This is a genomic window from Campylobacter concisus (genome assembly GCF_902460545.1).
GTDB classification, from domain to species: domain Bacteria; phylum Campylobacterota; class Campylobacteria; order Campylobacterales; family Campylobacteraceae; genus Campylobacter_A; species Campylobacter_A concisus_AE.
The window spans coordinates 57,891-101,134 of record NZ_CABPUE010000003.1 but is presented as its reverse complement, the minus strand read 5'-3'; the positions used below and the strand labels follow the sequence as shown (position 1 = coordinate 101,134).

Below are 43,244 nucleotides of genomic sequence, written 5' to 3'. Positions count from 1 at the left end.
GAATTTATTGCTAGGCTAAAATAGAATTACAAATTTATTTTTATTTTTAGTAATTTATTGTAAAATCAGACTTTAATTTGAATATTAAATAAAACTTAATGATAAAATAAGGAGAGTGGATGTTAGAAATAGATGTGCCATTGATGCTTTTAACGGCTATCGTTTTCTTGGTATTGATCGCTATTTTGAATTCCTTGCTTTATAAGCCAATGCTCAAATTCATAGATGACAGAAATGCCTCTATAAAAAATGATGAAGAGAGTACTAGTAAAAATGCAAGTGATCTAAGTGTTCATGAAAAAGAGATTGAAGAGATTATATTAAACGCAAGGACTGAGGCCAATAAAATAAGGCAAGAAGCCTTAAATTTGGCAAAAGAAGAATCTTTAAAAGAAGTAAATGCTGTAAAAACTAGTTTAGAGGCTGATTACAATGAATTTTTAAATGCTCTAAGCTCCCAGAAAGATAACTTGAAAGCAGATCTATCAGCTAAACTACCTGAACTTAGAGCGGCTTTAAATGCCAAGCTCTCTAAAATTTAAAGGAATTTTATGAAGATAAAAATTTTATTTTTTCTAGCACTTCCATTTCTAGCTTATGCTAGTGGGCATGGCGGAACAAATTACGATATAGTAGAGAGAACGCTAAACTTCTTACTTTTCTTTGCTATTTTGGTATATTTTGCAGCTAAGCCACTAAAAGCTCTTTATCAAAGCAGAATTGATAGGATCGCAAATAAGCTTGAAAGTATCCAAGAGAAGCTACGCGATTCTAAAGCCAAAAAAGATGATGCTCTAAAACGTGTTGAGGAAGCTAAACAAAATGCAAATTCCCTAATCGAAACTGCTAAAAAAGAGGCTTTAAATTTAGCTGCTAAGGTTAAAAGCGACGCTCAAAATGATATAGCAAATCTTCAAAAGAGCCACAAAGAGCAAAAAGAATTTGAAGAGCGCAAGATGACAAAAGGCGTTGTAAATGAAATTTTGAGCGACATTTTCTCAAGCGATAGCCTAAAAGTCGATCAAAAAGAGCTTGTAAATATCATACTTAAAAAGGTTAGCTAATGAATGAAGTAGTGGCTAAAAAATACGTAAAAGCGATCTTAAGTGACGTAAAATCAAATGAACTTAATGTATTTGTTGAAAATTTATCAGAGCTGGCAGCAGCTTTTGCGAGCGATAAATTTAAAAGCATTATAAGTTTGCCTACTTTAAAGGCTTCACAAAAGGTTGAATTTGTACTATCTTTGGTTAAAAGTCAAGATGCTAAATTTGCAAATTTTATTAAGCTTCTTGGTGCAAATAAAAGATTGGAGCTTATCCCAACGATCTTAAACGAGATGAAGATAGAGCAGTCTTTGCTTGAAAATACATATCGTGGCGAGGTTATTGGAAATTTTGATCTAAGCGCTGATCAGTTAAAAGCTCTAGAAGAGAATTTCTCTAAGAAATTTAACTCTAAGATCAAGCTTGATGGCTCAAAGAGCGATTACAACGGCGTAAAAGTTGAGTTAGATGATTTAGGTGTCGAGGTAAATTTCTCTATCGATAGACTAAAAAGTCAAATGAGTGAATATATATTAAAAGCAATTTAAAAAGGAGTGAAAGCGTGAGTGCAAAAATTAAAGCTGACGAAATTAGCACGATAATCAAAGAGCGTATTGAAAATTTTGATTTAAGTGTTGATGTAGAAGAGACCGGTAAAGTCATCTCAGTCGCTGATGGCGTTGCTAACGTTTATGGTTTGAAAAACGTTATGGCTGGTGAGATGGTTGAGTTTGAAAGCGGCGAAAAGGGTATGGCTCTTAACCTTGAAGAGAGCAGTGTTGGTATAGTTATCCTTGGAAAAACTAGCGGTATTACAGAAGGAAGCTCTGTAAAAAGACTTAAAAAACTTCTACGTGTGCCAGTTGGCGACGCATTGATCGGCCGTGTTGTAAATTCACTCGGTGAGCCAATCGACGCAAAAGGTCCAATCGAAGCTACTGAATCTCGCTTCGTCGAAGAAAAAGCAAAAGGTATCATGGCTAGAAAAAGCGTTCATGAGCCACTTCAAACAGGTATCAAAGCTATCGATGCACTTGTGCCAATCGGTAGAGGTCAAAGAGAGCTGATCATCGGCGACCGCCAAACTGGTAAAACAACAGTTGCTATCGATACTATCATCAACCAAAAAGGTCAAGATGTCATTTGTATCTATGTAGCTATCGGTCAAAAACAATCAACCGTTGCTCAAGTCGTTAAAAAACTTGAAGAGTATGGCGCTATGGACTACACAATAGTTGTAAACGCTGGCGCTAGTGACGCAGCTGCGCTTCAATATCTTGCCCCATATGCTGGTGTAACAATGGGTGAATACTTTAGAGATAACTCTCGCCACGCGCTAATAATCTATGATGACTTGTCAAAACACGCGGTTGCTTACCGTGAGATGTCTTTGATCCTAAGAAGACCACCAGGTCGTGAAGCTTACCCAGGTGACGTTTTCTACCTTCACTCAAGACTTCTAGAAAGAGCAAGTAAGCTAAATGACGCGCTAGGTGCTGGATCTTTAACAGCTCTGCCTATTATCGAGACACAAGCGGGCGACGTTTCAGCTTATATTCCAACAAACGTTATTTCTATTACAGATGGTCAAATTTTCCTTGAAAGTGACCTATTTAACTCAGGTATCCGCCCAGCGATCAACGTTGGTCTTTCTGTATCTCGTGTTGGTGGTGCAGCACAGATCAAAGCTATCAAACAAGTTTCTGGTACGTTAAGACTAGACCTTGCTCAGTACCGCGAACTACAAGCCTTTGCTCAGTTTGCAAGTGATCTTGATGAGAGCTCAAGAAAGCAACTAGAGCGTGGTCAAAAGATGGTTGAAGTACTAAAACAACCTCCATATTCTCCGCTTCCAGTTGAGAATCAAGTAGTTATTATATTTGCTGGTGCTAAGGGTTACTTGGATGATGTTGCAACTGCAAATGTAACAAAATTTGAAGCTGAGCTATATCCTTATATCGAGGCAAAATACCCTGAAATTTTTGAGCAGATCAGAACTAAAAAGGTTCTTGATAAAGAAGTAGAAGAAATTTTACATAAAGCGTTGAAAGATTTTAAAGCGACTTTTGCCGCTAACTAGGGCTAAGATATGTCAAATTTAAAAGATATAAAACGAAAGATCAAGAGCGTCCAGAACACTCAAAAGACGACGCGTGCGATGAAGCTTGTCTCTACAGCAAAGCTTCGCAAAGCTGAAGAGGCTGCACGCTACTCTAGAGTTTATGCACTTAAGATCAATGAGGTTTTATCAGAGATAGCTTATAAGATCAATCAATACGCTTCAGTTATGACTGAGAGTAAATTTTTTAACACAACAAAGAGTGTAGAAAAGGTTGATATTATATTTGTTACCGCTGATAAAGGGCTTTGCGGTGGCTTTAATGTCCAGACTATAAAGACAGTTAGGCGCATGATTGATGAGCTAAAAGCCAAAAAGATCAAAGTTAGACTAAGAGCTGTTGGTAAAAAAGGCATAGAATTTTTCAATTTCCAAGGCGTTGAACTACTTGAGACTTACGTCGGAGCTAGCTCTTCTCCTACTTATGAAAAAGCTCAAAAGATCATAAAAGACGCTATTGATGACTTTACAAACGGCATAACAGATAAGGTTGTGCTAATACACAATGGCTATAAAAATATGATTTCTCAAGAGATTAGAGTAAATGATATTGTGCCTATTGAGCCGTCTAAGATAGTTGCGGTTGAGACAAATTCTTTGATGGAATTTGAGCCAGAAGACAACTATACTAAGATTATGGATGAATTGCTCAATAAATATTTTGAGTATAGTATGTATTATGCCTTAGTTGACTCTTTGGCGGCTGAGCACAGCGCTAGAATGCAAGCTATGGATAATGCAACAAACAATGCAAAACAACGCGTCAAACAGTTAAATCTTGCTTACAATAAAGCAAGACAAGAGTCTATTACCACTGAGCTTATCGAGATCATCAGTGGTGTTGAATCAATGAAATAAAAGGAGTATGAATGAAGGGTGTTATTAGTCAAGTTATGGGCCCTGTGGTCGATGTTGACTTTAATGACTACTTGCCGAAGATCAATGAAGCTATCGAAGTTTTATTTGAGGTTGAGGGCAAGAAACATAAACTAATATTAGAAGTTGCTGCTCACCTAGGTGATAATAGAGTCAGAACTATTGCTATGGATATGAGTGAGGGCCTGACTCGTGGCTTAGAGGCTAAAGCGCTTGGTGCACCTATAAGTGTGCCAGTTGGCGAAAAAGTTTTGGGTAGAATTTTTAACGTAGTTGGCGATTTGATCGACGAGGGCGAGGGTATAAATTTTGATAAGCACTGGTCTATCCACCGCGATCCTCCTCCATTTGAAGAGCAAAGTACAAAGAGTGAAATTTTCGAAACTGGTATCAAGGTAGTTGATCTTCTAGCTCCTTATGCAAAGGGTGGTAAAGTTGGTCTATTTGGTGGTGCTGGTGTTGGTAAAACAGTTATTATTATGGAGCTTATTCACAACGTTGCGTTTAAACATAGCGGTTATTCTGTATTTGCAGGCGTTGGTGAGAGAACTCGTGAAGGAAACGATCTTTATCACGAAATGAAAGAAAGTAATGTTTTGGATAAAGTTGCCTTGTGCTATGGCCAAATGAACGAGCCACCAGGAGCAAGAAACCGTATCGCGCTAACTGGTCTTACAATGGCTGAGTACTTCCGTGATGAGATGGGACTTGACGTTTTGATGTTTATCGATAACATCTTCCGTTTCTCTCAATCAGGTGCAGAGATGTCAGCTCTACTTGGACGTATTCCGTCAGCTGTTGGTTATCAGCCAACTCTTGCAAGTGAGATGGGTAAATTCCAAGAGAGGATCACATCAACCAAAAAAGGTTCGATCACCTCTGTTCAAGCTGTTTATGTTCCAGCTGATGACCTTACAGACCCAGCTCCTGCAACTGTTTTTGCTCACCTTGACGCTACGACAGTTCTTAACAGATCGATCGCAGAAAAAGGTATCTATCCAGCTGTTGATCCACTTGATTCAACATCAAGAATGCTTGATCCTCAAATTTTAGGAGCAGATCACTATAAGGTAGCTCGCGGCGTTCAAGCTGTTCTCCAAAAATATAAAGATCTTCAAGATATCATCGCTATCCTTGGTATGGACGAGCTTAGCGAAGAAGATAAGTTAACAGTTGATAGAGCAAGAAAGATCGAGAGATTTTTATCTCAGCCATTCTTTGTTGCTGAAGTATTTACAGGTAGCCCTGGTAAATATGTAAGTCTTGACGAAAATATAGCTGGCTTTAAGGGAATTTTAGAGGGTAAATATGATCACTTACCAGAAGCAGCATTTTATATGGTTGGAAATATAGATGAGGCTTTAGCTAAAGCTGAGAAACTTAAGGCTTAAATTTAAAAAGGAAGCGTAATGGATAAATTGCATTTAGAGATCGTAACTCCTCAAGGTCAGATATTTAATGATGACGTGAGTAGTGTAGTGCTTCCAGGTAGCGAGGGTGAGTTTGGTGTTTTGCCAAACCATGCCTCATTAATATCTCTTTTAAAAGCAGGTATTATAGATATAGAACATAAAAATAAAAAACATGATGTTGTTGCGATTAACTGGGGCTATGCAAAGATTGACGAAGGCAAGGTAGTAATACTTGCTGACGGTGCGGTTTACGTCTCTGGCGATAGTGAAAGCGAGCTTGCAAATTCATTGGAAGCTGCTAGAAATTTGATAGAGAGCATGAGTAGTGATACAAATGCTTTTGCAGCAACTATATCTAAAATGGAAAATGTAGTGAGAGCAAGATAAGTGGGCGGAATAGATTTATTTTTAAATTACATTCAAAGAAGTAGTTTTATTACAATTATTGTTTTAACTTGGCTGTCAATATATTTTATAGTTAGTTTCACAATTCTTTTTTCAAGAATGGCTGGTATTGGAGCTTGGCAAAAACGTGAGCAAAATGCACTTGAAGCACTGCTTATGGGTGCTAAAAATATTCCAAATGATTCGTCTTTGAGAAAATGTGCAAATGGAAGAATTTCAAGAGAAAAACTAAACGTATGTATAAGTATAGCCGAGAAAAATGCTACAAGTGGACTAACGTGGCTAAGTGTAATAGCATCTACTTCGCCTTTTATTGGTCTTTTTGGAACTGTTGTTTCTATTTTAGAGACATTTTCACAGCTTGGAAATGGTGGAGGTTCATCACTTGGTATTATCGCTCCAGCTATTTCAGAGGCACTTGTTGCAACTGGTTGTGGAATTTTTGTTGCGATCCCAGCATATACATTTAACTTACTCATAAAAAGAAAAGCTTATGAATTAATGAGCGTTATCGAGCGTCAGGCTGATGTAATGATAGCACTTAAAAAAGATGATGAGATACTATAAATGGCCGTTAAATTTACCGATGAGACACCAGAGCTAAATATAACTCCTCTTGTTGATATTATGCTTGTTTTACTAGCCATTTTAATGGTTACTATGCCAACCATAACATATCAAGAGGATATTACTCTTCCGGATGGTTCAAAGGCAAAAACTTCAACATCTAAGCAAAAAGACCTTATAGTATCTATAAATTCGCAAGGACAAGTTAGAGTTGATCAGAGTACTATGAGCCTTGCTGAGTTTCCTGACAATATCGCATTAATGAGTACAAAATACGATAAAACCTCGCCTATCTATATAAAAGCTGATAAAAATTTAAAATACGATGATGTTATGTTTGTATTAAAGACTTTGAAAGGTGCTGGTTTTAATAAAGTAGCTTTAGAGACAAACGGTTAAAATGTCAAATAAAGTTAAATTTCCAACGCTTAGTTCGTTTCTTGTAGCATCTTGTATTTACGTTATTATTATACTTGTTTTGTTTATAAAGCTTACTTTTTTTGCAGAACCTCCTAAAAAATATACCGATGATAAAGATGCTATTATGGATGTGGTTATGGTTGATAGAGAAGTTGATCAAACCATTAAAGCTCCAAAACAAGCAAATGAAGTAGTTAAAGAGACAAAGCCTGAACCTAAAAAGGAGTCTGAAGAAGATAAACAAGAGACTACAAATAAGCCTGTTGTACCAGATGAACCATTACCTACCCCAAGCTTGCCAACTCCTCCAAAAGAAGAGCCAAAGCCTGAGCCTAAAAAACCAGAACCAAAACCAGAAATTTTAAAACCAAGTGAAGAGCCTAAAGAAGATGTTAAGCCAGAACCAAAACCTGAGCCTAAGCCTACACCAAAGCCAGTTGAAAAGCCAAAACCAAAAGAACCAAATATAAAAGACCTCTTTAGTGACATAGATTCTACGAAACTTAAAAAAGATGATGGTATAAAAAAGGCCGAAAATAAAGTTCAAAGTCGTAAAAAAAGCGAAGCTTCTAGTTCAAAAGCCGCAAAAGAAGCTAGTGATATAATAAAGAGTTTAAAGATAGATCAAAATCCAACTGCTCCAAAATCACAATCTACCGGTACTTACGATCCACTAATGGGTGCGATAACAAAACAAATTCAAAGAAGATGGCAAAGCTATAAGGCTGATTCTGCAAATTTGGCTAAAGTTAAAGTTATGATAGATCAGAGTGGAAATTTTAGCTATGAAATTTTAGAGCTATCATATAATGAAGAATTTAACGCAAAAGTAAGAGAGTGCTTAGAAAAACTTACAATGGAGAAATTTCCATTCAATCCAGACAAAAGCACTACTTTTAATTTAAATTTAGAAGATAAAATAAACTAAAATTTATAAAATTATGGAGTAGAGATGAAGAAAATTTTTCTTTTTTTATGTGTTGCTCTAGGGCTTTATGCTGCTGATGCGACCATATCTGTTGTAAATCAAGGTATTGCCTTGCCAAAGATAGCTTTGCAAGATGCAACAACTGCTGTTAGCGATATGGCTTTTAAAGATAAATTCTTTAAAATCATGCTAGGAGATCTAAAGGTTAGTTCCGATTTTGAAGTAATAGAAGATCATGTGCCTTCTACCTATGAAGGGGATGCGACTACTAATACAATGAGCGATAAAGGCGTCGAGCTTATCTTTAGATATGCTCTTGAAGGCTCTATGGGCTCACCTCTTACTTTGAGAGTAAAACTGATAAACGCTAAAACAGCAACTACGAGATATGAGAAGGTTTATACTATGCCAGACGGCGCAAAGTATCCGTTTTTGGCGCATAAAAGTATAGTTGAGCTTACTAATGAGCTCAATTTACCACCAGTTGGCTGGATGGAAAAATTTATTATTCTTTCAAAATATACTTCAGCTCGCCAAAGCTCTATCATAGTTGCAGATTATACACTTACATATCAAAAGACCATAGTAAGTGGCGGACTAAATATTTTTCCTAAATGGGCTGGAGCTGATCAAAGTAAATTTTACTATACATCTTATGTAAATAATAAACCAACTTTATTTAGATATGATCTAAATTCTGGCACAAAAACAAAGATAATTGACAGCATTGGCATGCTCATAGCCTCAGATGTTAGTAAAGATGGAAGTAAAATTTTATTAACTATGGCACCAAAAGATCAACCAGATATATTTATCTATAATACAAATAGCAAAAATTTGACGCAGATTACTAATTATCCAGGTATAGATGTAAATGGAAATTTTGTAGATAATGATAGTAAGATAGTTTTTGTATCAGATAGGCTTGGTTATCCTAATGTTTTTGCAACTCCTGCGATTTCTGGCGGAAGTGTTGAACAAATGGTATTTCATGGTAAAAATAACAATTCTGTAAGCACATTTGAAAATTATGTTGTTTATTCAAGTAGAGAAGCAAGTGGTAGTTTTAATATATATCTAATTTCAACTCAAACGGATTTTATACGCCAGCTTACAGCAAATGGCAAAAATAACTATCCAAGATTCTCAAGCGATGGGCAAAGTGTCGTCTTTATAAAAGAGCTTGGTGGTCAAAGTTCACTAGGGGTTGTTAGGCTAAATGAAAACAGAAGTTTTCAGTTTCCTTTAAAAGTAGGAAAAATTCAATCTATAGATTGGTAAGATTCTGATAAAATTTAAAATTTTTGTGATATAATTCGACCAAATTTCTAAAAAAGGATAAGGAATGAAAAAAGTAGTTCTAGCAAGTGTTGCAGTTGCAACTTTATTGTTGAGCGGTTGTAGCTCAAAAAACCCTGAAGTTGATATGAATTCAAATTCAAATCAATCTGCAGACAATTCAGGTAGCATGAGCGATGCTGATAGATTAGCAGCTCTTATTGCTAACATCGAGAGTCAAGTTAAAAGTGTATATTTTGACTTTGATAAATTTAATATCAAAGCTGATCAACAAGGCGTTGTTAGCTCAAATGCATCAGTATTTAACCAAGCTGACGCTCAAGCTCTTTCTATAAAAGTAGAAGGTAACTGCGATGAGTGGGGTACAGATGAGTATAACTATGCTCTTGGTTTAAAACGTGCTAAAAGCGCTAAAGATGCTCTTGTAAGAAATGGCGTTAGTGCTGATAGAATCGCTGTAGTTAGCTTTGGTGAAAGCAATCCAGTTTGCACAGATAAAACAAAAGCTTGCGATGCTCAAAATAGACGTGCAGATTTCAAAGTACTTCCATAATTTATAATTAAATAATAATGAACAAAAAATTAATTATAGTGGCTCTGATTGGAGCCACTATCTCTATTGCCTCCGGCCAAGAGATTTCAGCTTTTGATGCAGGTAATATGGATAGTGCGAATCCATATGGTCTAACCGACAATGAAAAAGTTACCCTAAATAATAAGCGAAGTGTTCAAAATATTGAAGAGAATATGAATAGTGTTTTAGAACAACTTCAAGGTTTGCAAAGCTTGTTTGAGAGCATGAGTGCTAGAATGAATAAGCTTGAGCAAAGAATAAATGATATAGAGACGAAGGTAAATGGTGGCATGAGTGATTCTGGTGTAAGTTTGACATCATTGAAGGCTTATGTTGATGAAACTAGAGATATACAAGACAAAAACTACAAAAATATTACTGCTGCCTTAAATAAATTAGGTGCAATAATGGATAAAAATGCTGCCCAACCAAAGCAAAATGCAAATCCAAAACAACAAAGTAAGCCAACTTCAAATTTTAGTGGAAAAAGCGATAAAGATATTTTGGCTGATGGCATTAAACTTCTAAATTCTGGCAATAGCACAGAAGCAGCTGAATATTTTGAATATTTAAATAAAAAAGGCTATAAAACTGGTGCAACAAATTATTATTTAGGTGAAGTTGCTTACAGTCAAAAATCATACAGTACAGCTATACAATACTATAAAAAAAGCATACAGAACGAAGATAAGGCTGACTATACACCAAAACTTCTATATCACACAGCTATAAGCTTTGATAAGATAGGTGACACGCAAAGTGCAAATAGATTTTATAAGGCTTTAAAAGTCGGTTATCCAGATAGTAAAGAAGCCAAAGCCTCTCCCAATAGAAACTAAATTTTAATCTTTTTTAGATATAATCCCACATTAATCAAGAAACCAAATCTAAGGAGATTATTGTGAGTAAAGATCAAGTTATAACTATGTTTTACGAACTAAAAGATGCTAACACTGGTGAAATTCTAGAGTCAAACATGCAAGAAGGTGGACAAATTTCATTTATAACAGGGCATGGCCATATTATAGAAAAGCTTGAAGAAGAAGTAAGTAAACTAAAATCAGGTGAAAGAGCAACTATAAGTGTAAAGGCGGCAGAGGGTTGTGGTGAATATAATAATGAAGCCATTCAGTCGTTACCAAAAGAGCAGTTTGCTGGTATAGATTTACATGAAGGAATGGAACTTTTTGGTCAAAATGAGGATGGCTCAAGTGTTCGTGTCATTGTTAAAGAGATCAAAGATGACGAAGTAACGGTTGATTTTAATCACCCATATGCTGGTAAAGATTTGCTATTTAATGTTGAAGTTTTAGAAGTTAGAGATGCAACAGAAGATGAAAAAGCAACAGGCATGGTAGCTGGGGCTCATACTTGCGGTTGCGGTGGTCACGATCATGAGCATGAACATGAGTGCTGCGGTGGTCATGGACGCGGGCATGGGCACGGACACGAGGATGGTGGTTGCGGTTGCGGTGGACACGGACATCGCCATCACTAAGAAGCTAAAATGAAAAAATTTGCTTTTGTTTTTGCGGGCCAAGGCTCGCAAAGTATTGGTATGGGAAAAGACTTTTACGAAAATTTTTCTACTGCTAAGTTACTTTTAAATGATGCTTGTAATGATACTGGCATTGATTACAAAGAGCTTTTATTTACACAAAACGATAAGTTAGATAAAACAGAATTTACTCAGCCAGCTATCGTTTTAAACTCGCTAATGACTTATTTGGCTTTTTCAAATTTTATTAAAGAAAAACCAGAATTTAGTCTTGGGCACTCACTTGGAGAATTTACCGCTCTTGCAGTTAGTGGAGCATTTAATTTTATTGATGCAATTAGGCTTGTAAATTTACGTGGTAAATTTATGCAAGAAGCTTGTATTGGTAAAGATGCCGGCATGATGGTAGTTCTTGGACTTAGTGATGAAGTGGTTGAAGAAATTTGTAAAAAAGCAAGAGAAGAAGGTTTACAAATTTATGCTGCAAACTACAACTGCGATGGACAAATCGTTGTCGCTGGCGTAAGAGCCGATCTTGCTAGCTATGAAGCAAAATTTAAAGAAGCTGGCGCAAAAAGAGCAATGCTTTTAAATATGTCGGTAGCAAGCCATTGTCCGATACTTGAGCCAGCTAGTGTTAGACTGGCAAGTGAGCTTGAGAGTACTTTGGCTGCCAAATTTTCTCCAGTTGTCTCAAATGTAAATGCTAAAATTTATACCGATAAAAGTGAAGCACTAGTCCTACTAAAAGAGCAGCTAATAAAACCAGTTTGCTATAAACAGAGCATTAAAAACTATGAAAATGATGTTGATTGTTTTATCGAGCTTGGTGCTGCGACGTTAAAGGGCATCAATAAAAAAATTACTGAAAAGCCAACTTATAGTATTACTGATATGGCAAGTCTTGAAGAAGTTGTGAAAATTTTGGAGGAGAGATGATAGCGATACTTGGAGCTATGCAAGAGGAGATAACACCGATCCTTGAAATGGTTGGTGAATATAAAACTGTTCAATATGCAAATAATAAATTTTACTTAGCAAACTATAAAGGAAAAGAGCTAGTCATTGCCTATTCAAAGATAGGTAAAGTAAATGCAGCCATAACGGCAACTTTAATGATAGAAAAATTTAAGGCCTCAAAGTTGCTCTTTACTGGCGTAGCTGGCTCACTTGATGAGAGTTTAAAAATAGGCGATATGCTTTATGCTACTAGCTTAGTGCAACATGATCTTGATATTACGGCTTTTGGCCATCCTTATGGCTATGTGCCAGGCACAAGCATCTTTGTCAAAAGTGATGTAGGGCTAAATGAACTAGCAAAAAAGATAGCCGATAAAAAAGATATGAGCTTAAGCGCTGGTATTATTGCGACTGGAGATCAGTTTATCTGCGATAATGAAAAGAAAAATTGGATAAAAAAGATATTTAATGCGAGCGCTACCGAGATGGAAGGTGCTAGCGTTGCACTAGTTTGCGAAACACTTGGTGTGCCATTTTTTATACTAAGAGCTATCAGCGATGGAGCTGGTGATGCAGCAGAGTTTGACTTTGATAAATTTTTGCAAGATTCAGCAAATGTTAGTGCAAAATTTATACTTGAAATGGTAGAAAACTTATGATAGAGCTTAGTAAAAGGCTTCTTAGGCAAGTTGGTCAGACAAACGCCAGATACAAGATGATAGAGGGCGGAGATAAGATCTTGCTTGGTCTTAGCGGTGGTAAAGATAGCCTCGCACTAGCTCACGTACTAAAGCATATCCAAAACGTTACACCTGAGAAATTTGAGTTTAAAGCAGTAACACTAAGCTACGGCATGGGTGAGGACTACGCTTATCTTACGAAGCATTGCAATGAATACGGAATAGAGCATGAAGTGATAGATAGCTCAATTTTTGAAATTTCAAAAGAGAAAATCCGTAAGAATTCCAGTTTTTGTAGTTTCTTTTCTCGTATGAGAAGAGGCTATCTTTATACTTACGCTTTAAAGCATGGTTTTAATAAGCTCGCGATTGCTCATCATTTAGATGATGCAGCGGAGAGCTTTTTTATGAATTTTACCTATAATGGTGCACTAAGGACGCTTGCTCCAAAATATACTGCAAAAAATGGCATCACAGTTATTAGACCGTTTATCTTCGTTCGCGAGAGACAGCTTCGCGAAAATGCTATCAAAAATGAATTAAGAGTCATTGGCGATGAAGCATGCCCTGCAATGAGATTTGACGTAAAGATGCCGCATGCTAGATATGAAACCAAACAGCTTTTAGCGACTTTAGAAAAAGAAAATCCAAAACTTTTTACTTCGCTAAAAGCAGCATTTGAAAATATCCATACTGATACTTTTTTTGCTCTCAATAGCAGTAGTGAAGAGTAAAATTTTACTTGCTTTTTGGGACTAATCCCAAGAAGCAAGCTATAAATATTTCTATTTTAATTGGCTTTTGTCAAAATAAATACAAAATGTATGAATTGATAAAATTTTTGCACTTGTATATAAATCAAAACTGTTATATACAACAAATACAAAAGCATTTAGTGCAAAAAGCTACTGGTTAGAATTTTTATAACTTAGAAAATTGAAGCTTAAAAAATAGTCATAATAGAGTTTAAAGTCCATCAAGTAAAATTTTATAAAGGCGGTTTATCTCATCGTCATTTAGCTCGATCGTGCTTTTTGTAGCAAATAAATTTTTGATCTTACCAGCGTCAAATTCGCTCCTATCTAGGCAGTGCTTGTGAGAGGGCAAAAAGCCACGAGTTAGGCAAAGCTCGCTCTCTATCTCCTCATCACAGATAAAGCACTCAAGCTCGCTGTGAAGCCTACCTTCATACTCTAAAATTTTAACGTAGCTTTCGATGATAAGGCGTTTTGGATTTTGTAGCTGCATCTGTTTGGCACAGCGATCAAGCTCGTTAAAGTAAATTTCATCAAGCTGCTCAACCTCTTTTAGATGATCATAAAGTAGGCGCATGAACTGCTGCCAAATGATGAGCTTGTCACGCTCTAACAGCCATTTAAAGCCAAGATGAAGTATGCTTCTAAGCTTTGGTAGAAATTTTGCCTCTTGCTCTAGCTCAAAGTCGATCTTATAGCCAGTCATGATGTTTGAGTGGCGAGCACCAAAAAATCTATATGACTTTACGAGCAAATTTGGCGTTAGCACAAAGACTAAAAGGTCCTCGTCTCTGACCTTTTGCACACGTAGGATATAGCCTTGCATCTAGGCAAAAAACTCCCTTATACGCTCTCTCATCACATGTGCGTCTTTGATGAAATTTATATCGTTTCTAAAGGTTGTTGCGCCGTCGATGCCCTTGCTGTATTGATGCAAGTGCTTTCTAAATATGCAAAGTCCGTGCTCTCCGTAATGCTCGATCATCGCATCAAAGTGAGCTAGGATTATCTTTTGTTTTAGCGCCTTATCCACGCTAGTTTTAGTCTTTATCTCGTGAAATATCCAAGGATTACCAATACTCGCTCTGCCGATCATTAGGGCGTCACACTTTGTAAGGTTTAAAATTTCATCTGCATTTTGTGCATTTATATCGCCATTTGCAACGACTGGAATTTTTACACTCGCCTTTACTCTAGCGATCGCTTCGTAATCAACCTTTGCGCTGTATCCCTCAGCTCTGGTGCGCCCATGCACTGCGATATAGTCTGCGCCGGCTTCTTCGCAGGCTTTTGCTATCTTTTTTTCGTTTTTGTCGTTAAAGCCAAGTCTAAATTTAACGCTTAGGCTCTCTTTGTTTGAGACACTTTTTATGGCTGAGATTATACTTTGAAGCTTGTCAAGATCATTTAGTAAAGCCGACCCCGCTCCTTGTCTAACGACCTTTGGTACGGGGCAGCCGCAGTTTAGATCGAGCCCATAAATCCCATCAAATTTATTGATGATCTGCACGGCTTTTTTTATATTTTCTATGTCATTACCAGCTATTTGAACGACATAAGGCTCTTCGTTTGGGGATTTTTTAATCATTTCAAGCGTTTTGTCACTGCTCTCATAGACCAAGGCATTTGCGCTGATCATTTCGCTAACAGTGACATCACAGCCAAATTTCTTAACTACGCTTCTTAGTGGCAAGTCAGAAAAGCCAGCAAGTGGTGCTAAGAAAAGTGGCTTTTTGCTAAAGTCTATCATTTAAAAAATAACGAGCTAGGCACCATTTTGCCGTTATCTCGTAAAAACAGCAAAACCTTTATCTCTTTAAACTCATCTGGGTCGCTACCTTCGATAGTCTCTCTTACTTTATCAAGCATTTGAAGCTCAAACAGTGCATATACATAAGCCTCATCAGCATCAGCGTGTATACTTTTTAGTTTTTCAAAGATACCGATAAATGCATCTGGTTTTAGCTTATTTTTAAGCATTATGGCTACTTTATCGTATTGTGCTTTTGTCACTTTTGCGTTGTTTAAAAGATCAAAAATTTCATCACTAGTTAGATCGATCTCGTCATTTACAAAGCGGGTAATAATAAGCATTATATCTTCGCTTGCTAGCTCAAAATTTAATCTTTTGATCTCGCTAAAAGAAGCTACTTTTATGAGTTTATCAAATGCAGCTTTTTTAAGACTCTCGTTTTGATCTTGATTTTTAAGTACGTCAAGATAGTAAGTTGGTAGTTGCTCGATTTTATTCAGCTCATTTAGGATATTTAACTTGCTATCTTTTGCTAGTCTAAATTTTTTTAGATCGACGATCTCTTTATTTTTTATACTTTTTATAGTTTGTAAGATATTGTTTATCTCAGCATCATCTACACCGACATCTTTAAGCTCGCCTACTGGTGAGATAGAACGAGTAAGCTGTGAGGCGATCTTGTAAGTGTCGGTTTTGAAGTCTTTATTGCTCTCAAAGCCAAGAAGCGTCTCTTTGGCTAAATCTTTATAAAGCTGGCTATCTTTTTTGATCCATTTTTTATATCTATAAAAAGCATATCCATGATAGGCAATATGAAGTAGGGCAAGAAGTGCTAAAACAGCTACTGGAAGAGCGACCCAAATAGCAATTGGCAAAGTTATAGTTTGGCCTAAAAGCTCAAATGTGTAATCAGAACTATTAAGAGAATAAGTGAGTCCTGCAACAACTACTATGTAGATTATGCAATAGACGAGAAATTTTCTAGTTTTCATGTTTTCTCCTTAGTTTTTTGCTGTTTTTTCGATTATTTCACGGCAAGTTATGCAGTATTTTGCATGTGGTTTTACCTTTAGTCGCGGTATACTGATCTCCTCTTCGCACATATCACAAATCCCATAAGTTTTATTTGCTATCTTCTCTAGTGCTTCATCTATCTCTGATAGCTCCGCTCTTTGTTGCGTCGAGATGGAATGCTCTATTAACTGGTCTGTATTTACTGAGGCTATATCAAACTCATCGCTTACACCACTATCTCTTAAGCCATTTACTTCAACAGATGAATCATAGATATTTTTTTTGATCTGTAATTTTCTTTCTTCAAGTAATTTTTTAAAAAAAATTAGCTCAGTTTGTGTCATTTATATTCCTTTATTTGTGGTATGGGTGGTTTGCATTTATGCAAAGTGCTCTAAAAATTTGCTCAAAAAGTACAAGCTTGGCAACCTTATGAGCCATCGTCATCTTGCTTAAGCTTATAATTTTTTGTGCTTTATTCTTTAAATTTTGGCTAAGGCCGTAAGCTCCACCTATGAAAAAGTTAATTTGTGAATTTGAGTTTAAAATTTGTGCAAATTCTTGGCTATCAAGTTGCAAGCCATTTTCATCAAGCATTACGCAAAAGCCTTTTAAATTTGGCTCATAAATTTCATTATAGGCTCTTAATGCTTCGCTTTTCCCAGTGCTTTGAGCTTTTGCTATTTTTTCATTAAAAAAGACTTTATCGTTTATCTTGGCAAATTTTGCACTCATTTTTATATATTCTTGTATTTCGTTTTCAAAGTTGTCACGTGATGATTTTTGAATGCTAAAAACTGAAATTTCCAAATTTAGCCTTTGGTTTTTAGCTTTAGTTCAAAGTTGCTTCCACTCTCATCTTGGTTATCTTTTTGATGTATTGTCTTATTATTTGTGAGAAATTTAACCATATCGCTTATATATTTTTTATGTTCGCTTCTTGGCACAATAGCATCGATTAAGCCATGTTCTAATAAAAACTCAGCCCTTTGAAAGCCCTCTGGGAGATCAGCACCTATGGTTTGTTTGATAACCCTTTGGCCAGCAAAGCCTATTAATGCGCCAGGTTCAGCGATTATTAGATCTCCAAGCCAAGCAAAAGAGGCACTAACGCCACCCATTGTCGGATCAGTAAGTATTGAGATGTAAGGTAATTTTGCTTCATCAAGTAGTTTTAAAGCAGCTGATGTCTTTGACATTTGCATCAAAGAAAATGTACTCTCTTGCATTCTAGCTCCACCTGAAGCACTCACTATGACTAAAGCTTGGCGTTTTTCTATTGCTCGTTTTATCGCTCTTACGATCTTTTCACCCTCAACTGAAGCTAGCGAACCACCCATGAAGCCAAAGTCAAAGACAACTAGCTGGATTTCTTGTCCGTCGCATTTGCCTTCGCCGCATATCACTGAGCTTGTACGTCCTGTTTTTTCTTTATTCTCTGTGATTCTTTTTTTGTATGATTTTTTATCAACAAAATTTAATGGATCTACCGGTTTTAAATTTGCATCAAATTCTACAAAGCTATCTTCGTCACAGATCAAATTTATGCGATCAGTAGCTTTTAGTCTCATATGATAGCCGCATTTCGGGCATACATTAAAACAAGCTTCAACTTCTTTGTAGTACATCAGTGAGTGACAATTATCGCATTTTACCCAGTGTGTAGGCGCTTCTTCTGGACGAGGTTGAGCTTTTCTTATCTTTGAAAAAATGTCTGAGAAATTCATATTTTTACCCACTTATATTAAAAATTGTGGGATTATATCTAATGTTTGCCTTGCTTTTTCTTATATGACTTAAAGTTTATTTATTTGTGGAGGTTTAAAGGGGCAAGTTAGCCCCTTTAAAGTATCTTGTTAGAATCGTCTTCCAATAGTAAATTCAAATGTATTTGTATCATCACCCTCTTTAGGTTTAAGAGCTTTTGCAAAGATTAGTTGAAGTGGTCCGATAGGAGTTATCCACTCGATACCAGTACCAACTGATGATCTTTTTATCTCATTTAGACTATTTTCACCGATCATGCCGTAGTCATAAAATACAACACCACGCATTTTGACACGATCTATTATAGGGAAGCTTATTTCAGCTGAATTATTAAACGAAGTTTCACCGCCGTATTCGTAGTAGTCGCCATTATATTTTACCTTTGGAGATACGGTTCTGCTCTCGTAACCACGTAAGCTTCTTATGCCGCCAAGGTAAAGTCTTTCGTTGATCGGGGTATATCCTCTTTCCCAAATTTTGCCAAAGCTTGCTTTGTATCTTAAGATAAGATCGTAGTCGATGTACTCTCTAAGGCCTAGATAGTAGTTGAAATTTGTGCGATTTTTGATAAAGTCTATATCGCCACCAAGCCCAGCTATCTCAAATGATGTGCTAGCTATGATGCCACGTCTTGGCAAGTAATAATCATCAGTGCTATTATATGTTAAAGCCGGAGTTATGGCACTTTTTATAGCTTTACCTTCTCTATAAATTTCTTTTTTGGTTTTTGTGTTGATATCTCTTAGTTCATCATCTTTTAAGGTAATTTTGCTTTGCTCAATGTTGTAAGTAAGTGATGCGCTTAAATTTCTGGTTAGTTTTCTACCTAGTGTTGTGCTAAAGCCATAACTTCTCTCTTTATATGTTCTCCAGTCATAGTCATTTGCGTAAAGTGTTCCACCAAGGCTATACTCTGAGTCAAAAATTCTTGGGTTTGTAAGACTTATCTGACCTGAAAGCTCTCTATCACTTTTATCTACGCTTATTTGCCCTTGAAGACCAGAGCCAAAGATATTCGTGTCAGAAAGTGCAGCGTTTAGTAGTAGTCCGTCGCTGCTACCGTATCCGATACCGCCACTTATTGAGCCAGTTGAAGCCTCTTTTACTTTTACTTTTAGATCAACTGTATTTTTATCAACCGGATCTTCTTCTATCTCAACGTCATCAAAGTAGCTTGTTCTTTTTAGTGCATCTTTTGAGTCTTGAAGGTCGGTCCTGCTATATAAATTTCCTTCAGTTAGATAAAGTTCACGTCTTACAACGCGGTCAACAGTTCTATCATTTCCTGAAATTTGAACATTTCTTATATATACTTTTTCGCCAGGATCTACTTCATAATCAATATCGACAGTTTTATTTTCATCAAATTTATCAGTCTTTGGATAGACTTTTACAAATGCATAACCTTTATCAGCAACCATATCATCAAGCTTTTTCATATCTTGGCGAAGTCTTGCTGAGTTCATCGTATCGCCAGCCTCAAGCCTAAAGTCATCTATAATCTTTTTAGTATCAAGCTCTAGCTCTTCAGGTGCCGTAATGCTTACATTTGAAACCTTATAAGGCTCACCTTCATGAACATAATAAGTAAGATCAGCTGTGTAATTATCAAACGATGAATTTAAATAAGGTGAAGAAATAGTCGCGTCTAAATAGCCTTTTTGAAAATATTTGTCTTGTATTCTTGCTGGATCATTTTCAAGCTCGAAAAGTTTAACTTTACCGTCATTTCTGCCCCAAAGCCAGCCCATAAATTCTCTACTTTTATTTGCAACTACTGGCTCAATGTCGTCATAATCAAACTCTTTAGCACCGACTAAATTTACATTTTTGATTATCATATTTTCGCCGCGGTTTATGTTGAGTGTTATAAAAAGTGAGCTGTCGTTATCTGCAACTGGTTGTTTTTCTACGTCTACAACGGTATCAAAATAACCCTTTGACTCATAATACTGACGAATTCTCTCTTTAGTTTTTTCTATTGTAAGCTCATCATACATATTGCCTGGTTTGATATTGATTAACGACTCTATGGCAGTTTTGTCATTTGTTACGACGCCTTTTAGATCGACCCTAGCAACACTTGGCTTCTCTTTTACAGCTACTAAAAGATTACCATTGCCTGTATCTTCTATGTAGATATCGTCGAAATAATTTTGTTTGTATAAATTTGTGATCGCCTTATCGCTAAGCTTTGGAGTCAGATCCTGACCGACTTTTAAGCCCATTATTTGGCTTGCTACTTCAGGCGAAAGGTGAATTAGTCCTTTAAAATTTATTGACTGGATTGTTTGTGCGCTTAGGCCACTGAAAGCTAATGCTAATAAAAATAATTTCTTTTTCATTAAATTTAACCTAGAGTTTTAGTATAAGTGCGTATAATATCATATTTTATTTTTAATAAATTTAAATTTTATAATTTTGAAGGTTTTTTATGAAAATAGGTATCATCGGACTTGGTCTTATGGGTGGTTCACTTGGGCTAGCATTAAAAGATGAAAAATTAATTTCTTGTGTTAGCGGATATGACAAAGATGAAAATCATAGCAAAAAGGCCTTAGAACTTGGCTTGGTGCATAAAATTTTAAGCATTGACGAGATGAAAAAGAAGTGTGATATCATCTTTTTGGCTGTGCCAGTCGAGGCTATCGTGAGCATCGTGCAAAATTTAACTGATATCAGCGAAGATACAACTATCATTGATTTTGGCTCAACTAAACAAAAGATCATCGAGGCAGTACCAGAAAAAATTCGTAAAAATTTCATTCCGGCTCATCCAATGGCAGGTACTGAGTATTCTGGTCCAGAGGCTGCCTTTAAATCACTTTACACAGGGGCAACTGTTATTGTTTGTGACTTTGCTGAGAGCGCAGAAAAACATGTAAAAAGAAGCGTTGAGTTATTTTCTTGCCTTGGCATGAAGATTATTTTTATGAGTGCGAAAGAACATGATCATCATGTGGGTCTTATTTCGCATTTGCCTCATGCGATTGCATTTTCTCTTGCGAGTGGGATTTTAAAAGAAGAGGATAAAAGGCATATCGTAGCGCTTGGCGGACCTACATTTAAGGGCATGATACGTGTCGCAAAGAGTTCGCCTTTTATGTGGAGCGATATCTTTAAGCAAAATAAAAACAATGTTGTTGAAGCCATAAATATGTTTGAAAAAGAGCTAAATTTATGCAAAGATCTCATAAAAGATGAACGCTGGGATGAACTTTTTGCCTGGATGAGCGACGCTAGGGCTGTAAGAGAAATTTTGTAATTAACTAAAAATTTATTGATTAAATGTAAAATTTCACAAATAAAATTTAAGGTAAAAATATATGTATAGACGTGGAATTGGTGGTTTTGGTATTGTTGTGCTTTTGCTAATTTTAATCTTAGCCGGTGGTTTTGGCTATGCTTTGATGTCAAAAGATTTTGAGCGAAATGAGCCGATAATTGGTGTTGCTGATAAGGTTTATTGGAATCTTAGAACCCCAATGAATATCAAATTTAAAGATGATAGTGGTATAAAATTTGTACGAATTAGTATGAATGATGGGAAAAATGATCTAAATTTATTAAATCAAATCATACAAAACCCAAGTACCGAGCTTGATGTAAATTTAACCTTTCCAAAGACTGGCTTTTTTACTCAAAAAGATACCTATGAGATGAATATCGAAGCTGTAGATACTAGTAAATGGAGCTTTTTTACTGGCAACAAAGCTAGTAAAAAGGTTGAAGTAGTGCTTGATACTTCAAAACCTGATCTTTACGTACTTTCGCAGTCTTATTCTATCTCAAAAGGTGGTAGCGCTGTTGTGGTCTTTAGAGCAACTGATAATCAGCTAAAAGAGGTCTATGTGCAGACAAATTTTGGTAAGAAATTTAAAGCTGTATCATTTTATAAAGAGGGCTTTTATGCAGCACTTGTTGCTTGGCCAGTTCAGGTTGAAAATTTTAGTGCTGAGGTCATTGCAAGAGACTTTGCAGGCAACGAAAGTAAGTCGCATGTTAGATATTTTTATGAAAATGTAAAGTATAAAACTTCAACTATTGCATTAAATGATAGATTTTTAGATGGTAAGATAGTTGATCTAACAGATCAATATGCAAAAGATCCAAGCGCGCTTTCAAGGCTTGAGAAAATGAGATTTGTCAATGAAACACTTAGAAACTCAAACGAAGAAAAAATAACAGCACTTACTACAAATCCTGGTGATGAGATGTTAACTAGCTTTAGTGTGACACCATTTTACCCACTAAGAAATGGTAAAAAAGTGGCTGATTTCGCCGATCACAGGTACTATACATATAATAACGAGCAAGTAAGCGAATCTTGGCATATGGGAATAGACTTTGCAAGTGTGGCAGCGGCTCCTATAATAGCTAGTAATGCCGGTCGTGTCGTACTTGCATCTGAAAATGGAATTTATGGATTAAATATTGTGATCGATCATGGATTTGGGCTTTATTCGCTTTATGGACACTGCTCAAGCACTAGAGTAAAAGAGGGCGATATGGTGGCAGCTGGCGATCAGATAGGTACTACTGGAACTAGTGGTCTTGCACTTGGAGATCACCTTCACTTTGGAATTTTAGTCCAAGGTGAAGAGGTGAGACCACAACAATGGATGGACAAAAAGTGGATAAAAGACAATATCACAAGTGTCTTAGATGCTGCAAAAGCGATGATAGACAAGAACTAAAAATTTGCAAAATTGATTTTTTAGTGCTATCATAAGCGCATTAAAAATATAAGGAAAATTATTGAAACAAACTACTATCGCAAGACGCGTTGAGACTGTTGGTATAGGGCTTCATAAAGGCGAGCCGATAAGACTTATACTAGAACCTCTTGATGCAAATTCTGGTATTATTTTGCACCGCGAAGATCTTGGTATTAGTTTTAAAGCTAAACCTAAAAATGTTATAAATACGCAAATGGCAACCGTTGTTGGCAACGAAAAGGGCTTTATTAGTACGATTGAGCATCTAATGTCAGCCATAAATGGTTATGGCATTGATAATATTAGAATCTCTGTTGATGCAAATGAAATTCCAGTCATGGATGGCAGTGCGATAAGCTTTTGCATGCTACTTGATGAGGCTGGCATAAGATATCTTGATGCTGGCAAAAAAGTAATTCTTGTTAGGCGCGAAGTTGAAGTCGTTGAGGGTTCTAAATTTGTGCGAACTTCACCTTCAAGAAGCCCAAAATTTGACTATACGATAAAATTTGATCATCCAGTTATTGGTGAACAGAGATATGTTTTTGATTTTAGTAAAAGCTCATTTATAAAAAATATAGCTCGTGCTAGAACTTTTGGGTTTTTGAAAGATTTACAACGTTTACAGGCTCAAAATTTAGCCCTTGGTGCATCACTTGATAATGCCGTGGCAATCGATGATACGCATATCCTAAATCCAGAAGGTTTGAGATTTGAAAATGAGTTTGTAAGGCACAAAATTTTAGATGCAATTGGTGATTTAAGCTTGCTTGGAGCACCTTTGTTGGGCGATTATACAGCATTTGCTGGAAGCCACGATCTAAATCACAAATTAACTCTTGCTTTGATGTCCGATGAGAAAAACTACGAGATCGCAACTCTAAATGGTGAACTTCTAAAAGAGTATCAAAAGGTATTTGCATAGAAAATATTGAAATTTTAGTTGTCTCTTTATCTACTCCGCTTTTAGTTGGAGTATATAAAGACGGCGTAAAATTTGATGAAATTACGACTGATGAACATGTCAGTGAAGCTTTGATAAAAATCTTAGAAAATTTATCCTCTAAATTTAATATCACAAAAATTATCTATGCAAATACGCCAGGAAGCTTTATGGGGCTAAAGGTGGCCTATGTCATCTTAAAGACTTTCTCTTTAGCAAAGGGTTGCGAATTTTATGCGGTTAGCGGCTTTAGCTTAAATGGCAGCCAAGCGATCAGAGCAAATAAAAGTTTAAGCTTTGTTTTAAAAGATGGCAAAATTTTACTTGAAAAAGTAGGGCCAGTAGGATTTAGTTTGCCTTTAAATTTAGATGAATTAAAACTAAATTCAGATACACTTCCAGATTATATCATCCAAGCAGTTTAGGAGAAATTTTGAATATCTTAGTGCCTGCAACAAGTGCGAATTTGGGTCCTGGTTTCGATGCTTTGGGGCTTAGTCTGAAGCTTTTTAATAGCGTGAAAATCGAGCCAGCAAAATTTAGCTCAGTATCGATAAACGGCGAAGGCAGTGGAAGTGTAAATTTAAAGAGAAATAATATATTCTTAAGTATTTTTAATGAAATTTTTTTTGAGCTAACTGGTAAAAATGAAAATTTTAGAGTCGTTTTTGAAAATAATATCCCATTTTCAAGGGGACTTGGCAGTAGCTCCGCTGTTATCGTTGGAGCCATTGCTTCAGCCTACGAAATGGCTGGCTTTAAGGCAAGCAAAGAGACAGTTTTAAATAAAGCTATCATCTATGAAACCCATCCCGATAATATCTCGCCAGCAGTTCACGGCGGATTTATCAGTGCGATCGTAAAAAATGGTAATGTTTACGCAAATAAAATAAATTTAAGTGACGAGATAAAGGCAGTAGTTGTTATCCCAAATAAACCAATGAGTACATCCTCGTCAAGACAAATTTTACCAAAGAACTATACGATGAAAGAGTGTGTGAATAACTTATCTCATGCTGCTTTTTTAACGTCTTGTTTTTATGAAAAAAAGTATGATCTCTTAAAAATAGCAAGTAAAGATTTGATGCATGAAGAGCGTAGAATGCACGCTTTAGAAGAACTTTTTGAAGTTAGAAAAGTAGCTTATGGAAATGGTGCTTTAATGAGCACGCTTTCAGGCTCAGGCTCAAGCTTTTTAAATATCGCTTACAAAGATGATGCTAAAAATTTACAAGATATTTTAAAGAGTAAATTTAGTGATTTTAGGGTTGAGGTTTTTTCATTTGATAACGATGGATACGAAATTACGCAAAGCTAAAAACAAGTTTAAAAAGATATAATGAACAAAAATAATCCTGTAAGGACATGCGTCGCTTGTAAAATTAAAATTTCTCAGAGCTTGTTAAAAAGATACCGCTTGGTAGGTAAAAATTTAGAACATGGCAAAGGAAATGGTCGTAGCTTTTATCTGTGTGACAAATGTATACAAAAAGATATAAAAATTTTAAAAAAAATAATTGATAAACAAACTAAAGGTGCTCTTATTTGTGATGCACCGAAGTTAAAGGAGATACTCTTAAATGAGCAATGTTAGGATTTCAGAGATCGCAAACGAGCTTGGCTATCCAAGTAAAGAGATAGTAGAAAAAGCTCAAGAGCTAGGATTAAAAGTCAAAACTCACTCAAATGCAGTTAGCCTTGAAGAGGCCGAAGCTATATATGAATATGTTCAAACTGGCGTGATACCAGATAAATTTAAAAAGAAAAAGAGTGAACCTAAACCAAAAAAAGAGCCTAAAAAAGAAGTAGAAAAAGAGTCAGTAAAAAAAGAAGAAAAACAAAAAAGTGAACCTAAAAAAGCTACTACTAAAACTGAGTCAAAGTCGGTAAAAGCTGAGACTAAGAAAGAGGCACAAATTTTAGAAGAAAAACAAAAAATTGAGCCTAAAAAAGAAGAAATCAAAGTAGAGCAAAAACAAGTCGAAGTTCCAAGACCAAAAGAGAGCTTGGCTGATGTGACTCAAAAAAGACGTGGCCTTGTGATAGTAAAAAAGAAAAAAGACTATGAAGCGCCAATTGCTACAAAAGAAGAGAAAAAGCCTGAGCCAAGCATAGCTAACATAAGCGATTTTAAAAGTATGTTTTCAGCAAATGATGAAAATTTAGCTAAGAAAAAGAAAAAAGATAAAAAAGTAGTTGTTGCAAGTAAAAAGGATAGCGCTCAGAAGATGGATCTGCTTGGCGGAAGTGATTTTGGTGACATTGTACTAGAAGATGAAGATGTAGTCGTTCTTCCTGATTTTAGTTTTAAAACCCCAGCACCAGCACCTGCTCAAAAGACAAAACAGCCAAATGTTATGAGAACTACGGTCAACAATACGATAAATTCATTTGGCGAAGGCGGCATTCAAAGAAGAGCTAGAAAAAAACACAAAAAGCCTGAAAATAAACAAAACAACGAAGCTGTGACGTCTATAAGCATTCCAAAAGAAATTCGTGTTTATGAATTTGCCGAGAAACTAAACAAACAGCCAAGCGAGGTCATAGGCAAGCTATTTATGCTTGGTATGATGACAACAAAAAATGACTTTTTGGATGAAGATGCGATCGAAATTTTAGCTGATGAGTTTAATGTTGAGGTCAATATTATTGATGATCAAAAAGAATTTGACTATGTAGCAGCCTACGAAGAAGAGATAAAAGATGATGAAAATCTCCAGCCAAGAGCACCAGTTATAACCATCATGGGTCACGTCGATCACGGTAAAACTTCATTGCTTGATTACATAAGAAAATCACGTGTAGCAGCAGGAGAGGCTGGTGGTATCACTCAGCATGTTGGTGCTTATATGGTAAATAAAAATGGCAAAAACATCACATTTATTGACACCCCAGGTCACGAAGCGTTTACTGCTATGCGCGCAAGAGGTGCTGGTGTAACTGATATAGTTATCATCGTTGTTGCAGCAGATGACGGCGTAAAACCACAAACAAAAGAGGCGGTCAGCCACGCAAAAGCTGCTGGTGTACCAATAATCATCGCGATAAACAAAATGGATAAAGAGTCAGCAAATCCTGACCTAGTAAAGACTGGTCTTGCTGAGCTTGATATCATGCCAACAGAGTGGGGCGGAAAATATGAATTTGTGCCAATCTCTGCAAAAACAGGCATGGGCATAGATGATCTATTAGAGATCGTACTTTTACAAGCTGACCTTTTAGAGCTAAAAGCAAATCCAAAGGCAAACGCAAAAGCAACTGTTATCGAGAGCTCACTTCAAAAAGGTCGTGGTCCAGTGGCTACCATCATCGTTGAAAATGGCACGCTTCATGTTGGAGATACTGTCGTAGCAGGCGTTGCGTATGGAAAGATAAGAAGCTTGCTTGATGACCAAGGTAAGCCTTTGCAAGATATAAAACCAGGCGAATGTGGTGTGATAGTAGGTCTTAGCGAGATAGCAGAGGCAGGCGAGACGCTAATAGGCGTAAAAACTGATAAAGAGGCTCGTGAATACGCGCAGAAAAAGGCTGAATATATCCGCCAAAAAGAGCTCAGCAAGAGTACAAAAGTTAGTATTGACGAGCTTAGTGCTAAGATTGCCGAGGGTGAGTTAAAGACGCTTCCAGTCATCATCAAGGCTGACGTTGGTGGTTCACTTGAGGCACTAAAAGCAAGCCTAGAAAAACTAGCAAATGATGAGATCAGAGTAAATGTAATCCACTCAGGCGTTGGCGGCATCACACAAAGCGACGTGGCACTTGCTAGTGCGAGCGAAGACTGTATAATCCTTGGTTTCAACATAAGACCAACTGGCGAGATAAAAGAAAAGGCAAAAGAGAGCGGTGTCGAGATAAAGACTTATAATGTTATTTATAATTTAATTGACGACGTGAAAGCAATCTTGGGCGGACTAATGTCACCAATCATCAGAGAAGAGCAGCTTGGTCAAGCTCAGGTTCGTCAAGTGATCCATGTGCCAAAAGTTGGTGCTATCGCTGGATGTATCGTCACTGAGGGCACTATAAACAGAGGCGCAAAAATTCGCCTTATTAGAGAAGGTGTGGTTGTTTATGAGGGCTTGGTTAGCTCACTCAAACGCTTCAAAGATGACGTCAAAGAGGTCGCTAAAGGTTATGAGTGTGGTGTTGGTATCGAAAATTTCAATGATATTAGAGAAAACGACTATATCGAAAGCTTCAAAGAAGTCAAGGAGAAAGCTACTCTATGAACGCTAACGAAATAAAGCGTATGAGAACAGAAAGTGTGCTAAAAGAGCTCATCCCAGAGGCTCTAGCTACTCTTGAAGATAGCATTTTAAAAGGGCTTTGCGTCACTGATGTCGAGTGTAAAAAGGGTAGATATGACGCCTTTGTTTATCTTGATAAGATGGCTTTTGATGAGCGTGAACAAGAGTATATTTTGGGGCATTTAAAGCGAGTTTGCAGGCATTTGCAAAACCACTGTATGGCAGCTGAGGGCTGGTATAGATGCCCAAATTTTCACTTTAAATTTGACGATAGATTAGAGTATCAAAACCATATGGATAAGTTGTTTGATAAAATTTCAAAGGATTTAAACAAAAATGGATAATTTAGACAAACTAGTACGCGAATGCGGCGTTGAGCTTTACGACAGCGAGATCGCAAATGAAAATGGTAGGGCTATTTTTAGAGTTTATATCACAAAAAATGGCGGAGTGAGCCTTGATGACTGTGAAAAAGTAAGCCGTCTACTCTCGCCTATCTTTGATGTGACACCGCCAGTTAGTGGGGATTATAACCTCGAAGTTAGCTCACCTGGCCTTGAGAGAAAGCTTAGTAAGCCATCTCATTTTAAAGCGAGCGTTGGCGAGCTTGTAAAAGTTCAAACCGAGGCTGAGAAATTTGCAGGAAGGCTTGTAAAAGCAGACGAAGAAAGTATCGCAGTTGAAAACGAAGAGGGAATCTTTGAGATCAACATCAGTGAGATAAAAAAAGCAAAAACATATTTGGAGTGGTAAATGCTAAGCGACATAGAGATAACTCACCAAACGAAACTAGAACACATCAGTAAAGTTGCCGCAAGACTAGGTTTAGGCGAAGACGAGCTCGAGCTTTATGGAAAATTTAAGGCTAAAATTTCTCCTAGACTTGAGCCGTCAAACTCAAAGCTCATCTTAGTCACTGCGACTAATCCAACTCCGTATGGCGAGGGTAAAACGACTATGTCGATCGGCTTGGCTGATGCGCTAAATTCACTTAATAAAAAGGTCTGCTTGGCACTTCGTGAGCCATCTTTGGGGCCAGTTTTTGGTATAAAAGGTGGAGCAGCAGGTGGTGGCTACTCACAGCTTGCGCCGATGGAGGATCTAAATTTACACTTCACTGGCGATTTTCACGCGATAACATCGGCAAATAACCTGATTTCAGCGATGATAGATAATAGCCTTTATCAAGAAAACCCACTAAAAATAGAGAAAATTTTATGGAAGCGCTGTATGGATATGAACGACCGCGCGCTTAGATTTATCACTGTGGGTCAGGGCGGTAGAACAGATGGCGTGCCAAGAGAAGATGGCTTTAACATCACCGCTGCAAGCGAGATCATGGCTGTGCTTTGTCTAGCTACGAGCCTTTCTGATCTAAAAGAGCGTGTGGCAAATATCATGGTTGCCTACGATAGCGATAAAGAGCCTATCTACGTGCGTGATCTAGGCTGTCAAGACGCTGTTTGTATACTTTTAAAAGATGCGATCAAGCCAAATTTATTTCAAACGCTTGAGCACACACCTACGCTCGTGCATGGCGGCCCATTTGCAAACATCGCACACGGCTGCAACTCAGTCATTGCAACAAAAACAGCTCTAAATTTAGCTGACTACGTCATAACTGAAGCTGGCTTTGGCTCGGAGCTTGGCGCGGAGAAATTTTTAGATATAAAGTGCAGGGTTGCCGAGATTAAACCAAGCGCTGTAGTGCTTGTAAGCACGATCAGATCGCTAAAATATAACGGTGAAGCAAACAAAGACGAGATCACAAAACCAGATATGAACGCCCTTAAAAAAGGCATCGAAAACCTTGGCGGACATATCGAAAATTTAAAAGGTAAATTTGGTCAAAACGTGGTTGTGGCGCTTAACAAATTTGGCTTTGACACTGATGAAGAGATAAATTTCGTAAAAGAGTATTGCCGTGAGCTTGGTGTAGAAGTGGCAGTTTGTGAGAATTTCTTAAAAGGTGGCAAAGGTGCGCTTGAGCTTGCCGAGCTAGTTTTAAAAGCATGCGACAAGCCAAGCAAGATAAATTTCACCTACGAGATGAGTGACGATACGAAAACTAAAATAGAAAAGGTTGCTAAGGAAATTTATGGAGCTGGCGAGGTGGTCTTTGAGGAGGCCGCTCTTAAAAAGCTTGAGATGATAAAAGAGCTAAATTTGAGCCATTTGCCAGTTTGTATCGCAAAAACGCAGTACTCATTTAGCGACGATGCGAAACTTTTGGGTAGAGCAAAGGGCTTTACATTTAGTGTAAAAGACCTTGACATTAGAACTGGAGCTGGCTTTATCGTAGCAGTTTGCGGTAAGATCATGCTAATGCCAGGACTTCCAAAAGTGCCAGCTGCGGTCAATATGAAGATAGACGCAGAGGGCAAGATCGACGGCTTGTCGTAAATTTATGAAAAGTATGAAATTTGTAAAAATAGTATTTTTAATAGTTTTATGTGCTTTTTTAGTTGGATGCGCGGGAAGATATAAATATAATGTTGAGCCAACGCCGATACAAAAAGGCGTGGCTAAATACATTGTTAGTGATTTTAACCTAACATTGACAAATCAACCAACTAGATACGAGCACAACACTAACTATAAAAACGAAAGCGGACTTCGTGATGAGTTTGTGGAATTTATAAACAAACATCTAAAAGAGCAGGGCATTTTAGGGGACGAAAATAGCTTCAAGATAAAAATACAAATGGATTATGAAAGATGGTTTAACTGGGGCGGCAAGGCGTTAAACAAGCCACACTTTCGCTACAGTGTGAAAATTTATGATAATGCTGATAGGCTTTTGGTCTCTTACGCTATACCACTCTCTACAACGAAATATAGCTATTTTAAAGAGATCGCTGTTTTGGCGGAGATTGCTGCATTTAGGTGGGACGCGGAGGATGAGCCGACCGATATCGACTTGATCTCAAAAACTCTTGTTGATGAGATAAAAGATATAGGAAAATAAAAATAGTCTGCTAAGATGAACGACGAATTTTACATGGATCTTGCTTTAAGCGAGGCTTGGAAATTTCAGATCCTGACCTATCCAAATCCAGCCGTTGGATGTCTTATCCTTGATGAAAATGGGCAAATTTTATCTTGCAAGGCTCATGAAAAGGCTGGATATTTACACGCTGAGCCAACGGCGATATTTTTTGCGCTTTGCAAAAAAAGTAAAAAATTTAAAGATGATTTTATAAAAGCGTATAGCGATAAATTTGGCTCTAATATAAAAGAGGGCGAATTTAGCCTTTTAGAGCCAAAATTTACTTACGAATTTATACTAAACAACCACTCAAATTTACTAAAAAATGCAAAAGCATACGTCACTCTTGAGCCTTGCTCGCATCATGGCAAAACGCCACCTTGTGCAAATTTGCTAAAAGAGCTAGGTTTTAGAGGGGTGATAATAGGTAGTCATGATGAAAATAAGGTAGCAAGTGGCGGTGCTATTTTGCTTAAGAGTGCTGGAGCAAAAGTTAAATTTGGTATTTTAAAAGAGCGTTGCGATAAGCTACTTGAGCCATTTTTGGCATATCAAAATGGTGGATTTAGCTTTTTAAAAATCGCCCTTAGTAAAAATGGTGTGGCAAGTGGTGGCATCATCACAAATGAGCTTAGCCGCAAGCACGTCCATAAACTTAGAAGCGTCATAGATACGCTAGTGATAGGTGGCAACACAGTGCGAACAGACCGGCCAAAGCTTGACAGTAGGTTAGTGGGCAGCGGTAAAAATCCAGATGTTATAATCTACTCAAGAAGTGATAAATTTGATAAGACGATACCACTTTTTAGTGTACCAGATAGAAAAGTCAGCATTCAAAAAGAGCTTAATTTAACAGGGCTTACTATGTTTGAAGGAGCTGATGAGTTTTTAAAGCTCGCAAAAGAGGGCAAGCTAGCAAATGTAAAGTGGCTACTTATCTATCAAAGCTCAAATTTCAAAAATGGTAAAAATTTACAACTTGATCTAAATTTAAAACCACTATTTAGTGGAAATTTTGGAGACGACAGCTACGCTTGGTATGAAATTTTGGATTAAATATCTAAGCCAAAATAGTGCTTGACTAAAAAGCCAATACCAAATGAAATGATCGCAACACCAAAAGTTATTACACACATTTCAATTACTCTTGGCAAAAATTTAAGCTCTTTTGCCACGCTTATGTAAAAGTTGTAAGTGATAATGGCAACTAGCGCAAAGAAAAACATCAACAAGACGGCGTAAAGACCGCTTGTAAAGATGAAAAATGGAAGTATCAAAAATGCTGTTGTTATGATGTATGAGCCTCCTGTGTAGAGCGAGTAGGTGAGCGGTTTGATCTCGTCACTTGGATTTTCTTTTGACTCAAGATATGCTGAGCCAGCCATAGAGAGTGCAGCTGCCACACCCATGATAAGGCCTGTTGCGCCAACTGATTTTGTATTTGAAAATGCAAGCGCGATGCCGCTAAGTGTGCCTGTTAGCTCAACTAATGCGTCATTCATACCAAGAACAATGCCGCCGGCATTTACGAGCTTTGTGTCTTTTAGCATAGAGATTAAATTGTTTTCATGATTTACTTCTTCTTCATAAATATCTCTAGCTTCAGGATACTCATCAACAATACCAAGATAAAATTGCTCTGCGTCTTCTTCACGTGACTCCATAAATTTTAAAGTAAAAGATGTACCAAAAATTTTAACAAGTATCGTATAGAAGATGACTTTGAATAAATTTGCAGTTCTACTCTCACCTGTTATCTTTTGGCAAAAAGCATAGTGTCGTTTTTCTTCAGTGATTAATTTACGAAGTATTTTTTTATTTTCTTCATTTTTTTCACTAGCTTCGAGTAACGTATAGATGGCGGTATCATCTGCTTCATTTTGTAGCTGTTTTAAAGCACGCTTTTTATCTAGCATAAATTCCCCTTTTTAAATTTTGTAAGATTTTAGATTTTGAAGTATAAGATTAGCTGGTGCGATCAGCGAGACTCGAACTCGCACACCTAGCGGCACTACCCCCTCAAGATAGCGTGTCTACCAATTCCACCATGATCGCAAAAAGAGAAAAAGCCCCAAAAAGGGGCTAAATTTAAGCTTTACGCTTAGCCAAGCATTGGGTTTGCGTAAAGAACGATAAGTGTAATAACAAGTGCGTAGATAACTTGTGCTTCGATCATCGCAAGAGCGATAAACATTGTAGTCATAAGTTTGCTACCAACACCTGGGTTTCTAGCTGTTCCGCTAATTGTTGCAGCAGCTGTGTTACCCATACCAATAGCGCCACCAAGAGCTGCAAGACCAAGGCCAATACCACCAGCGATAACTGAATATGATCTGATCATCTCGCCATCAGCGCCAAATGCGAATGCAGCAAGACCAAGAATTAAAAACACGATCTTTTTCATCGTTGCTCCTTTAAAATTTTAAAGCTCTTTCGGATCTGTCCCCTACTTAAACTTTATGAGCCATAATATTACAAAAACAAAACTTTGTTTCAAATAAAAACACTAAAAATTTAAATTGCCCATAAAAAATTCTTGGCTTAGAAAAATAAAAGTTTTTTTATGTTATCTTTGAAAAAATTAATTTATTCTTAATCTCAGGTAATCAATGATAAATGAAAAATTTTCAAAAATAGGCTTTGTTCTTGCTATGGCAGGATCAGCCGTTGGGCTTGGTAATGCATGGAAATTTCCAACAATGGTAGGAAACAATGGTGGTTCAGCATTTATAGTTTTATATTTACTTCTCACGTTTGCTATTGCTTTTGTAGCGTTTTTAGCGGAGCTTAGCATTGGTAAGCTTGGTGAGAGTGATGTTGTAAGCTCCATTTATAAACTTGCTCCAAAACACAAAAAAATATGGTCTCTTTCAGGTTTTTTTATGATAGGAGCGATACTTATTGCTTCATTTTATATGGTTGTCATTGGCTGGATATTAAAGTATATTTATCTTAGCTTTTCGCCACTTTTAAGCAATCAAGAAGAGGCAGCCCAGCAGTTTAATACACTTTTGGCAAATGATCTAACCAGTGCCGTGCTTTGCTTTAGTCTAGTCTTTTTAATGGTGTTTTTTGCTGTTTCAAAAGGTGTGAAAAGTGGCATTGAAAAGCTAAATATCTGGATGATGCCGGGTCTTTTTATACTGCTCATTTGTATACTTTTTTATGCAATTAGCATGGGTGATGGCTTTGTGAAGGCGGCTAAATTTTTATTTGTACCAAATTTTAGCGCGATCACGCCAGATGTGATTTTACAGGCTCTTGGACTTGCGTTTTTCTCGCTATCTATGGGCGTTGGCGTCATACCGACATACGCTGCAAATTTACCGGAGCAGACAAATCTTATAAAATCAACGCTTTCTATCATTTTTATAAACATATTAATAGGCATTATGATGGGACTTGTCGTATTTACATTTATATTTGCTTATGGGGCTGATAGCACGGCAAGTGGTCCAGGCCTTATCTTTATCTCACTTGTCACGCTTTTTGCAAAGCTTGGGGTCGTTGGTAACATCATGGCGGTTGCATTTTTTGTATCGCTTTTGTTTGCAGGTATCACGAGTGCGGTTTCTATGATCGAGCCTTTTGCTTATTATTTGGTCAGAAAATTTGAAATTTCACGCAAGGCAGCACTTCTTTATATAGGCGCTTTTGTCTATGTTTTGGGAATTTTTTGTATATTTTCATACTATTCTGATACGGCCAGCACATTTAGTATATTTGGTAAGCCAGTCTTTGATGCACTTGATTTTCTTACTTCAAATATAATGATGCCAATAGGTGCCATAATTTTTAGTTTTTTTGTTGGCTATAAACTTAAAAAAGAGAGCCTATATCTACTCTTTGGCGAATTTATGGGAAAAGTATTTTTTGAAATTTGGTATTTTGCTTTAAGATACATCGTACCAATCGCAATTTGCGCCATCATGATCTATCAAATAGCAGGTAAATGATGGATAGATTTAGTAAAGTTGGTTTTGTTCTTTCTATCATTGGAGCGGCTATTGGCCTTGGTAATGCATGGAAATTTCCATATATGGTCGGTAGTAATGGCGGTTCAGCATTTATTCTTATATATCTATTTTTTGCTTTTGTTGTTGGCCTTAGCATATTTTTTGCTGAGATGGCAATGGGTAAAATTTCACGCCTTGATACGGTTGGAGCGTTTAAAAGCCTAGCTACAAAAGGTGCAAATTCCTGGAAATTTGCTGGTGCTATCATGGTGACAGGGCTATTCATCGCATCTTTTTACACGCTTATTATTGGCTGGGTTTTAAAATACGTTATCTTAAGTCTCGGTGAGCTTCCAAAAGATATGGCAAGCTCAGAAGCGCTTTTTGTAAATTTTACTTCAAAGGGCATAGAGGAGCAAATTTTGTATTTTAGCATCGCTTTTTTTGCCTACTTTTTTATACTTACAAAAGGTATAAAAAGTGGAATAGAGCGTATAAATGTATATCTCATTCCAGCACTTTTTATTTTACTTTTGCTTATGCTTGGCTACTCTTTTGGCATGAATGGATTTGATGAGGCGGCTAAATTTTTACTAGTGCCAGACTTTTCAAAGATAGATCAAGGCGCTATCTTAAATGCTCTTGGCTTAGCTTTTTTTACGATGTGTATTGGCATTGGCTGCATTTTAACTTACTCATCAAGCCTAGGCAATGATACAAATTTATTTACTTCATCACTTTATGTAGTCTTTGCAAATATAATTATTAGCGTAATTATAGGGCTTATAGTTTTTACATTCACCTATGAATTTGGCTCAGAGCCATCAAAGGGCGCAGGGTTAGCATTTATCTCGCTTCCAACGCTTTTTGCAAAGCTTGGTTTGCTTGGAAATTTCTTGGCTTTTGCATTTTTTACATCTTTATTTTTTGCTGGTATAACATCGGTTATTTCGCTAGTCGAGCCATTTATATTTTTCTTAAATAAAAGTTTGGGATTTAGTAGAAATAGATCAATTATCATTGTCGGTGCCGTAGTTTATGTTTTAGGGATTTTATGTGCATTAAGCGGTATTGGCGATTTTAAAGATGCACTTACATTTTTTGGTAAGAGCTTTTTTGATTTGCTTGATTATCTTAGCTCAAACATTATGCTCCCACTTGGTGGCATTATATTTGCCATTTTTGTTGGGTACTTTATGAAATTTGAGCTTTTAAAAGAGCTATTTTTGCCTTATATGGGTGAGATTGTCTTTAAAATTTGGTATTTTTTAATAAGGTTTGTAGCGCCAGTTCTAGTTTTTGTGGTGCTAGTAAGGGAGATTGCATAATGGCAAAAGAACAGTTTTCTAAAATAGGTTATGTTTTAGCAGTTGCAGGGTCAGCTGTTGGACTTGGCAATGCATGGAAATTTCCATATATGGTCGGTGAAAATGGTGGATCAGCATTTGTTATTTTATATCTTTTGATAACGTTTTTAGTTGGCATACCTATCTTTATGGCAGAGCTAAGTATTGGCAAACTTAGTGAGAGCGATAGTGTAAATGCCTTTAGAAAGTTAGCGAATAAAAATAAAAATTTATGGCAACTAGTTGGAATTTTAGCTATGGTAACCGCAGCTATAATATCATCTTACTACATTGTGATCATCGGCTGGGTCTTTAAGTATTTCACGCTATCTTTTACCGGTCTTCCAAACGATATAGAAAGTTCAAAAGTAATATTTAACGAGCTTCTTACGCATGGTCTTGGCGAGCAGACGCTTTATTTTGTTATTGCATTTGTAGCTTGCTTTTTTATCCTTTCAAAAGGAGTGAAAAGTGGCATTGAAAAGCTAAATGTTTGGATGATGCCAAGCCTATTTATCATGGTTCTAATCATGCTTATCTTTTCTATGACGATGAATGGCTTTACAAAATCTGCTGAGTTTTTACTTGTTCCTGATTTTAGTAAAATTTCATTTAATTCGCTTTTGCTTGCCCTTGGACTTGCTTTTTGGACACTATCTCTTGGTATGGCAGCAATCATTACGTATTCAGCCAGCCTAAGCGATGATACAAATTTAGCTACTTCTACGCTAAGTATCGTTTTTATAAATATCGTCTTAGCCATCATGATGGGTCTTGTTATCTTTACATTTATATTTGAATTTGGCGCAGAGCCGTCTCAAGGACCAGGACTTGTCTTTATCTCGCTTCCAACGCTCTTTGCTAAACTTGGTGTGATAGGTCAAATTTTAGCTGTGGCATTTTTTGCTGCACTTATCTTTGCTGGCATTACTTCAGCTATCTCTATCGTAGAGCCGTTTGTATTTTTCTTGATCAGAGAGTATGGCATTAGCAGGATAAAAGCTCTTAGCATAGTTGGAGCCGGTGTTTTTGTATTAGGATTTTTATGTCTTTTATCAAATATAGAAAATGTTGGCGACAAATTTATGCTCTTTGGTAAAAATTTCTTTGATTTTCTTGACTTTACCGCTTCAAATGTTCTGCTTCCAATTAGTGGTATTGGTGGAGCGATATTCGTTGGATATTTTATGAAGAGAGAAGCACTTTATGTGCTATTTAGTCCATATATGAGTGACTTTGTATTTAGTGCATGGTATTTTTTATTAAGATATGTAGCGCCAGTTTGCGTCTTTATCATCATGATAAATAAATTGTTTTTTTAAGGGTTGTTTATGCAAAAAGTTGAGAAATTTTTTGATAAGGTCAGTGATATAGTCGGCTATATTTGCATGTTTATTATGGCTTTGATGATAATAGATGTTTTTTTTAACGTTGTGGCAAGATATTTTTTCTCTTATGGAAACGTTGCATTTCAGGAGCTTGAGTGGCATTTTTTTGCTGTGATATTTTTGCTTGGCATGAGCTATGCATTAAAAGAAGATGCACACGTTAGAGTTGATATCTTTTATGCTAAATTTTCACCAAAAAATAAAGCTCTTGTAAATATGATAGGAACTGTTATTTTTGTAATCCCATTTGCACTTTTGGTTTCAAATTTATCATTTGAATTTGTGAGTGATGCTTATACTTCAGCTGAAGCTAGTGCAGATCCAGGCGGTCTTACTCACAGATGGATCATAAAAGCACTTATTCCTTTTTCTTTTTATCTACTTGTATTTTTTGCGATCGGCTTTTTTATAAGAAATTTTAATCTTTACAAAAAAGCTAAAAAGGGGGAATAATGGCTGGCTTGATAATGTTTATAGCTGCACTTTTGATGCTAGGTATTGGCTTTCCGGTAGCCTTTACCTTTGGTGCGGTTTCGATGATATTTGGCATGATTGGCAGTATTGTTGAGAGCATTGGAGACGGAGATGGTCTGCTTGGAAGTATCGAAGTTTTCAAAGATATGTTTAACTTCATGCCTTATAGAATTTTCTCTATCATGGAGAGTAGAATTTTTATAGCAGTTCCACTTTTTGTATTTATGGGCGTCGTGCTTCAAAAGTCAAAACTAGCTGAGAGGCTACTTGAGAGCATGGGTATGCTTTTTGGAGAAATTCGCGGAGGCATTGCTATTAGCACTATCTTGGTTGGAGCACTTCTTGCAGCTTCAACTGGTGTTGTTGGTGCAAGTGTCGTTGCAATGGGCGTTATAAGCTTGCCTGTCATGCTAAAGTATAAATACGACCAAGCGCTAGGTTGTGGCACTATATGTGCCGCTGGTACGCTTGGACAGATCATTCCACCTTCTATCGTACTGATTATCTTGGGTGATATATTTTCAGTGCCAGTTGGTGAACTTTTTCATCAAGCCATCATCCCAGGATTCACACTAGTAGCAGTTTATATCATTTATATTTTGATTGTTGCTTATTTGAAACCAGATACTGCACCGGTAGTAAAAGATGAGAGCGGTGTTAGTAAATTTAAGCAGATCATGAGAGCACTAATCGCTATCTTTCCGCCGCTTTTGCTGGTTATTTGTGTATTGGGTTCTATATTTGCAGGTATCGCTACACCAACTGAAAGTTCAGCTTTTGGCTGCGTTGGAGCCATTATTTTAGCTATTTTTTATAGGACATTTTCATTTTCTATGATAAAAGAGGCATTGGCAGAAAGCGTAAAAACCACAGCACTTGTCTTTGCCATACTTGTTGGTGCGACAGCCTTTTCTATGGTATTTAGTTACACTGGTGGAGATGAGATTGTTGAAAAATTTATGACAAATTTACCAGGCGAGAAGTGGGGCTTTATCATTTTTAGTATGGTTGTCATCTTTGTGCTTGGCTTTTTTATCGACTTTGTTGAAATTTCATATATTGTGCTTCCTATCTTGGTACCAATAGCCGCAAAGCTTGGTATAAATCCAATTTATCTAGCAATCTTAGTTGCGATGAATTTGCAAACTTCATTCCTAACGCCGCCATTTGGATTTAGCTTATTTTTCCTAAGATCAGTCGCACCAGCTGAGATAAAAACGACTGCTATTTATAAAGGCGTTGTGCCTTATATTTTTATTCAGCTTGCTGTACTTGTATTTTTCTGCGTCTTTCTAATGGAATTAAAGCCAATGCTTGATGCGAGCCACGGCGGATTATTAAACTTCTTACTCTCACTTTTTAAATGATATAAAAGTTTTTGGTTGTAAAATACCAAAAAATAAGCAAAATGGCTAATTTGAGTTTCTAATCAATTTAGCCATTTTCTATGAATTCTTTAAATAAATTTATAAAATTAATGAGGTGGGTGATGGCGAAGAAATTTATCGATGTTATGGATACGACCTTTAGAGATGGCTTTCAGTCAGTTTATGGCGCCAGAGTGCTTATGAACGATTTTTTGCCTGCGCTTGAAGCGGCCAAAGAGGCTGGCATAGAGCATTTTGAATTTGGCGGAGGAGCGAGATTTCAAAGCCTTTATTTTTACCTAAATGAAGACGCTTTTGCGATGATGGATAAATTTAGAAGCATCGTAGGACCAAAAGCAAATCTTCAAACACTAAGCAGGGGCGTAAATACCGTTACACTTGATACTGGTAGCCGCGAGCTAATAGATCTTCACGCAAAGCTTTTCAAAAAACACGGAACCACCACCATTAGAAATTTTGACGCACTAAATGATGTTGAAAATTTAAAATATTCAGGCGAGAGGATCGCTCATCATGGGCTAAAACACGAAGTTGTTGTTACGATGATGGATCTGCCTAGTGGCTGTGTGGGAGCACATGATGTTAAATTTTATGAGAAAATTTTAAGAGAAATTTTAGATGCAAATATCCCTTATCACAGCGTTTGCTTCAAAGATGCAAGTGGCACGAGCAGCCCACAAAAGGTCTATGAAACCATAAAAATGGCTAGAAAGCTACTTCCAGAAAAAACTCATATTAGACTTCACACTCATGAAACAGCAGGCGTAAGTGTGGCTTGCTATCTTGCAGCGCTTGAGGCTGGTGTCGATGGCATAGATCTAGCCGCAAGCCCAGTAAGTGGTGGTACAAGTCAGCCAGATATCCTAACCATGCTTCACGCAGTAAAAGGCAAAAACTACGATCTTGGCGGACTTGACGTGGAGAAAATTTTAAAATATGAAAGCGTTTTGAATGATTGTTTAAAAGAGTATTTCTTACCGCCTGAAGCCGTGCAAGTAAGCCCTCTAATACCATTTTCACCGATGCCTGGTGGCGCACTCACTGCAAATACCCAGATGATGAGAGATAATAACATCTTAGATAAATTTCCAGAGGTCATCCTTGCGATGCGCGAGGTGGTGCAAAAAGGTGGATACGGTACTTCAGTGACCCCTGTTAGTCAGTTTTATTTTCAGCAAGCATTTAATAATGTAATGTTTGGTAAGTGGAAAAAGATCGCTGAGGGATACGGCAAAATGGTGCTTGGCTACTTTGGCAAGACTCCGGTCACACCTGATAAAGAGATCATTAAGCTTGCAAGCGAGCAACTAGGGCTAAAACCAACTACAAAACACGCAGTTGATATAGCTGATAAAGATGAGAGCAAGTCACTTGCCCACGTAAAAGAAATTCTAAAGCAAAACAATATAAAAACTACCGAAGAAAATATATTTATAGCAGCTGCTTGTAAAGAAAAAGGCATCGCATTCTTAAAAGGTGAAGCTAAAGTAAATGTAAGAAAAATCGATCCAAATGCTAAGGCAAATGAATGCAGACAAACTCAAAGCGGCAGATATAGCGTCGTCGTAAATGGTAGCCGCTACAATGTCGAAGTAAGCGAAGGCTTTAACGATAGCATCCAAGTAAAATCAATCACCGAAGTTGAAGGCAAGAGCGTAAAAAATGCCAAAAGTGCAGCAGCAGGCGCAACAGCAAATGATATCGTTGCTAGCTTGCCGGGCGCTGTGCATAAAATTTTAGTAAGTCCTGGCGATCAAGTCAAAAAAGGGCAAGCTGTAGTCGTGCTTGAAGCAATGAAGATGGAGATAGAGGTCAAAGCCCCAAAAGATGGTGTGATAGGCTCTATTGAAGTTAGCAAAGGTCAAAGCGTCGCGAACAATCAAGTGGTAGCTAAATTTAAATAAATTTGCCACTTTTAAAAAGATAGTGTTAAGCGAAATTTGATTAACATTTTGATGACTCTTAGGTCAGAATTTATAAAAAAACGAAAATTTTAAAAGGAAATAATATGATAAATAAACTAGACGAACTAGGTCTAAAAGAGATCAAAAAGATAAATCACAATCTAAGCTATGATGAGCTTTTTGAGCTTGAAAAGGCAAACAACGAGGGTAGGGTTTCAAGTAACGGCACATTTATGGTTGATACGGGAATTTTTACTGGAAGAAGCCCAAAATATAAGTACTTTGTCAAGCAAGATCCAAGCCAAAAATATATTGCATGGGGCAAGATAAATCAGCCTATCACAAAGGAGCTATTTGACAAGCTTCTTAAAAAAGCAAAAGAGCAGCTTAGTGGCAAGGAAATTTTTATCCAAGACGCATTTTGTGGGGCTAGTAAAAAGAGTCAAAAATCAGTCCGCTTTGTTACTGAAGTAGCGTGGCAAGCACACTTTGTAAAAAATATGTTCATCCGTCCAAGCAAGGAAGAGCTAGCTAAATTTGAGCCTGATTTTGTAGTATATAACGCTTGTAAAACAAAAAATGAAGACTATAAGGCTGATGGGCTACACTCAGATGTCTTTGTTATCTTTAACGTCGAAGAAAATGTTGCAGTGATCGGCGGCACATGGTATGGCGGTGAGATGAAAAAAGGCATTTTTTCTATGATGAACTACTGGTTGCCACTTGAGGGCAAACTAAGCATGCACTGCTCTGCAAACGTAGGCGAGAAGGGCGATACAGCGCTATTTTTTGGCCTATCTGGTACTGGTAAAACTACACTTTCAACTGATCCAAAGCGCAAGCTAATAGGTGATGACGAGCACGGCTGGGACGATGATGGTGTATTTAACTTCGAGGGTGGTTGCTACGCAAAATGTATAAACCTTGATCCAAGTAGTGAGCCAGAAATTTACGCAGCGATCAGGCGTGATGCGCTACTTGAAAACGTCGTGGCTGATGAAAATGGAGTGGTTGATTACAAAGATGGCTCAAAGACTGAAAATACACGAGTTAGCTATCCGATCTATCACATCGATAACTACGAACCAAGCTCAAGCGCTGGCCATCCAAAAAATATCATCTTTTTAAGTGCCGACGCTTTTGGTGTGCTCCCTCCAGTTGCAAAGCTCACAAAAGAGCAGGCTATGTATTATTTCCTAAGTGGCTACACAGCAAAAGTTGCTGGTACAGAACGTGGTATAACAGAGCCAGTCGCTACTTTTAGTGCTTGCTTTGGCGAGCCATTTATGCCACTTCATCCAACCGTCTATGCAAAACTACTTGGCGAGAAGATTGATAAGCACGGAGTTAATGTCTATCTTGTAAATACAGGCTGGAGTGGCGGTGCTTACGGCGTTGGCAAGCGTATGAGCATAAAAGCAACTCGTGCTTGCATAAATGCGATCCTTGATGGCAGCATCACAAAATGCGAATTTGAAAATTTTGATAAATTTAACTTCGCTATCCCAAAAGAGCTTGATGGTGTCGAGACAAAACTGCTAAATCCTATAAATACATGGACAAATCCGGCTGAGTATAACGCTTCACGCGATAAGCTTGCTAAAATGTTTGTTGAAAATTTTAAACGCTATGAAGACGTAAAAGAGGGTGTTGAGTACGCCAAAGCTGGTCCAAAAGCTTAATTTTATAGCCTTGCAAAGAGCTTGCAAGGCTAGTCTTTTTATTTGATATTTTTGATATGACTAAATTTAAAGTATCTCTCTTCTAAATTCCAATCTCAAGTGTTACATTTGTAAATTTATTCTAGTAAGTAACAAA

General features: G+C 37.0%; 45 protein-coding genes and 1 tRNA gene. 36 read left to right on the top strand and 10 right to left on the bottom strand.

What is annotated here, in order from left to right; translation table 11 throughout:
• The first annotated feature begins 119 nt into the window (after nucleotides 1–119).
• The 17 genes from FZ949_RS03555 (at nucleotide 120) to FZ949_RS03475 (ending at nucleotide 13,518) form a co-directional block, all read left to right on the top strand.
• Nucleotides 120–542: a FoF1 ATP synthase subunit B' gene (locus FZ949_RS03555; protein WP_087579661.1), complete on the top strand. Its 423-nt coding sequence runs from the start codon at nucleotides 120–122 to the stop codon at nucleotides 540–542.
• Nucleotides 543–551: 9 nt separating this feature from the next.
• Nucleotides 552–1,064, top strand: a complete 513-nt coding sequence (locus tag FZ949_RS03550) for a F0F1 ATP synthase subunit B (RefSeq protein WP_103580397.1) — start codon at nucleotides 552–554, stop codon at nucleotides 1,062–1,064.
• Complete coding sequence (locus tag FZ949_RS03545; RefSeq protein WP_103580398.1) at nucleotides 1,064–1,594, top strand: F0F1 ATP synthase subunit delta; 531 nt, start codon at nucleotides 1,064–1,066, stop codon at nucleotides 1,592–1,594. The genes FZ949_RS03550 and FZ949_RS03545 overlap by 1 nt, the downstream gene beginning before the upstream one ends.
• Nucleotides 1,595–1,608: 14 nt before the next feature.
• A complete protein-coding gene (gene atpA, locus FZ949_RS03540; RefSeq protein ID WP_009294343.1) occupies nucleotides 1,609–3,126 on the top strand; it encodes a F0F1 ATP synthase subunit alpha in 1,518 nt (505 codons plus the stop codon).
• Nucleotides 3,127–3,135: 9 nt separating this feature from the next.
• Entirely contained in the window at nucleotides 3,136–4,023 is an 888-nt protein-coding gene (gene atpG / locus FZ949_RS03535; RefSeq protein WP_002939426.1) for an ATP synthase F1 subunit gamma, read from the top strand.
• A gap of 11 nt (nucleotides 4,024–4,034) precedes the next feature.
• On the top strand, nucleotides 4,035–5,432 hold the full coding sequence (gene atpD / locus FZ949_RS03530) for a F0F1 ATP synthase subunit beta (RefSeq protein ID WP_103580399.1): 1,398 nt from the start codon (nucleotides 4,035–4,037) through the stop codon (nucleotides 5,430–5,432).
• Nucleotides 5,433–5,450: 18 nt separating this feature from the next.
• Nucleotides 5,451–5,840 (top strand): ATP synthase F1 subunit epsilon, encoded by a 390-nt coding sequence (atpC, locus tag FZ949_RS03525; protein ID WP_054196221.1) that lies wholly within the window; start codon nucleotides 5,451–5,453, stop codon nucleotides 5,838–5,840.
• Entirely contained in the window at nucleotides 5,841–6,425 is a 585-nt protein-coding gene (locus FZ949_RS03520) for a MotA/TolQ/ExbB proton channel family protein (protein WP_051288435.1), read from the top strand.
• A complete protein-coding gene (locus FZ949_RS03515) occupies nucleotides 6,426–6,824 on the top strand; it encodes a biopolymer transporter ExbD (protein ID WP_021090535.1) in 399 nt (132 codons plus the stop codon).
• A 1-nt stretch (nucleotide 6,825) separates the two neighbouring features.
• Entirely contained in the window at nucleotides 6,826–7,773 is a 948-nt protein-coding gene (locus FZ949_RS03510) for a TonB C-terminal domain-containing protein (RefSeq protein WP_103580400.1), read from the top strand.
• Between the two features lie 24 nt (nucleotides 7,774–7,797).
• On the top strand, nucleotides 7,798–9,054 hold the full coding sequence (gene tolB / locus FZ949_RS03505; RefSeq protein ID WP_103580401.1) for a Tol-Pal system protein TolB: 1,257 nt from the start codon (nucleotides 7,798–7,800) through the stop codon (nucleotides 9,052–9,054).
• A gap of 64 nt (nucleotides 9,055–9,118) precedes the next feature.
• On the top strand, nucleotides 9,119–9,625 hold the full coding sequence (locus FZ949_RS03500; RefSeq protein ID WP_021090913.1) for an OmpA family protein: 507 nt from the start codon (nucleotides 9,119–9,121) through the stop codon (nucleotides 9,623–9,625).
• 17 nt (nucleotides 9,626–9,642) lie between these two features.
• On the top strand, nucleotides 9,643–10,485 hold the full coding sequence (locus tag FZ949_RS03495; RefSeq protein WP_148790140.1) for a tetratricopeptide repeat protein: 843 nt from the start codon (nucleotides 9,643–9,645) through the stop codon (nucleotides 10,483–10,485).
• 62 nt (nucleotides 10,486–10,547) lie between these two features.
• Nucleotides 10,548–11,144 (top strand): FKBP-type peptidyl-prolyl cis-trans isomerase, encoded by a 597-nt coding sequence (locus FZ949_RS03490; protein ID WP_148790139.1) that lies wholly within the window; start codon nucleotides 10,548–10,550, stop codon nucleotides 11,142–11,144.
• Nucleotides 11,145–11,153: 9 nt separating this feature from the next.
• A complete protein-coding gene (fabD, locus tag FZ949_RS03485; RefSeq protein ID WP_103580404.1) occupies nucleotides 11,154–12,083 on the top strand; it encodes an ACP S-malonyltransferase in 930 nt (309 codons plus the stop codon).
• A complete protein-coding gene (locus FZ949_RS03480; RefSeq protein ID WP_103580405.1) occupies nucleotides 12,080–12,763 on the top strand; it encodes a 5'-methylthioadenosine/adenosylhomocysteine nucleosidase in 684 nt (227 codons plus the stop codon). The genes fabD and FZ949_RS03480 overlap by 4 nt, the downstream gene beginning before the upstream one ends.
• Complete coding sequence (locus FZ949_RS03475) at nucleotides 12,760–13,518, top strand: tRNA 2-thiocytidine biosynthesis TtcA family protein (protein ID WP_103580406.1); 759 nt, start codon at nucleotides 12,760–12,762, stop codon at nucleotides 13,516–13,518. Before FZ949_RS03480 ends, FZ949_RS03475 begins: the two co-directional genes overlap by 4 nt.
• A 232-nt stretch (nucleotides 13,519–13,750) precedes the next feature.
• On the opposite strand, the gene recO is transcribed toward FZ949_RS03475, so the two are convergent.
• The 7 genes from recO to bamA form a co-directional block, all read right to left on the bottom strand.
• On the bottom strand, nucleotides 13,751–14,365 hold the full coding sequence (gene recO / locus FZ949_RS03470) for a recombination protein RecO (RefSeq protein ID WP_103580407.1): 615 nt from the start codon (nucleotides 14,363–14,365) through the stop codon (nucleotides 13,751–13,753).
• Nucleotides 14,366–15,289: a tRNA dihydrouridine synthase gene (locus tag FZ949_RS03465; RefSeq protein WP_103580408.1), complete on the bottom strand. Its 924-nt coding sequence runs from the start codon at nucleotides 15,287–15,289 to the stop codon at nucleotides 14,366–14,368.
• On the bottom strand, nucleotides 15,286–16,284 hold the full coding sequence (locus FZ949_RS03460) for a uroporphyrinogen III synthase HEM4 (RefSeq protein ID WP_103580409.1): 999 nt from the start codon (nucleotides 16,282–16,284) through the stop codon (nucleotides 15,286–15,288). The genes FZ949_RS03465 and FZ949_RS03460 overlap by 4 nt, the downstream gene beginning before the upstream one ends.
• 9 nt (nucleotides 16,285–16,293) lie before the next feature.
• Nucleotides 16,294–16,650 carry an RNA polymerase-binding protein DksA gene (gene dksA, locus FZ949_RS03455; protein ID WP_103580410.1) on the bottom strand — a complete coding sequence of 119 codons (357 nt, stop codon included), beginning with the start codon at nucleotides 16,648–16,650 and terminating at the stop codon, nucleotides 16,294–16,296.
• A gap of 10 nt (nucleotides 16,651–16,660) precedes the next feature.
• Nucleotides 16,661–17,116, bottom strand: coding sequence for a 23S rRNA (pseudouridine(1915)-N(3))-methyltransferase RlmH (locus tag FZ949_RS03450; protein WP_103580411.1), 456 nt, complete (start codon nucleotides 17,114–17,116; stop codon nucleotides 16,661–16,663).
• Between the two features lie 2 nt (nucleotides 17,117–17,118).
• Nucleotides 17,119–18,033: an acetyl-CoA carboxylase, carboxyltransferase subunit beta gene (gene accD / locus FZ949_RS03445; protein ID WP_103580445.1), complete on the bottom strand. Its 915-nt coding sequence runs from the start codon at nucleotides 18,031–18,033 to the stop codon at nucleotides 17,119–17,121.
• Between the two features lie 129 nt (nucleotides 18,034–18,162).
• Nucleotides 18,163–20,418: an outer membrane protein assembly factor BamA gene (bamA, locus tag FZ949_RS03440; protein WP_103559653.1), complete on the bottom strand. Its 2,256-nt coding sequence runs from the start codon at nucleotides 20,416–20,418 to the stop codon at nucleotides 18,163–18,165.
• A gap of 89 nt (nucleotides 20,419–20,507) precedes the next feature.
• Here bamA and FZ949_RS03435 point away from each other — a divergent pair, with 89 nt between their 5' ends.
• The 12 genes from FZ949_RS03435 to ribD all read left to right on the top strand — a co-directional run bounded on the left by FZ949_RS03435 (nucleotide 20,508) and on the right by ribD (nucleotide 32,026).
• Complete coding sequence (locus FZ949_RS03435; RefSeq protein WP_103580412.1) at nucleotides 20,508–21,338, top strand: prephenate dehydrogenase; 831 nt, start codon at nucleotides 20,508–20,510, stop codon at nucleotides 21,336–21,338.
• Nucleotides 21,339–21,399: 61 nt separating this feature from the next.
• Nucleotides 21,400–22,770: a peptidoglycan metallopeptidase Pgp6 gene (gene pgp6, locus FZ949_RS03430; protein ID WP_107952697.1), complete on the top strand. Its 1,371-nt coding sequence runs from the start codon at nucleotides 21,400–21,402 to the stop codon at nucleotides 22,768–22,770.
• A gap of 61 nt (nucleotides 22,771–22,831) precedes the next feature.
• Nucleotides 22,832–23,716 (top strand): UDP-3-O-acyl-N-acetylglucosamine deacetylase, encoded by an 885-nt coding sequence (lpxC, locus tag FZ949_RS03425; RefSeq protein WP_107952695.1) that lies wholly within the window; start codon nucleotides 22,832–22,834, stop codon nucleotides 23,714–23,716.
• A gap of 80 nt (nucleotides 23,717–23,796) precedes the next feature.
• Nucleotides 23,797–24,159 (top strand): glycoprotease, encoded by a 363-nt coding sequence (locus FZ949_RS03420; protein ID WP_180379438.1) that lies wholly within the window; start codon nucleotides 23,797–23,799, stop codon nucleotides 24,157–24,159.
• 8 nt (nucleotides 24,160–24,167) lie between these two features.
• On the top strand, nucleotides 24,168–25,052 hold the full coding sequence (gene thrB / locus FZ949_RS03415; protein ID WP_103580414.1) for a homoserine kinase: 885 nt from the start codon (nucleotides 24,168–24,170) through the stop codon (nucleotides 25,050–25,052).
• A gap of 21 nt (nucleotides 25,053–25,073) precedes the next feature.
• Entirely contained in the window at nucleotides 25,074–25,328 is a 255-nt protein-coding gene (locus tag FZ949_RS03410; protein ID WP_103580415.1) for a YlxR family protein, read from the top strand.
• Complete coding sequence (infB, locus tag FZ949_RS03405) at nucleotides 25,315–27,963, top strand: translation initiation factor IF-2 (protein WP_103580416.1); 2,649 nt, start codon at nucleotides 25,315–25,317, stop codon at nucleotides 27,961–27,963. The genes FZ949_RS03410 and infB overlap by 14 nt, the downstream gene beginning before the upstream one ends.
• Nucleotides 27,960–28,325, top strand: coding sequence for a 30S ribosome-binding factor RbfA (gene rbfA, locus FZ949_RS03400; RefSeq protein ID WP_021090755.1), 366 nt, complete (start codon nucleotides 27,960–27,962; stop codon nucleotides 28,323–28,325). Before infB ends, rbfA begins: the two co-directional genes overlap by 4 nt.
• Nucleotides 28,318–28,734 carry a ribosome maturation factor RimP gene (rimP, locus tag FZ949_RS03395; RefSeq protein ID WP_103624995.1) on the top strand — a complete coding sequence of 139 codons (417 nt, stop codon included), beginning with the start codon at nucleotides 28,318–28,320 and terminating at the stop codon, nucleotides 28,732–28,734. The genes rbfA and rimP overlap by 8 nt, the downstream gene beginning before the upstream one ends.
• Entirely contained in the window at nucleotides 28,735–30,384 is a 1,650-nt protein-coding gene (locus tag FZ949_RS03390; RefSeq protein ID WP_148790138.1) for a formate--tetrahydrofolate ligase, read from the top strand.
• A 13-nt stretch (nucleotides 30,385–30,397) separates the two neighbouring features.
• The gene (locus tag FZ949_RS03385) at nucleotides 30,398–30,949 is read left to right on the top strand and encodes a hypothetical protein (RefSeq protein ID WP_103580419.1); all 552 of its coding nucleotides are present in this window, start codon (nucleotides 30,398–30,400) and stop codon (nucleotides 30,947–30,949) included.
• Nucleotides 30,950–30,964: 15 nt separating this feature from the next.
• Nucleotides 30,965–32,026 (top strand): bifunctional diaminohydroxyphosphoribosylaminopyrimidine deaminase/5-amino-6-(5-phosphoribosylamino)uracil reductase RibD, encoded by a 1,062-nt coding sequence (ribD, locus tag FZ949_RS03380; RefSeq protein ID WP_103580420.1) that lies wholly within the window; start codon nucleotides 30,965–30,967, stop codon nucleotides 32,024–32,026.
• Here the strand turns inward: ribD and FZ949_RS03375 are convergent.
• From FZ949_RS03375 to FZ949_RS03365, 3 genes are all read right to left on the bottom strand, one after another.
• On the bottom strand, nucleotides 32,023–32,886 hold the full coding sequence (locus FZ949_RS03375; RefSeq protein ID WP_103580421.1) for a VIT1/CCC1 transporter family protein: 864 nt from the start codon (nucleotides 32,884–32,886) through the stop codon (nucleotides 32,023–32,025). The two genes, ribD and FZ949_RS03375, sit on opposite strands and share 4 nt — an antisense overlap.
• 54 nt (nucleotides 32,887–32,940) lie before the next feature.
• Nucleotides 32,941–33,025: transfer RNA gene (locus tag FZ949_RS03370), tRNA-Leu, on the bottom strand.
• Between the two features lie 46 nt (nucleotides 33,026–33,071).
• Entirely contained in the window at nucleotides 33,072–33,374 is a 303-nt protein-coding gene (locus tag FZ949_RS03365) for a F0F1 ATP synthase subunit C (RefSeq protein ID WP_004317263.1), read from the bottom strand.
• Nucleotides 33,375–33,579: 205 nt separating this feature from the next.
• Here FZ949_RS03365 and FZ949_RS03360 point away from each other — a divergent pair, with 205 nt between their 5' ends.
• From FZ949_RS03360 to pckA, 7 genes are all read left to right on the top strand, one after another.
• Entirely contained in the window at nucleotides 33,580–34,926 is a 1,347-nt protein-coding gene (locus tag FZ949_RS03360) for a sodium-dependent transporter (RefSeq protein ID WP_103580422.1), read from the top strand.
• Nucleotides 34,923–36,254, top strand: a complete 1,332-nt coding sequence (locus tag FZ949_RS03355) for a sodium-dependent transporter (protein WP_103580423.1) — start codon at nucleotides 34,923–34,925, stop codon at nucleotides 36,252–36,254. The genes FZ949_RS03360 and FZ949_RS03355 overlap by 4 nt, the downstream gene beginning before the upstream one ends.
• Complete coding sequence (locus FZ949_RS03350; RefSeq protein ID WP_021090462.1) at nucleotides 36,254–37,594, top strand: sodium-dependent transporter; 1,341 nt, start codon at nucleotides 36,254–36,256, stop codon at nucleotides 37,592–37,594. Before FZ949_RS03355 ends, FZ949_RS03350 begins: the two co-directional genes overlap by 1 nt.
• 9 nt (nucleotides 37,595–37,603) lie before the next feature.
• The gene (locus FZ949_RS03345) at nucleotides 37,604–38,113 is read left to right on the top strand and encodes a TRAP transporter small permease subunit (protein WP_103580424.1); all 510 of its coding nucleotides are present in this window, start codon (nucleotides 37,604–37,606) and stop codon (nucleotides 38,111–38,113) included.
• The gene (locus FZ949_RS03340) at nucleotides 38,113–39,501 is read left to right on the top strand and encodes a TRAP transporter large permease (protein WP_107695460.1); all 1,389 of its coding nucleotides are present in this window, start codon (nucleotides 38,113–38,115) and stop codon (nucleotides 39,499–39,501) included. The genes FZ949_RS03345 and FZ949_RS03340 overlap by 1 nt, the downstream gene beginning before the upstream one ends.
• 122 nt (nucleotides 39,502–39,623) lie before the next feature.
• The gene (locus FZ949_RS03335) at nucleotides 39,624–41,426 is read left to right on the top strand and encodes a biotin/lipoyl-containing protein (protein ID WP_103580426.1); all 1,803 of its coding nucleotides are present in this window, start codon (nucleotides 39,624–39,626) and stop codon (nucleotides 41,424–41,426) included.
• Nucleotides 41,427–41,533: 107 nt separating this feature from the next.
• Nucleotides 41,534–43,108, top strand: coding sequence for a phosphoenolpyruvate carboxykinase (ATP) (pckA, locus tag FZ949_RS03330; RefSeq protein WP_187424706.1), 1,575 nt, complete (start codon nucleotides 41,534–41,536; stop codon nucleotides 43,106–43,108).
• The last annotated feature ends 136 nt before the right edge of the window (nucleotides 43,109–43,244 follow it).

Bases quoted from the DNA above. Each gene is read 5' to 3' on its own strand.
- FZ949_RS03555 (WP_087579661.1), top strand. From the start codon at position 120: ATGTTAGAAATAGATGTGCCATTGATGCTTTTAACGGCTATCGTTTTC.
- FZ949_RS03550 (WP_103580397.1), top strand. From the start codon at position 552: ATGAAGATAAAAATTTTATTTTTTCTAGCACTTCCATTTCTAGCTTAT.
- FZ949_RS03545 (WP_103580398.1), top strand. From the start codon at position 1,064: ATGAATGAAGTAGTGGCTAAAAAATACGTAAAAGCGATCTTAAGTGAC.
- atpG (WP_002939426.1), top strand. From the start codon at position 3,136: ATGTCAAATTTAAAAGATATAAAACGAAAGATCAAGAGCGTCCAGAAC.
- atpD (WP_103580399.1), top strand. From the start codon at position 4,035: ATGAAGGGTGTTATTAGTCAAGTTATGGGCCCTGTGGTCGATGTTGAC.
- atpC (WP_054196221.1), top strand. From the start codon at position 5,451: ATGGATAAATTGCATTTAGAGATCGTAACTCCTCAAGGTCAGATATTT.
- FZ949_RS03515 (WP_021090535.1), top strand. From the start codon at position 6,426: ATGGCCGTTAAATTTACCGATGAGACACCAGAGCTAAATATAACTCCT.
- FZ949_RS03510 (WP_103580400.1), top strand. From the start codon at position 6,826: ATGTCAAATAAAGTTAAATTTCCAACGCTTAGTTCGTTTCTTGTAGCA.
- tolB (WP_103580401.1), top strand. From the start codon at position 7,798: ATGAAGAAAATTTTTCTTTTTTTATGTGTTGCTCTAGGGCTTTATGCT.
- FZ949_RS03500 (WP_021090913.1), top strand. From the start codon at position 9,119: ATGAAAAAAGTAGTTCTAGCAAGTGTTGCAGTTGCAACTTTATTGTTG.
- FZ949_RS03495 (WP_148790140.1), top strand. From the start codon at position 9,643: ATGAACAAAAAATTAATTATAGTGGCTCTGATTGGAGCCACTATCTCT.
- fabD (WP_103580404.1), top strand. From the start codon at position 11,154: ATGAAAAAATTTGCTTTTGTTTTTGCGGGCCAAGGCTCGCAAAGTATT.
- FZ949_RS03480 (WP_103580405.1), top strand. From the start codon at position 12,080: ATGATAGCGATACTTGGAGCTATGCAAGAGGAGATAACACCGATCCTT.
- FZ949_RS03475 (WP_103580406.1), top strand. From the start codon at position 12,760: ATGATAGAGCTTAGTAAAAGGCTTCTTAGGCAAGTTGGTCAGACAAAC.
- recO (WP_103580407.1), bottom strand. From the start codon at position 14,365: ATGCAAGGCTATATCCTACGTGTGCAAAAGGTCAGAGACGAGGACCTT.
- FZ949_RS03465 (WP_103580408.1), bottom strand. From the start codon at position 15,289: ATGATAGACTTTAGCAAAAAGCCACTTTTCTTAGCACCACTTGCTGGC.
- FZ949_RS03460 (WP_103580409.1), bottom strand. From the start codon at position 16,284: ATGAAAACTAGAAAATTTCTCGTCTATTGCATAATCTACATAGTAGTT.
- dksA (WP_103580410.1), bottom strand. From the start codon at position 16,650: ATGACACAAACTGAGCTAATTTTTTTTAAAAAATTACTTGAAGAAAGA.
- accD (WP_103580445.1), bottom strand. From the start codon at position 18,033: ATGAATTTCTCAGACATTTTTTCAAAGATAAGAAAAGCTCAACCTCGT.
- bamA (WP_103559653.1), bottom strand. From the start codon at position 20,418: ATGAAAAAGAAATTATTTTTATTAGCATTAGCTTTCAGTGGCCTAAGC.
- FZ949_RS03435 (WP_103580412.1), top strand. From the start codon at position 20,508: ATGAAAATAGGTATCATCGGACTTGGTCTTATGGGTGGTTCACTTGGG.
- pgp6 (WP_107952697.1), top strand. From the start codon at position 21,400: ATGTATAGACGTGGAATTGGTGGTTTTGGTATTGTTGTGCTTTTGCTA.
- FZ949_RS03410 (WP_103580415.1), top strand. From the start codon at position 25,074: ATGAACAAAAATAATCCTGTAAGGACATGCGTCGCTTGTAAAATTAAA.
- infB (WP_103580416.1), top strand. From the start codon at position 25,315: ATGAGCAATGTTAGGATTTCAGAGATCGCAAACGAGCTTGGCTATCCA.
- rbfA (WP_021090755.1), top strand. From the start codon at position 27,960: ATGAACGCTAACGAAATAAAGCGTATGAGAACAGAAAGTGTGCTAAAA.
- rimP (WP_103624995.1), top strand. From the start codon at position 28,318: ATGGATAATTTAGACAAACTAGTACGCGAATGCGGCGTTGAGCTTTAC.
- FZ949_RS03390 (WP_148790138.1), top strand. From the start codon at position 28,735: ATGCTAAGCGACATAGAGATAACTCACCAAACGAAACTAGAACACATC.
- FZ949_RS03385 (WP_103580419.1), top strand. From the start codon at position 30,398: ATGAAATTTGTAAAAATAGTATTTTTAATAGTTTTATGTGCTTTTTTA.
- ribD (WP_103580420.1), top strand. From the start codon at position 30,965: ATGAACGACGAATTTTACATGGATCTTGCTTTAAGCGAGGCTTGGAAA.
- FZ949_RS03375 (WP_103580421.1), bottom strand. From the start codon at position 32,886: ATGCTAGATAAAAAGCGTGCTTTAAAACAGCTACAAAATGAAGCAGAT.
- FZ949_RS03365 (WP_004317263.1), bottom strand. From the start codon at position 33,374: ATGAAAAAGATCGTGTTTTTAATTCTTGGTCTTGCTGCATTCGCATTT.
- FZ949_RS03360 (WP_103580422.1), top strand. From the start codon at position 33,580: ATGATAAATGAAAAATTTTCAAAAATAGGCTTTGTTCTTGCTATGGCA.
- FZ949_RS03355 (WP_103580423.1), top strand. From the start codon at position 34,923: ATGATGGATAGATTTAGTAAAGTTGGTTTTGTTCTTTCTATCATTGGA.
- FZ949_RS03350 (WP_021090462.1), top strand. From the start codon at position 36,254: ATGGCAAAAGAACAGTTTTCTAAAATAGGTTATGTTTTAGCAGTTGCA.
- FZ949_RS03345 (WP_103580424.1), top strand. From the start codon at position 37,604: ATGCAAAAAGTTGAGAAATTTTTTGATAAGGTCAGTGATATAGTCGGC.
- FZ949_RS03340 (WP_107695460.1), top strand. From the start codon at position 38,113: ATGGCTGGCTTGATAATGTTTATAGCTGCACTTTTGATGCTAGGTATT.
- FZ949_RS03335 (WP_103580426.1), top strand. From the start codon at position 39,624: ATGGCGAAGAAATTTATCGATGTTATGGATACGACCTTTAGAGATGGC.